The organism is Streptomyces spinosus (genome assembly GCF_020400655.1).
Lineage (GTDB): Bacteria > Actinomycetota > Actinomycetes > Streptomycetales > Streptomycetaceae > Streptomyces > Streptomyces argyrophylli.
Map to the genome: position 1 here is coordinate 1 of NZ_JAINRC010000016.1, position 57,671 is coordinate 57,671.

Annotated in this window: 45 protein-coding genes (1 of these 45 running past the window's edge); 14 read left to right on the plus strand and 31 right to left on the minus strand. The window is 71.2% G+C overall.

Going from position 1 to position 57,671, the window contains the following annotated elements; translation table 11 throughout:
• Positions 1-210: 210 nt before the first annotated feature.
• The 3 genes from LG395_RS28575 to thyX all read right to left on the minus strand — a co-directional run bounded on the left by LG395_RS28575 (position 211) and on the right by thyX (position 3,912).
• A complete protein-coding gene (locus LG395_RS28575) occupies positions 211-1,896 on the minus strand; it encodes a ribonuclease J (RefSeq protein ID WP_171152301.1) in 1,686 nt (561 codons plus the stop codon).
• A gap of 155 nt (positions 1,897-2,051) precedes the next feature.
• Positions 2,052-2,951 carry a 4-hydroxy-tetrahydrodipicolinate synthase gene (dapA, locus tag LG395_RS28580; RefSeq protein ID WP_171152303.1) on the minus strand — a complete coding sequence of 300 codons (900 nt, stop codon included), beginning with the start codon at positions 2,949-2,951 and terminating at the stop codon, positions 2,052-2,054.
• Positions 2,952-3,162: 211 nt separating this feature from the next.
• Positions 3,163-3,912, minus strand: a complete 750-nt coding sequence (gene thyX, locus LG395_RS28585) for an FAD-dependent thymidylate synthase (RefSeq protein ID WP_171152304.1) — start codon at positions 3,910-3,912, stop codon at positions 3,163-3,165.
• A 175-nt stretch (positions 3,913-4,087) separates the two neighbouring features.
• Here thyX and LG395_RS28590 point away from each other — a divergent pair, with 175 nt between their 5' ends.
• Together LG395_RS28590 and LG395_RS28595 are read left to right on the plus strand one after the other, a co-directional pair.
• Positions 4,088-4,348: a hypothetical protein gene (locus LG395_RS28590; protein WP_225811702.1), complete on the plus strand. Its 261-nt coding sequence runs from the start codon at positions 4,088-4,090 to the stop codon at positions 4,346-4,348.
• A 102-nt stretch (positions 4,349-4,450) separates the two neighbouring features.
• The gene (locus tag LG395_RS28595) at positions 4,451-5,005 is read left to right on the plus strand and encodes an SCO5741 family PH domain-containing membrane protein (protein ID WP_171152306.1); all 555 of its coding nucleotides are present in this window, start codon (positions 4,451-4,453) and stop codon (positions 5,003-5,005) included.
• Positions 5,006-5,041: 36 nt separating this feature from the next.
• Here the strand turns inward: LG395_RS28595 and LG395_RS28600 are convergent, their stop codons facing one another.
• The 5 genes from LG395_RS28600 to rpsO all read right to left on the minus strand — a co-directional run bounded on the left by LG395_RS28600 (position 5,042) and on the right by rpsO (position 10,567).
• Entirely contained in the window at positions 5,042-5,497 is a 456-nt protein-coding gene (locus tag LG395_RS28600; protein WP_171152307.1) for a tetratricopeptide repeat protein, read from the minus strand.
• Positions 5,498-5,524: 27 nt separating this feature from the next.
• Complete coding sequence (gene dapB, locus LG395_RS28605; RefSeq protein ID WP_171152308.1) at positions 5,525-6,277, minus strand: 4-hydroxy-tetrahydrodipicolinate reductase; 753 nt, start codon at positions 6,275-6,277, stop codon at positions 5,525-5,527.
• Positions 6,278-6,303: 26 nt separating this feature from the next.
• A complete protein-coding gene (locus tag LG395_RS28610) occupies positions 6,304-7,683 on the minus strand; it encodes a M16 family metallopeptidase (RefSeq protein ID WP_171152310.1) in 1,380 nt (459 codons plus the stop codon).
• Complete coding sequence (locus LG395_RS28615; protein WP_171152311.1) at positions 7,680-9,899, minus strand: polyribonucleotide nucleotidyltransferase; 2,220 nt, start codon at positions 9,897-9,899, stop codon at positions 7,680-7,682. The genes LG395_RS28610 and LG395_RS28615 overlap by 4 nt, the downstream gene beginning before the upstream one ends.
• A gap of 380 nt (positions 9,900-10,279) precedes the next feature.
• A complete protein-coding gene (rpsO, locus tag LG395_RS28620; protein WP_171152312.1) occupies positions 10,280-10,567 on the minus strand; it encodes a 30S ribosomal protein S15 in 288 nt (95 codons plus the stop codon).
• 273 nt (positions 10,568-10,840) lie between these two features.
• Between rpsO and LG395_RS28625 the strand changes: the two genes are divergently transcribed.
• Positions 10,841-11,131, plus strand: a complete 291-nt coding sequence (locus LG395_RS28625; protein WP_171152314.1) for a DUF397 domain-containing protein — start codon at positions 10,841-10,843, stop codon at positions 11,129-11,131.
• A 94-nt stretch (positions 11,132-11,225) separates the two neighbouring features.
• Here LG395_RS28625 and eccD read toward each other — a convergent pair whose 3' ends face one another.
• Positions 11,226-12,734, minus strand: a complete 1,509-nt coding sequence (gene eccD / locus LG395_RS28630) for a type VII secretion integral membrane protein EccD (RefSeq protein ID WP_225811802.1) — start codon at positions 12,732-12,734, stop codon at positions 11,226-11,228.
• A 336-nt stretch (positions 12,735-13,070) separates the two neighbouring features.
• On the opposite strand from eccD, the gene eccCa reads away from it, so the two are divergent.
• The 4 genes from eccCa (at position 13,071) to LG395_RS28650 (ending at position 20,546) form a co-directional block, all read left to right on the plus strand.
• A complete protein-coding gene (gene eccCa / locus LG395_RS28635) occupies positions 13,071-17,042 on the plus strand; it encodes a type VII secretion protein EccCa (protein WP_225811703.1) in 3,972 nt (1,323 codons plus the stop codon).
• Between the two features lie 72 nt (positions 17,043-17,114).
• Positions 17,115-17,564 (plus strand): hypothetical protein, encoded by a 450-nt coding sequence (locus LG395_RS28640; RefSeq protein ID WP_171152316.1) that lies wholly within the window; start codon positions 17,115-17,117, stop codon positions 17,562-17,564.
• Positions 17,565-17,569: 5 nt separating this feature from the next.
• Positions 17,570-19,852, plus strand: coding sequence for a DUF6571 family protein (locus tag LG395_RS28645; RefSeq protein WP_225811704.1), 2,283 nt, complete (start codon positions 17,570-17,572; stop codon positions 19,850-19,852).
• A 67-nt stretch (positions 19,853-19,919) separates the two neighbouring features.
• Positions 19,920-20,546 carry a hypothetical protein gene (locus tag LG395_RS28650; RefSeq protein ID WP_225811705.1) on the plus strand — a complete coding sequence of 209 codons (627 nt, stop codon included), beginning with the start codon at positions 19,920-19,922 and terminating at the stop codon, positions 20,544-20,546.
• A gap of 244 nt (positions 20,547-20,790) precedes the next feature.
• On the opposite strand, the gene LG395_RS28655 is transcribed toward LG395_RS28650, so the two are convergent.
• The 6 genes from LG395_RS28655 to LG395_RS28680 all read right to left on the minus strand — a co-directional run bounded on the left by LG395_RS28655 (position 20,791) and on the right by LG395_RS28680 (position 25,751).
• Entirely contained in the window at positions 20,791-21,090 is a 300-nt protein-coding gene (locus tag LG395_RS28655; protein ID WP_225811706.1) for a WXG100 family type VII secretion target, read from the minus strand.
• 78 nt (positions 21,091-21,168) lie between these two features.
• On the minus strand, positions 21,169-21,513 hold the full coding sequence (locus LG395_RS28660; RefSeq protein ID WP_030657588.1) for a WXG100 family type VII secretion target: 345 nt from the start codon (positions 21,511-21,513) through the stop codon (positions 21,169-21,171).
• 127 nt (positions 21,514-21,640) lie between these two features.
• Positions 21,641-22,891: a S8 family serine peptidase gene (locus tag LG395_RS28665; protein ID WP_372463477.1), complete on the minus strand. Its 1,251-nt coding sequence runs from the start codon at positions 22,889-22,891 to the stop codon at positions 21,641-21,643.
• A gap of 90 nt (positions 22,892-22,981) precedes the next feature.
• Entirely contained in the window at positions 22,982-24,727 is a 1,746-nt protein-coding gene (locus LG395_RS28670) for a hypothetical protein (protein ID WP_225811707.1), read from the minus strand.
• Between the two features lie 2 nt (positions 24,728-24,729).
• Positions 24,730-25,149 carry a DUF2563 family protein gene (locus LG395_RS28675; RefSeq protein WP_308071384.1) on the minus strand — a complete coding sequence of 140 codons (420 nt, stop codon included), beginning with the start codon at positions 25,147-25,149 and terminating at the stop codon, positions 24,730-24,732.
• Positions 25,150-25,625: 476 nt separating this feature from the next.
• Positions 25,626-25,751 (minus strand): hypothetical protein, encoded by a 126-nt coding sequence (locus LG395_RS28680; protein ID WP_308071385.1) that lies wholly within the window; start codon positions 25,749-25,751, stop codon positions 25,626-25,628.
• Positions 25,752-25,993: 242 nt separating this feature from the next.
• Here LG395_RS28680 and LG395_RS28685 point away from each other — a divergent pair, with 242 nt between their 5' ends.
• Complete coding sequence (locus tag LG395_RS28685; RefSeq protein ID WP_225811708.1) at positions 25,994-26,506, plus strand: hypothetical protein; 513 nt, start codon at positions 25,994-25,996, stop codon at positions 26,504-26,506.
• A gap of 263 nt (positions 26,507-26,769) precedes the next feature.
• Here LG395_RS28685 and mycP read toward each other — a convergent pair whose 3' ends face one another.
• Both mycP and eccB read right to left on the minus strand, forming a co-directional pair.
• Positions 26,770-28,029 carry a type VII secretion-associated serine protease mycosin gene (gene mycP / locus LG395_RS28690; protein WP_225811709.1) on the minus strand — a complete coding sequence of 420 codons (1,260 nt, stop codon included), beginning with the start codon at positions 28,027-28,029 and terminating at the stop codon, positions 26,770-26,772.
• 24 nt (positions 28,030-28,053) lie between these two features.
• The gene (gene eccB / locus LG395_RS28695; RefSeq protein WP_225811710.1) at positions 28,054-29,577 is read right to left on the minus strand and encodes a type VII secretion protein EccB; all 1,524 of its coding nucleotides are present in this window, start codon (positions 29,575-29,577) and stop codon (positions 28,054-28,056) included.
• A gap of 207 nt (positions 29,578-29,784) precedes the next feature.
• Here eccB and eccE point away from each other — a divergent pair, with 207 nt between their 5' ends.
• The 3 genes from eccE (at position 29,785) to LG395_RS28710 (ending at position 35,964) form a co-directional block, all read left to right on the plus strand.
• Positions 29,785-31,146: a type VII secretion protein EccE gene (gene eccE / locus LG395_RS28700; protein ID WP_263983163.1), complete on the plus strand. Its 1,362-nt coding sequence runs from the start codon at positions 29,785-29,787 to the stop codon at positions 31,144-31,146.
• Entirely contained in the window at positions 31,146-31,895 is a 750-nt protein-coding gene (locus tag LG395_RS28705; protein ID WP_225811711.1) for a hypothetical protein, read from the plus strand. Before eccE ends, LG395_RS28705 begins: the two co-directional genes overlap by 1 nt.
• Before the next feature lie 322 nt (positions 31,896-32,217).
• Positions 32,218-35,964, plus strand: coding sequence for an SCO5717 family growth-regulating ATPase (locus LG395_RS28710; RefSeq protein ID WP_263983173.1), 3,747 nt, complete (start codon positions 32,218-32,220; stop codon positions 35,962-35,964).
• A 94-nt stretch (positions 35,965-36,058) separates the two neighbouring features.
• Here the strand turns inward: LG395_RS28710 and LG395_RS28715 are convergent, their stop codons facing one another.
• The 9 genes from LG395_RS28715 to rimP all read right to left on the minus strand — a co-directional run bounded on the left by LG395_RS28715 (position 36,059) and on the right by rimP (position 49,257).
• Positions 36,059-37,006 (minus strand): bifunctional riboflavin kinase/FAD synthetase, encoded by a 948-nt coding sequence (locus LG395_RS28715; RefSeq protein WP_225811713.1) that lies wholly within the window; start codon positions 37,004-37,006, stop codon positions 36,059-36,061.
• A 130-nt stretch (positions 37,007-37,136) separates the two neighbouring features.
• Complete coding sequence (locus tag LG395_RS28720; protein WP_225811714.1) at positions 37,137-41,945, minus strand: trypsin-like peptidase domain-containing protein; 4,809 nt, start codon at positions 41,943-41,945, stop codon at positions 37,137-37,139.
• A 273-nt stretch (positions 41,946-42,218) separates the two neighbouring features.
• Positions 42,219-43,124, minus strand: a complete 906-nt coding sequence (gene truB, locus LG395_RS28725) for a tRNA pseudouridine(55) synthase TruB (protein ID WP_225811715.1) — start codon at positions 43,122-43,124, stop codon at positions 42,219-42,221.
• On the minus strand, positions 43,121-43,579 hold the full coding sequence (rbfA, locus tag LG395_RS28730) for a 30S ribosome-binding factor RbfA (protein ID WP_030656068.1): 459 nt from the start codon (positions 43,577-43,579) through the stop codon (positions 43,121-43,123). The genes truB and rbfA overlap by 4 nt, the downstream gene beginning before the upstream one ends.
• A gap of 41 nt (positions 43,580-43,620) precedes the next feature.
• On the minus strand, positions 43,621-43,914 hold the full coding sequence (locus tag LG395_RS28735) for a DUF503 domain-containing protein (protein WP_030656066.1): 294 nt from the start codon (positions 43,912-43,914) through the stop codon (positions 43,621-43,623).
• A 193-nt stretch (positions 43,915-44,107) separates the two neighbouring features.
• Entirely contained in the window at positions 44,108-47,176 is a 3,069-nt protein-coding gene (gene infB / locus LG395_RS28740; protein WP_225811716.1) for a translation initiation factor IF-2, read from the minus strand.
• Positions 47,177-47,321: 145 nt separating this feature from the next.
• A complete protein-coding gene (locus tag LG395_RS28745) occupies positions 47,322-47,618 on the minus strand; it encodes a YlxR family protein (protein ID WP_171152336.1) in 297 nt (98 codons plus the stop codon).
• Positions 47,619-47,740: 122 nt separating this feature from the next.
• Positions 47,741-48,727, minus strand: a complete 987-nt coding sequence (gene nusA / locus LG395_RS28750) for a transcription termination factor NusA (RefSeq protein WP_171152338.1) — start codon at positions 48,725-48,727, stop codon at positions 47,741-47,743.
• Between the two features lie 2 nt (positions 48,728-48,729).
• Positions 48,730-49,257, minus strand: coding sequence for a ribosome maturation factor RimP (rimP, locus tag LG395_RS28755; protein ID WP_171152339.1), 528 nt, complete (start codon positions 49,255-49,257; stop codon positions 48,730-48,732).
• Positions 49,258-49,489: 232 nt separating this feature from the next.
• Between rimP and LG395_RS28760 the strand changes: the two genes are divergently transcribed.
• The 3 genes from LG395_RS28760 to LG395_RS28770 all read left to right on the plus strand — a co-directional run bounded on the left by LG395_RS28760 (position 49,490) and on the right by LG395_RS28770 (position 51,495).
• The gene (locus tag LG395_RS28760) at positions 49,490-49,990 is read left to right on the plus strand and encodes a hypothetical protein (RefSeq protein WP_225811717.1); all 501 of its coding nucleotides are present in this window, start codon (positions 49,490-49,492) and stop codon (positions 49,988-49,990) included.
• Complete coding sequence (locus LG395_RS28765; RefSeq protein WP_225811718.1) at positions 49,987-50,487, plus strand: ferritin-like domain-containing protein; 501 nt, start codon at positions 49,987-49,989, stop codon at positions 50,485-50,487. The genes LG395_RS28760 and LG395_RS28765 overlap by 4 nt, the downstream gene beginning before the upstream one ends.
• A gap of 108 nt (positions 50,488-50,595) precedes the next feature.
• Positions 50,596-51,495, plus strand: a complete 900-nt coding sequence (locus tag LG395_RS28770) for an aminoglycoside phosphotransferase family protein (RefSeq protein ID WP_225811719.1) — start codon at positions 50,596-50,598, stop codon at positions 51,493-51,495.
• Positions 51,496-51,803: 308 nt separating this feature from the next.
• On the opposite strand, the gene LG395_RS28775 is transcribed toward LG395_RS28770, so the two are convergent.
• The 5 genes from LG395_RS28775 to LG395_RS28795 all read right to left on the minus strand — a co-directional run.
• The gene (locus tag LG395_RS28775) at positions 51,804-53,510 is read right to left on the minus strand and encodes a proline--tRNA ligase (protein ID WP_225811720.1); all 1,707 of its coding nucleotides are present in this window, start codon (positions 53,508-53,510) and stop codon (positions 51,804-51,806) included.
• A gap of 73 nt (positions 53,511-53,583) precedes the next feature.
• Positions 53,584-54,114 carry a GNAT family N-acetyltransferase gene (locus tag LG395_RS28780; RefSeq protein ID WP_171152346.1) on the minus strand — a complete coding sequence of 177 codons (531 nt, stop codon included), beginning with the start codon at positions 54,112-54,114 and terminating at the stop codon, positions 53,584-53,586.
• Between the two features lie 20 nt (positions 54,115-54,134).
• Entirely contained in the window at positions 54,135-54,983 is an 849-nt protein-coding gene (locus LG395_RS28785; protein ID WP_225811721.1) for a GNAT family N-acetyltransferase, read from the minus strand.
• A 202-nt stretch (positions 54,984-55,185) separates the two neighbouring features.
• Positions 55,186-56,343 (minus strand): flavodoxin-dependent (E)-4-hydroxy-3-methylbut-2-enyl-diphosphate synthase, encoded by a 1,158-nt coding sequence (gene ispG / locus LG395_RS28790; RefSeq protein WP_171152349.1) that lies wholly within the window; start codon positions 56,341-56,343, stop codon positions 55,186-55,188.
• 170 nt (positions 56,344-56,513) lie between these two features.
• Positions 56,514-57,671 carry the 3' portion of a M50 family metallopeptidase gene (locus tag LG395_RS28795; protein WP_225811722.1) on the minus strand. It continues 144 nt past the right edge of the window, so 1,158 of the gene's 1,302 nt are visible here — the last part of the coding sequence; its start codon lies beyond the right edge, outside the window; its stop codon occupies positions 56,514-56,516.

Sequence of the window (57,671 nt, forward strand, 5' to 3'; positions counted from 1 at the left end):
ATGCTTTCCAGGTTCCCGCTCTCGCGTTTCCCTTTCCGGCGGTTCCGACTTTATCAGAAGTTCTGAGTCGGTTTTCCCACCCGCTCCAGGCATCCGTGTCCAGCGCGTGAAGTGCTGGGGTTCCCGGTTGGGCGGAGCCGTAAACGTACTGGAGCGGGGCGCCTCGATGCAAATCGAGGCGCCCCGCTCCTGGTCCGGGCCGACGAGGCGTCAGACCTCCACGACCACCGGCAGGATCATCGGCCTGCGGCGATAGGTGTCCGAGACCCACTTGCCGAGGGTCCGGCGGACGAGCTGCTGGAGCTGGTGGGGCTCCACGACGCCGTCCTGGGCGGACCGCTCCAGGACTTCGGTGATCTTCGGGAGGACGTCCGCGAACGCCGAGTCCTCGATGCCGGAGCCCCGGGCCTGGACGTGCGGGCCGCCGGTGATCTTGCCGGTCGAGGCGTCCACGACCACGAAGACCGAGATGATGCCCTCGTCGCCGAGGATCTTCCGGTCCTTCAGCGCCGGCTCGCCGACGTCGCCGACCGAGAGGCCGTCGACGTAGACGTAACCCGCCTGGACCTTGCCGGAGATCTTCGCCTTGCCCTCGACCAGGTCGACGGCCACGCCGTCCTCGGCGATGACGATCCGGTCGTGCGGGACGCCGGTCAGGGCACCCAGCTCCGCGTTCGCCCGCAGGTGGCGCCACTCGCCGTGGACGGGCATCAGGTTCTTCGGGCGGCAGATGTTGTAGAAGTACAGCAGCTCGCCCGCGGACGCGTGGCCGGAGACGTGCACCTTCGCGTTGCCCTTGTGGACGACGTTGGCGCCCCAGCGGGTCAGGCCGTTGATCACGCGGTAGACCGCGTTCTCGTTCCCGGGGATCAGCGAGGACGCCAGGATGACCGTGTCGCCCTGGACGATGCGGATCTGGTGGTCGCGGTTGGCCATGCGGGACAGGGCCGCCATCGGTTCGCCCTGGGAGCCCGTGCAGACGAGGACCACCTCGTGGTCGGGCAGGTCGTCCAGCGTCTTGACGTCGACCACCAGGCCCGGCGGCACCTTCAGGTAGCCGAGGTCGCGGGCGATGCCCATGTTGCGGACCATGGAGCGGCCGACGAAGGCGACCCGGCGGCCGTACTCCTGGGCCGCGTCCAGAATCTGCTGGATGCGGTGGACATGGCTGGCGAAGCTCGCCACGATGATCCGCTTGCGGGCTCCGGCGAAGACCTGCCGCAGGACGCTGGAGATGTCCCGCTCGTGCGGGGTGAAGCCCGGGACCTCGGCGTTCGTGGAGTCACTGAGGAGGAGGTCGATGCCCTCCTCGCTCAGGCGCGCGAAGGCGTGCAGGTCCGTGAGGCGGTTGTCCAGCGGGAGCTGGTCCATCTTGAAGTCGCCGGTGTGGACCACCATGCCGGCGGGGGTGCGGATGGCGACGGCCAGGGCGTCCGGGATGGAGTGGTTGACGGCGACGAACTCGCAGTCGAAGGGGCCGATGCGCTCGCGGTTCCCCTCCGCCACCTCCAGGGTGTACGGGCGGATCCGGTGCTCCTGGAGCTTGGCCTCGATCAGCGCGAGGGTGAGCTTGGAGCCGATCAGCGGGATGTCCGGCTTCTCGCGGAGGAGGAAGGGGACGCCGCCGATGTGGTCCTCGTGGCCGTGCGTGAGGACGATGCCCTCGATGTCGTCGAGGCGGTCCCGGATGGACGAGAAGTCCGGCAGGATCAGGTCGATTCCGGGCTGCTCCTCCTCGGGGAAGAGCACTCCGCAGTCGACGATCAGCAGGCGACCGCCGTACTCGAAGACCGTCATGTTTCGGCCGATCTCGCCGAGGCCGCCGAGCGGGGTGACCCGAAGGCCGCCCTGCGGCAGCGGAGGCGGCGCGCCGAGTTCAGGATGCGGATGACTCAAAAGACTCTCCTCACCACGCGCGCCACGTACCGGTACGGCACGTGGCGCGCATGACGTTCGTGCGGAAGCAGTTGTCGTTGTTGATCGCAGGCACCGGTGGCCTGTGTCTTCTGTTGTTCTTCAGTTGTGAAGCCCCTGTGGTGCAAAGTCTGTTGTCAGAGCTGTACCCCGCCGGCGGCAAGATCGATCTTGAGCTGCGCGATCTCCTCGGGGGAACACTCGACCATCGGCGAGCGCAGCGGTCCGGCCGGCAGTCCCTGGAGGGCCAGGGCGGCCTTGGTGGTCATCACGCCCTGGGTGCGGAACATGCCGGTGTAGACCGGGAGCAGCTTCTGGTGGATCTCCGTGGCCTTGACGACGTCACCCGAGGTGTACGCGTCCACCAGGGCGCGCAGGTCGGGGGTGACCAGGTGGCCGACGACGGAGACGAAGCCGACGGCGCCCACGGAGAGCAGCGGCAGGTTGAGCATGTCGTCGCCGGAGTACCAGGCGAGGCCGGACCGGGCGATGGCCCAGCCGGCGCGGCCGAGGTCGCCCTTGGCGTCCTTGTTGGCCACGATCCGGGGGTGCTCGGAGAGCCGGACGAGGGTCTCGGTGCTGATCGGGACGCCGCTGCGGCCGGGGATGTCGTAGAGCATGACCGGCAGGCCGGTGGCGTCGGCGACGGCCGTGAAGTGCCGGTACAGGCCCTCCTGCGGGGGCTTGTTGTAGTACGGCGTGACGACCAGGAGGCCGTGGGCGCCGATCCGCTCGGCTTCGCGGGCCAGCTCGATGCTGTGGCGGGTGTCGTTGGTGCCGACTCCGGCGACGACGTGGGCGCGGTCGCCGACGGCCTCCAGGACGGCTCGTACGAGCTCCGATTTCTCCGCGTCGCTGGTGGTGGGGGACTCGCCGGTGGTGCCGTTGACGATCAGGCCGTCGTTGCCTGCGTCCACCAGGTGGGCGGCGAGCCGCTGCGCGCCGTCGAGGTCGAGTGCGCCGTCCGCCGTGAAGGGCGTGACCATGGCGGTGAGGACCCGCCCGAAGGGGGTCTGCGGAGTCGAGGTCGGAGCCATGGGTAACACGCTACTCGGTGCTCGATGCGGGGTGCGTCCTCGGGGTGTCGGGAAAGTCAGGACAAAGATGGAGCCCGGCACTGCCTGCTCGGGGGTTCAAGCAGTGCCGGGTCCGTTTGATCAGGCTAGATGAACTTCTCTAAATGCCGCAATACGGACACCTCGCCAGGCTGACCCGTACATCCGTTCCCGGCAGGGGAACAAGGCTTCGTTACGGGGCCACACGCCCGTTCGCGTTGAAGGCCGCGTGCGTCAGCGGCATGAGCCCGGCCCACTCCGCCTCCATCTTCTCGCCCACCATCTCGATCTCCCGCTGCGGGAAGGACGGCACCTTGGCCAGCTCGTGCTGGGTGCGCAGGCCGAGGAAGTGCATCAGGGAGCGCGCGTTGCAGGTGGCGTACATCGAGGAGTAGAGGCCGACGGGGAGGGCGGCGCGGGCGACCTCGCGGGCAACGCCGTCGGCGAGCATCTTCTGGTAGGCCGTGTACGCCTGCTCGTACGACTCGCGCAGGGCGCCGCTCACCGCCTCGTGCTGGGCCGGGGTGCCCTCGACGAAGACGTACTTGCCCGGGCGGCCCTCCTGGACCAGCTTGCGGTCGGGGCCGGGGACGTAGAAGACCGGCTGGAGCTCGCGGTAGCGGCCCGACTCCTCGTTGTACGACCAGCCCACCCGGTGCCGCATGAACTCGCGGAAGACGAAGATCGGGGCGCTGATGAAGAAGGTCATCGAGTTGTGCTCGAACGGGCTGCCGTGCCGGTCGCGCATCAGGAAGTTGATCAGCCCCTTGGAGCGCTCGGGATCCTTCTTCAGCTCGTCCAGGGACTGCTCGCCGGCGGTGGAGACGCGGGCGGCGAAGAGCACGTCCGCGTCCGAAGCGCTGGACTTCACCAGCTCGACGGTGACGTCACTGCGGAACGTGAGCGACTCGGGGGTGGTCACGGGGGTTGGGGTCCTTCCCATCACTTCGGTGGTTGCGACCACCTTACGGGGGCACCCGGCGGAGCCTGGCACCACCTCGCCTCAAAAAACGCACCCACCATTTTTTCGGACATGGGCACCTTTTGTGTCACTCGATCGTCTGTACCGGTGAGGTCCGTACATTCGACCACCAACCCTGAAAGGAACGGCATCCACGATGCTCCGCCCCCAGCCACCGTCGGGAGGTACCCCTCGCGAGCCCGTACCCTTCGCCTTCCTGGCCGAGGCGGACAGGTTCCGCAGCAATGTCACTCCCCCGCCCCGGCGGCGGGCATCGTTCGGCGAGATGGCCGGGCGCTGGCTGCTGGGTCTCACCATCGTCGCCGGGCTCATAGGTGCCCTGGTCCTGGGCATGCCGGCGCTCTCCACACCGGCCGACGCGCCGGCTCAGCAGTCCCAGGCGTCCCAGGGGCACTGACCACGGGCACTGCCCCTTCCGGACGCTCAAGGCTGGTGGGCGGGAACGGGGCCGGATAGCCTCACCGGCACAGCCCCCGTGAGGACCGAGTGAGGACCAGCCGTGCCCCTGCCCTTCCTGACGGCCGACCGCACCTTCGAGACGACGGCCGAGAGTGCGCTCCCGTACGACGACCCGGACCGCTGGCGGCGCCCGTACCGGCCCGGTCCCTGGCGAGTGGGCGTGGCCGCGCTGGTGCTGCTGCTCGCCTCGTTCGTCCTGTTCGCCGGGGTGCTCACCGCGGTCACCGGCTCGCTCGCCGACGCCGGGGCAGTCCTCGGCGTGGGTCTGGCGATCGTCGTCGGCTCGCTGCGGCTGCTGCGCATGGGGGTGTGGGTGAGCCGGCGCGGACTGCGGCGCACCGGCTTCCTGCGGACGCGGACGGTGCCGTGGGCGCGGGTGGTCTCGGTGCGAACCGTCCAGCAGCCGGTGCGCTGGCTCGGACTGCCGCGCACGGTACAGGGGCAGGCGCTGGCGTTCGTGCGCAAGGACCGGCGGCCGGACGACACCCCGCCGCTGCTCACCACGCACGGCCTGGACTTCCTCGGCCGGCCGATGGCGTTCGACCGGGCCGCGGACGCGGTGGAGACGTGGGCGGCCGAGTACGGAGGCCGCTGAGCGGGCGCTGCGGGGCCCGCGGGCGAAGGCGCGCGGTCAGGCGGTCTGGACCGGCTTCCCGTCGTGCAGCGCGATGGCCCTCTGCATCGCCTTGCGGGCGCGGGGGGTGTCGCGGGCGTCGTGGTAGGCGACGGCCAGGCGGAACCAGCAGCGCCAGTCGTCCGGTGACACCTCCGTCTCGGCCTTGCGCCTGGCGAACACCTCGTCGGCCGAGTCGCGGTCGATCCGGCCGCTGGGCAGGCGCCTGAGCTCGTCGACCGGCAGGCCGCCCTCGGCGTCGAGTTCGGCGGCGAGCTGGTTGGCCTTGCGGACGAACTGGGTGTTCTTCCACAGGAACCACAGGCCGATCAGCGGCAGGATCAGCACCGCCACGCCGAAGGTGACGGTGACGACCGTGCCGGACTGGATGAGCATCACGCCGCGGCTGCCGACCAGGACGAAATAGAAGACCAGGACGGCGGCCGTGACGAGGTAGGTGATCTTCGCGCGCATCGGAGGGGCTGTCTCGGCTCGGTGGTCTCAGCTCAGGTCCAGGAAGTGCTCCAGGCCGAAGGTGAGGCCCGGAGTGGTCACCACCCGCCGCGCGCCGAGCAGGATGCCCGGCATGAAGCTGCTGTGGTGCAGGGAGTCGTGCCGCACGGTGAGGGTCTCGCCCTCGCCGCCGAGCAGCACCTCCTGGTGGGCCAGCAGGCCGCGCAGGCGGACCGCGTGCACGGGGACGCCGTCGACGCTGGCGCCCCGCGCGCCGTCCAGGGCCGTGACGGTGGCGTCCGGCGCCGGTGCCGTCCCGGCGGCCCGGCGGGCCTCGGCGATGAGCTGGGCCGTGCGGGTGGCCGTACCGCTGGGTGCGTCCACCTTGTTCGGGTGGTGCAGCTCGACCACCTCGACGGACTCGAAGTACGGCGCGGCGATCTGCGCGAACTTCATCGTCAGCACGGCTCCGATGGAGAAGTTCGGCGCGATGAGCACGCCGGTCTCCGGGGACTGGGCCAGCCAGCCCGTCAGCTGCGCGAGGCGGTCCTCGGTCCAGCCCGTCGTCCCGACGACGGCGTGGATGCCGTGGCGCACGCAGAAGTCCAGGTTGCCCATGACCGAGGCGGGAGTGGTCAGCTCGACGGCGACCTGGGCGCCGGCCTCCGCCAGCGTCTCCAGCCTGTCACCACGGCCGAGGGCGGCGACCAGCTCCATGTCCTCGGCGGCCTCGACCGCCTTGACGGCCTCCGACCCGATCCGGCCGTTGGCACCGAGGACCGCCACGCGCAGCTTGCTCATGTTCCTGTTTCCTAACCGGTGGTGTTTCAGGCGACCGCGTCGTGCAGCCGGGAGGCCTGCTTGTCCTTGAGCGGGCCGATGACCGACAGCGACGGGCGCTGTCCCAGGATGTCGCGGGCGACCTCGCGGACCTCGTCCGGGGTGACCGCCGCCATCTTCGCGAGCATGTCGTCCACGGACATCTGCTCGCCCCAGCACAGTTCGCTCTTGCCGATACGGTTCATCAGCGCGCCGGTGTCCTCCAGCCCCAGGACCGTGGAGCCCCGCAGCTGGCCGATGGCACGGGCGATCTCGTCGTCGGTCAGGCCGTTCTGCGCGACGTGGTCGAGTTCGTCGCGGCAGATCCGCAGCACGTCGTGCACCTGGCTGGGCCGGCAGCCGGCGTAGACGCCGAACAGCCCGCAGTCCGCGAAGGCGGAGGTGTACGAGTACACGCTGTAGGCGAGGCCGCGCTTCTCCCGGACCTCCTGGAAGAGGCGGGAGGACATGCCGCCGCCGAGGGCGGTGTTGAGCACGCCCATGGCCCAGCGGCGGTCGTCGGCGCGGGCGATGCCGGGCATGCCGAGGACGACGTGGGCCTGCTCGGTCTTGCGGGCGAGCAGTTCGACCTTGCCGGCGGCGCGGATCGTCCGGCGGCCCTCGCGCGGGGCGATGGGCCGCGCGTCCGGGTCGCGCAGGGCGCCCGCCTTCTCGAAGGCCGCACGGACCTGTCGTACGACCTTGTTGTGGTCGATGTTGCCGGCGCAGGCGACCACGAGGTGGGTCGGGTCGTAGTGCTTCCTGTAGAAGCGGCGGATGCGGTCGGCGGTGAGGGCGTTGACCGTGTCGACCGTGCCGAGGACCGGGCGGCCGAGGGCGTTGTCGCCGAACATGGTGTGCGCGAACAGGTCGTGCACGCAGTCGCCCGGGTCGTCCTCGGTCATGGCGATCTCTTCGAGGATCGCGCCGCGCTCGACGTCGACGTCCTCCTCGCGGATCAGCGAGCCGGTCAGCATGTCGCAGACGACGTCGATGGCGAGGGGCAGGTCGGTGTCGAGCACGCGCGCGTAGTAGCACGTGTACTCCTTGGCCGTGAACGCGTTCATCTCGCCGCCCACCGCGTCGAGCGCGGAGGAGATGTCGAGCGCGCTGCGGCGGTCCGTGCCCTTGAAGAGCAGGTGCTCCAGGTAGTGCGTGGCGCCGTTCAGCGACGGGGTCTCGTCGCGGGAGCCGACGTGCGCCCAGATGCCGAAGGTGGCGGAACGGACCGAGGGCAGGGTCTCGGTGACGATGCGCAGGCCGCCCGGGAGGGTGGTCCTGCGGACCGTGCCGATACCGCCTGTGCCCTTGATGAGGGTTTGGGTACGGGCGACGGCCCGCGCCTCCGAAGAGGGGCGGGCCGTCACCTTGGAGCCACGGGACGTCACTGCTCGGCGTCGTCCTTGTCCTGCTCGTTGCCTTCCTCGCCCTCGATCACCGGAACGAGGGAGAGCTTGCCGCGGGAGTCGATCTCGGCGATCTCGACCTGGACCTTCTGGCCCACGCCGAGCACGTCCTCGACGTTCTCCACACGCTTGCCGCCGGCGAGCTTGCGGATCTGCGAGATGTGCAGCAGACCGTCCTTGCCGGGCAGCAGGGAGACGAACGCACCGAAGGTGGTCGTCTTGACGACCGTACCCAGGTACCGCTCGCCCACCTCGGGCATCGTCGGGTTGGCGATGCCGTTGATCGTGGTGCGCGCGGCCTCGGCGGAGGGGCCGTCGGCGGCGCCGATGTAGATCGTGCCGTCGTCCTCGATGGTGATCTCGGCGCCGGTGTCCTCCTGGATCTGGTTGATCATCTTGCCCTTGGGGCCGATGACCTCACCGATCTTGTCGACCGGGATCTTGACGGTGATGATCCGCGGGGCGTGCGGGCTCATCTCGTCGGGCCGGTCGATGGCCTCCATCATCACGTCGAGGATGTGCAGGCGGGCGTCGCGGGCCTGCTTGAGGGCCGCGGCCAGGACGGAGGCCGGGATGCCGTCCAGCTTGGTGTCGAGCTGGAGGGCGGTCACGAACTCCTTGGTGCCGGCGACCTTGAAGTCCATGTCACCGAAGGCGTCCTCCGCACCGAGGATGTCGGTGAGGGTGACGTAGTGCGTCTCGCCGTCGATCTCCTGGGAGATCAGACCCATGGCGATACCGGCGACCGGGGCCTTCAGCGGCACACCGGCGTTCAGCAGGGACATGGTGGAGGCGCAGACCGAGCCCATGGACGTCGAGCCGTTGGAGCCGAGGGCCTCGGACACCTGGCGGATCGCGTACGGGAACTCCTCGCGCGTCGGCAGCACCGGGACGAGGGCGCGCTCGGCGAGGGCGCCGTGGCCGATCTCGCGGCGCTTCGGGGAGCCGACGCGGCCGGTCTCACCGGTGGAGTACGGCGGGAAGTTGTAGTTGTGCATGTAGCGCTTGCGGGTCACCGGGGAGAGGGTGTCCAGCTGCTGCTCCATGCGGAGCATGTTGAGGGTGGTGACGCCCAGGATCTGGGTCTCGCCACGCTCGAACAGCGCGGAACCGTGCACCCGCGGGATGGCCTCGACCTCGGCGGCCAGGGTGCGGATGTCGGTGACACCGCGGCCGTCGATGCGCTTCTTCTCCTTGATCACGCGCTCGCGGACCAGCTGCTTGGTGAGCGAGCGGTACGCGGCGGAGATCTCCTTCTCGCGGCCCTCGAACTCCGGCAGGAGCTTCTCGGCGGCCAGACCCTTGACGCGGTCCAGTTCGGCCTCGCGCTCCTGCTTGCCGGCGATGGTGAGCGCCTGGGCCAGCTCGGGGCGGACGGCCGCGGTCAGGGCCTCGAACACGTCGTCCTGGTAGTCCAGGAAGATCGGGAACTCGGCGGTCGGCTTGGCGGCCTTGGCGGCGAGGTCGGCCTGCGCGCGGCACAGGACCTTGATGAAGGGCTTGGCGGCCTCCAGACCGGCGGCGACGACCTCCTCGGTCGGCGCCTCGGCGCCACCCTCGACCAGCTTGATGGTCTTCTCGGTGGCCTCGGCCTCGACCATCATGATCGCGACGTCACCGTCCTCCAGGACGCGACCGGCGACGACCATGTCGAAGACGGCGTCCTCGAGCTCGGTGTGCGTCGGGAAGGCGACCCACTGGCCGCGGATCAGCGCGACGCGGACGCCGCCGATCGGGCCGGAGAAGGGCAGACCGGCCAGCTGCGTGGACGCGGACGCGGCGTTGATCGCCACGACGTCGTACAGGTGGTCGGGGTTGAGGGCCATGATCGTGGCGACGACCTGGATCTCGTTGCGCAGGCCCTTCTTGAAGGACGGGCGCAGCGGACGGTCGATGAGGCGGCAGGTGAGGATGGCGTCCTCGGACGGCCGGCCCTCACGGCGGAAGAAGCTGCCGGGGATCTTGCCGGCGGCGTACATCCGCTCCTCGACGTCCACCGTCAGCGGGAAGAAGTCGAGCTGGTCCTTGGGGTTCTTGGAGGCGGTGGTGGCCGACAGCACCATGGTGTCGTCGTCCAGGTACGCCACGGCGGAGCCGGCGGCCTGCTTGGCCAGGCGGCCCGTCTCGAAGCGGATGGTGCGGGTGCCGAAGGGACCGTTGTCGATGACGGCCTCGGCGTAGTGGGTCTCGTTCTCCACTAGCGTTTTCTCCGTTACGTATCGTCTTTCGTCCCTTGGCTGCCCGTGTGGCAGGGGGACGGTGGCGGAGAAGCGCTCCGTGCGGTGCGGGCCGGTCTTCGATCGAAGCACCCGGGGCTCGCTTCCCCCCGGGGGCCACTACCGAGGACCGGCGGCGGCTGGGTGCGCTCCTCCTCGTTCTGTGACGTACCCCGTCATGCCGTGGCGTACGTCGTTGCGTGTCGTGCGTATTGCGTTGTGCTACCACACTACAAAGCGTGAGTGACACTCCGCACGTCTCCGCTCGTACGGCGGAGGGTTCCGTGTGCGCGGCGGGGCCCCGCATACGGCAAAGGGAGCGGCCCCCGAGTACGTTCGGGAACCGCTCCCCTCATGGCGTCTTACCGGGCGCCCGCCGCACCGCGGCGGATGCCGAGGCGGTCGACCAGCGCACGGAAGCGCTGGATGTCCTTCTTCGCCAGGTACTGCAGAAGGCGGCGGCGCTGACCGACGAGGATCAGCAGGCCACGACGGGAGTGGTGGTCGTGCTTGTGGGTCTTGAGGTGCTCCGTCAGGTCGGAGATCCGACGGGAGAGCAGGGCGACCTGGACCTCGGGGGAGCCGGTGTCACCCTCCTTGGTACCGAACTCGCCGATGATCTGCTTCTTCGTGGCGGCGTCGAGCGACACGCGTACTCCTCATAGTCTGTTGAGTGCCACCGAGTGCCCCCGGTCTACGTCTCGGGGAAGCTTCCGTTACTCGGGAGGCGGGGATCCGCTGGGCGCGGCCTCCAGAACGAGCACGGGGCGGTTCCGGGGGTGCGTACACAAACGGCCGTCACTCAGGGTACCAGGCGATGGCGGGCACCTTGCGCCCGGTCGTCGAACCGCCCTGGTGGGGCACCCCCGGCCACTAGGGTGAGCGCCGGGACCGTACCTACCTCGGGAAGGGGTCGCTGCACGATGGCGGAAACGGAAGCGGAGATCAAGGCGCGCAAGGAGCGGGAGCGGGACGAGCTGTACGCCCTCGACATCTCGGGCGTCGAGTGGCACTGCGCGCCGGGCACGGAGGAGCACGAGGAGCGGGTCGAGATCGCGTACCTGCCCGGCGGGGCGGTGGCGATGCGGTCCTCACTCGACCCGGACACGGTGCTGCGCTACACGGAGGCGGAGTGGCGGGCGTTCGTGCTGGGGGCTCGGGACGGGGAGTTCGATCTGACGCCCATGAGTCACAACGGCGGGTTGGACGTGTAGGGGGCCAGGCACGAGAAAGGGCGGCACGCGCGCGTGCCGCCCTTTTTGCCGCGCCGCTCCCCGCCGGTGACGGCCCGCTTCCGTAGCGGGGCCTCTAGCTGGTCATGGCCCGTGCCTGGGCGTACACGTCGAAGACGGCCAGGGTGAGGGGGATCAGCGTGAGGAGGACGAAGCTCTCGGCGATCTCCAGGAAGCGGCCCCAGAAGGGGGTGACGCCGCGCCGCGGGGTGATCAGTGCGATCGCGGTGACCAGTGCGGTGGCCGCGGCGACGGCGGCGGCGAGCCAGACGCTCCGGACGTCCAGGGCCGTGGTGTCGCCCCGGAGTGCGTCGATCAGGTAGCCCCGGGGCGGGTTCAGTGCCAGCCCCAGGCCGAGGAAGACGATGGCGGCGAGGCCCGCGGCCAGGGTGGCGCCTACCTGCGCGGTGTAACGGAACAGGTGCGCCCGCATGAGCATCGCCACGCCTGTCGCGAGGGCCAGCAGCTGCGCCCAGATGTTGCTGGAGAAGCCGAGGACGATGGACGCGCCCACGGCGACGAGGGCGCAGCCGCCGACGAGACCGACGAGGAGTTCGTGGCCGCGCCGGGCCTGGGCGGCCACGCGCTCGGCGTCCACGGGCTCCTGGGGAGCGGGCTCGCCGGTGTCGTAACCGCCGCGCGACGGGTTGGGCGGTTCGAAGCCGATGGGCAGCCGGGCGAATCGCATGGACAGCCCGGGCAGGAAGGCCAGCGCCACGACGGAGAGCGGGGCGCAGACGGCGGCCGTCTCGATGGGCTTCAGCTCGGTGAGGATGGCGATGAACGTCGTGATCAGACCGATGGCGGAGGCGAAGACGAACGCCACGAAGGGTCCGTCGCCGCCCGGCGACACCAGGGTGAGCACCAAGGAGGCGATCAGGACGGTCGTGCAGGCAAGCAGGAACTGCAGTCGCCCGATGCCCTCGCCGGCGGAGAGGGACAGCAGGCCCGAGCCCGCCACGGCCACATTGGGCAGTGCGCCGAGTCCCAGCGCGACGGCGGAGGCTCCGTCGTCGTACACGCGCGCGCGTACGCACGCGATCGTGACGAGCAGGGCGCCGCAGACGCCCGCGATGACGCCCTGCAGACTGTGCATGTCGTGCCGGATCTGCGAGCTCCAGGCCACGAACGCGAGCAGCGCGGGCAGGATGCCGCCCGCGACGAGCCCGGCGGCGCGCGTGAGGTCGCCGCTCCACAGGGTGCGGTCCCGGGTGACGGCGGCGGCCACCGCCTCGGAGACGTCGTCGAGGACGGCCGGGGGCAGCGACTCGGCGAACGGGCGCAGGGTCAGCAGCTCGCCGTCGAGGATGCGCTGGGCCGTGAAGGACCGGGCGCCGTCGAGTACGGTGCCGTCGCGGCGCACGAGGTGGTACCCGACCGGAGCGCCCTCGGCGGGGCTCTGCTGGGACAGGCGCAGGATCTCCGGGTAGAGGTCGGCGACCGGTACGTCGTCGGGCAGCGCGACGTCGATGCGGCTGTCGGGCGCCACGATGGTGACGCGGCAGAAACCGAAGCCCGTACCCGCGCCGGAAGGGGCTCCGGTACCCGGTCCACCGGTCGCGCCGGCCGGCGCGGAGGCCGTCATGCTCACGTGCTGTTCCCCCTCGTCGGTGGTGGGGCGGCCCATGGTGCCACCGCGCACCTTCCGCCCGTAAAGATGCTGTGTAGGTTGTGCGGCGCGTTCCCGCACCGCCGGCCGACCGAGCGGTCCTGGCCGGGATCCGCGGGAGGCGCTTGTTTCGAACAGGTGCGGATTGCCCGGCTTTTCCCGGAACGATTCGCAACTGCTCACGCGCTTCACCGGCACCCTACCGCCCGCCGTCGTCCGTGGTTGTCAGTAGGATCGCGGTTCGCGATCGACGTCCGTCTGACACGGGGCGGCGGATGAAACATCTCGGTCCGGCAAGGGAATTGGTGCGTAGTGAGCCACATCGTCGTCAAGCGCCCACCGCGGGCACTGCCGAAGGAAGTGCCCACGGACGAGGTCGTACTGCAGGCTCCGCCGGAACTGCCGCGCGGTCAGCAGGAAGGCGCACTGATGCAGCTTCTGCCCATGCTGGGCATGGGCGGATCCGTGGTGTTCTTCTTCAACCCGCAGGCCCAGCCCTTCATGAAGATCATGGGCCTGGTGATGGTGGCATCGACGATCGCCATGGGCGTCTCGATGCTCGTCCGCTACCGCCGCGGCAACCAGGGGCAGATGGCCGACCTGCGCCGTGACTACCTCCGTTACCTTTCACAGACCCGACGTGTCGCCGTGGAGACCGCGCTGACGCAGCGTGACACCCAGTACTACCTGCATCCTTCGCCGGAGCAACTGTGGGCCCTGGTCGCCGAGGGCAGCCGGGTGTGGGAACGACGCACCGCGGACGAGGACTTCGGGCAGGTGCGCGTGGGGCTCGGTCCGCAGGCCCTGGCCACGCCCCTCATTCCGCCCCAGACCGCCCCGGTCGACGAGTTGGAGCCGCTGACCGCCGGCGCGATGCAGCGCTTCCTGGCGACGCACAGCACCCTCGACGACCTGCCGATGGCGGTGTCGCTGCGCGCCTTCTACCACGTGACGATCAGCGGCGAGCCGGGCACCGTCCGCGGTACCGCCCGAGCCGTCACCGCCTCCCTCGCCTCACTGCACTCCCCCGAGGATCTGGTCATCGCCGTCGTCACCGCACGTGAGTCGGCGCCCGAATGGGAGTGGGCGAAGTGGCTGCCGCACGTACAGGCCCCGGGCGTCACCGACGGCGCGGGCAGCATGCGCCTGATCAGCGCCGACCCCGTGGAGCTGGAGGACCGGCTCGCCTCCCGCCTCGAGGGCCGTCCGCGATTCCACCCCTCCGGGCCACCCGTTCCGGAACAGCCCCACCTGGTGGTGGTGCTCGACGGCATCTCCCTCCCGCCCACCTCCTTGCTGGCCAGTCCCGAGGGCCTGCAGGGCGTGACGGTCCTGGAGGTCGTACCGGGCGACCTCACCGTCGGGCGGGGCGACCTGTCGGTCGTCGTGCAGCCGAAGGAACTGCGCCTGGAGTCCGCCCACGGCATGGTCTACGAGGGCACCCCTGACGTCCTTTCGTACGAGGCGGCGGAGGCGTTGGCCCGCCAGCTGGCGCCGCTGCGCATGGCATCGGGCGGCGACGACGACGAACCGCTGCTCGCCAACCTGGAGTTCACCGACCTGCTGAACCTGGGCGACGCCGCCTCGGTCGACCCGAAGCGGACCTGGCGGCCCCGGTCGCAGTCGGAGCGGCTGCGCGTGCCGATCGGCGTCGGCGAGGACGGCCGGCCCGTGATGCTCGACCTCAAGGAAGCGGCGCAGGAGGGCATGGGCCCGCACGGCCTGTGCGTCGGCGCGACGGGTTCCGGCAAGTCCGAACTGCTGCGCACCCTCGTCCTGGGTCTCGCCGTGACCCACTCCTCCGAAACGCTGAACTTCGTCCTCGCCGACTTCAAGGGCGGTGCCACGTTCGCGGGCATGGCCCAGCTGCCGCACGTAGCGGCCGTGATCACAAACCTCGCGGACGACCTCACCCTGGTCGACCGGATGGGCGACTCCATCCGCGGTGAACTGAACCGCCGCCAGGAGATGCTCCGCGACGCGGGCAACTACGCCAACATCCACGACTACGAGAAGGCACGCGCGGCGGGTGCCCCGCTGCAGCCGATCCCGTCCCTCGTCCTGGTGATCGACGAGTTCAGCGAGCTGCTGACCGCCAAGCCGGACTTCATCGAGATGTTCGTGCAGATCGGCCGTATCGGCCGTTCGCTGGGCGTGCACCTGCTGCTGGCCTCCCAGCGCCTGGAGGAGGGCCGCCTGAGGGGCCTGGAGACGTACCTCTCCTACCGGATCGGTCTGCGGACGTTCTCGGCGGCCGAATCCCGCGCAGCGCTCGGCGTCCCCGACGCCTACGAGCTGCCGAATGTGCCCGGTTCCGGCTTCCTGAAGTTCGGCACGGACGAGATGGTGCGTTTCAAGGCCGCGTACGTCTCGGGGGTGTACCGCACCAGCTCCCAGCAGGCCGCGGCGCTCGGCGGCCCGCTCCCCGTCGACCGCAGGCCGGTCCTTTTCACGGCGGCCGAGGTACCGGTGCAGTACGCGGCGATCCCGCAGCAGCGGCAGGAGGAGACCGGCAAACGGCAGGACGACGCGCTCGCCGACACCGTACTCGACGTGATCGTGCGGCGCCTGGAGGCACAGGGTCCGGCCGCCCACCAGGTGTGGCTGCCCCCGCTGGACAGCCCGCCGTCACTCGACGCGCTGCTGCCGGGGCTCGCCCCGGTGCCCGGCCGCGGTATGACCCAGCCGGGCTACGAGGGCGCGGGCAGGCTCGTCGTCCCGGTCGGCCTGATCGACAAGCCGTACGAACAGCGGCGCGACCCGCTGTGGCTGGACTTCGGCGGCGCGGCCGGCCACATGCAGATCATCGGCGGCCCGCAGTCCGGCAAGTCGACGCTGCTGCGCTCGATCATCGCGTCGTTCGCACTGACCCACACGCCGTGGGAAGTGCAGTTCTACGGCCTCGACTTCGGTGGCGGCGGTATGGCCTCGGTGGCCGGCCTGCCGCACGTGGGCGGTGTCGCGTCCCGTCTGGACCCGGAGAAGGTCCGGCGCACGGCGGCCGAGGTGTACGGCGTGATGACCCGCCGCGAGGAGTACTTCCGCTCGGCGGGCATCTCCTCCATCGCGGAGTTCCGTACCCGTCGCGCTCGCGGGGACATCTCGGTGACCGACCAGCCCTGGGGCGACGTCTTCCTGGTCATCGACGGCTGGGGCAACTTCCGTACGGATTACGAGGCACTGGAGCCGTTGGTACTGGACATCGCCGCGCGCGGCCTGGGCTACGGCATCCACCTCGTCCTGACCGCCTCGCGCTCGATGGAGGTCCGCGCCAACCTCAAGGACCACCTGATGAACCGCCTCGAGCTGCGGCTGGGCGACCCCATGGACTCCGAGATCGACCGCAAGGTCGCGGCGAACGTCCCCACCGGTGTGCCTGGCCGCGGTCAGACCCCGCAGAAGCAGCACTTCATGGCGGCGGTCCCGCGCATCGACGGCCTCTCGTCCGACACGGACCTCGCGGAGGCGACGACCGCCCTCGCGGCCGAGGTCACCCGCCACTGGCAGGAGCCGGGCGCGCCCGAGGTACGCCTGCTCCCCGGCGAGTTCCCCGCCACGCAGCTTCCGCCGGGCGACCGCTTCCCGAACCGCGGCATCTCCTTCGCCCTCGACGAGGACAACCTGGAGCCCGTGTTCGTGGACTTCGAACAGGACCCGTTCTTCCTTGTGTTCGGGGAGAGCGAGTCCGGCAAGTCGAATCTGCTGAAGCTGCTGATCAGGCGCCTGACAGAGCGGTACGACGGCGACGCCTGCAAGCTCTTCGTCGTCGACAACCGCCGCTCGCTGCTCGGAGTGACCCCGAAGTCGCACCTGGCCGAGTACATCCCCATGTCGAACCAGATGCAGCACCACATGGACGCATTGGCCGACCTGATGCAGCGTCGTACGCCGACCGCCGACGTGACCCCGGAGCAGCTGCGCAACCGCAGCTGGTGGCGGGGCCCCACGGTGTACGTCATCATCGACGACTACGACCTCGTGTCCACGTCGAGCGGCAACCCGCTGGCGGGCCTGACGGAGCTGCTGCCGTTCGCCCGCGACGTCGGCGTCCGCTTCATCATCGCCCGCTCCACGGCGGGCGCCGGCCGCGCCGGCTACGAGTCCTTCATGCAGCGCATCAAGGAGCTCGGCGCCCAGGGCGTGGTCCTCGCGGGCGACCCGGCCGAGGGTGACCTGCTGGGCGGGGTCCGGCCGCGGCCGATGCCGGCGGGGCGCGGGATCTTCGTGTCCCGGAAGCGGGGGAAGCCCATGGTTCAGGTGGGGTTGATGGACACAGAGAACTGAGGCACGTAGGCACTGCTGACCTGACGAGGCTCTCGCTCATTGGCCGGAGCGGAGAGACGGGAGGAACCGCCCATGGCGTGGGACGAGTGGGAAGAGCTGAAAGCAAAGGCAGCGCAGAACCAGTCAGCACACATGCGGCTGAACCATGTGACGCCCGACTATGGAGGCGGCGAAAGCACGCGTGGTGATCTCACCGTGCGCCAGAAGGACCTCGCCGCGATCGGTTCCGCGGCCCACGAACTGTTCCAGGACTTCGGCCGGTTCAGCGACCACGCTCGTATGTCTTCCATCAAGGCGGCCGGAGGGCTCAAGAGTGAGGGCTTCGCCATCGGGGCGGCGCTCGATCACGTAGCCGAGCGCTGGGTGGACCAGGTACAGAGCCTCCTCGATGCCTGCGCCCACATCTCCAACCACCTGCGCTACACCAAGAACCAGCACGCCGCTGACGAGTCCTACATCGCCGGCACTCTCAGCAGCATCGCCCAGCTCGACCAGGGCTTTGACGAGCGGAAGGGCAGCTGACGGGCATGGATCTCGACGCTTTGCGCTACGGCAACTTCTCGCAGCTGGGAGAGGCCATCACCGACTGGGAGGAGATGACCAAGAACCTGGCTACGCTGAAGGGGGATGCCCAGAGCAACCTGAAGAGCCGTGCGGACAAGGCGGACTGGGCCGGTGTCAACGCCCAGGTGAGCCGGGAGTTCATCGACAAGACCGCGCAGGAGTTCGCGGACGCCCACACGCAGGCGGACTCCATTACGAAGATCCTCAAGGACACCCGCGACGAACTCGTCGGCTATCGCGACCAGCTGAACGAGACCCTTGAACGGGTGCCGTACAAGTACTGCACCGTCATCGACACGGGCGGCGGAACCTTCAGCGTCAGCGGCAACCCTCGCCCCGACTGGGCATCCGATCCCAGTGGCAACACAAGCGCGGTCAGCCAGGCAGACGTCGACGCCCTTCGCAACGAGGTTCAGCGCATTCTCGGCAAGGCGACCGAGAGTGACAATACCGCGGCGAAGGCACTCGGTCTCCTCGTCGACCAGGCGAAGTACGGCTTCTCCGGCGCCCACTACGAGAACCGGGACGCGGCCGCCAAGGCCGTCTCGGAGGCAGACCGGATGGCCAAGATCCTCGCGAAGAATCCGCACGACGTGACGAGCACGGAGCTCGCATCACTCAACTCGACCCTGGCCAAGTACAAGAACGACCCCTTGTTCGCGGAGGAGTTCGCCACGCAGGTCGGCCCGAAGAAGGTGCTCACCTTTTGGGCCGGCATCGCCGATCCCTACCAGGGAACTTACGACCCCGACCGCGCCAAGCAAGCGAAACAGTTGCAGAAGAACCTCGGGACCATCATCGGCCAGGCCACTCTCTCGGACAGCGACAAGATGCAGACCTGGGAGCGGCAGATGATCCGGCTGGGGCCCGACCAGCTCGGGATCGACGACGCGAGCAATCCGACGGGTTACGCGGTCATGAGTAACCTCATGCGCTTCGGCGACTACGACGACCAGTTCCTCAACGACTACGGCGACAAGCTCCTCGCATACGACAAGAAGATGAACGGCCAGGGCATCAACGCCTGGGTCAACAACTTCAACGACGGCGACCTCAATTACTGGGGCTACAAGAACGATCGCGGCCGCGACCCCGTGACCGGTTTCCTCGAGGCGCTCGGTCATAATCCGGATGCGTCGGCGCAGTTCTTCGCCCAGCCCGACGGCAGCGGCGACACGGTCAACAAGGACGCCGAGGTCAACGAGCACCTGAAGTACCTGACGAAGGAACGGGTCTGGGTCTCCGACGCCACGATGGAGGGCGACCACGACTACGTCGCAGCACGCAACTCACTGGGCCGGGCGCTGGAGGCGGCCACGACCGGTTATTCCGCGGACGCCTCCCCGAAGGACGTCGCGGCGGGTGACCGACGCACCGCGGCCACGGCCGGCGTCATGGAACAGGTCGCCTACCTCTACGGCGGCGAGGACGGCCCGAAGATGCTGCACGATCAGCCCGAACTCGCCGACAGCCTGGGCAAGATGGCCGGAGCGTACATCGATGACATCGACTACGAACTGTCCGGTATCGGGGACCACGGCAAGGACGCGGGGGACTTCCCTGCTCGCTATGCCGGACGTGCCCACTTCGGCAACCAGGGGGCCATCGATTTCCTGAGCGTCCTCGGGCAGGACGAGCACTCGCACAAGGCCGTAACCGCTGCCCAGCATGTGTACACCTTGAGCATGCTCGACGCCCATCCCCCGACCAGTAATGCCCATATGAACCAGGCACGCGACATCATGTCGGTGGGCGCGGAAGCCCGCGGCATTCTGGACAATTCCCGGGTGGAGCAGGCGGCAACGACGTACGGAGAGAACTCGGACGAAGCCAACAAGGCACTGGGGCGGTCGGGAGACTGGAAGAAACTCCTGGTCGGTGCAGTAGTCGCTGGTGGAGTCGCCTCCATCCCGCTCCCCGGTTCGACGGCTGCCGCAGTCGTCATCGCCCCCGTTGCGGCGGACACGCTCACGAATGCGGCCAACACGCTGCTCGGCCACGAGATCGACAAGGCGACCGACGACGCCGAGTCCGATCCTCTGGTTCCGTCACAGATGACGAGCCGTGAGTTCTACGGCCGAGGGGTCGACGATCTCGGATCGACCTACGATGCGTACTTCAAGGACCATCCAAACGCCAGGACTGTCGCTGACCAGCAGCAATGGGTCGAAGAAACAAAGAGCAGTTACCTGGGCACCGGCTCCCACGAGAACGACTACCGTGGCCGGCCTCCCTACAAGGACTGAGCAGGGGCGTAAAGTGCTGCGAATCGCAAGGAACAGTACATACGGGACGGCTCTCTCTCTTACGGCTGTGGCGCTTCTTGTCGCGAGTTGCAGCAGTGATCCTGAGCATGAGCAGGCGAAGACGTCCGGCACGACAGCGAGCAAGATCTGCGGCGGAGCGCTCGACGCTTCCGCCGGACAATCTCTGCAGAACCTGGCGGGTACGGATCGGTTCGACGAGTCCACGGGCGCCGACGAGACGGGACAGCCTCGTTCGTTTTCCGTACAGGACGCGGTCAGGCACCTGCACGACGAGTATCGTCAGCGCCCAGCGTGCTGGGTGTACAAGGCCGGCGACGAGAGCGGCAAGCCACTTCTTGAAATCCGCTTCTCGGCATCCCAGAGTTACCCCGCACCGTCCGACAAAGAAGTCAACGGCAGCAAGGTCAGATACCCCGTGGGACTGTATGCCCAAGTGGGCCGCGACGGAGCTGACCTGTTTTTCCAGTGTCCCACCAGAGCAGGATCGAAAGACGCGTACATCGGTGACACCAAGTACGTGAAAGCGGAACTCTATTCCACTCGTTCCCAACTGCGCGGGGACAGCATCGACAAAGACCGCATGGTGATCCTCAACTCTCTCTCCCGCGAAGTGGCCCAAGAGGCAGGCTGCGCTTCCGAGGCCGATCTGCCGACTGGGGTTCCCGATGCGTGATCGAGGCCGCGGGTGACGACAGGGACGCCGGTAGAACGCGGCACAGACTGCCGGGCATGTCGTCGATGACGGCTGCGTCGCCACATGCGAGCCGGTGTAACGCTCCAGCCCGGACCATGGCCGGGGGCGGCGCGCACGTCCACCCCTGTCCCCTGAGCGGCTTCCTGCCGGACACAACAACAGGGTGGGCGCCTCCCGTGCGCGCCCACCCTGGAGTTGCTTCGTCGCTTCCGCGACTCTCGGCCTAGCGGAAGTAGCTGGCCGCCTTCTTGTCGCCTTCCATGTACGTACCGCCGGACTGGGCGACGACGTGGCCGATGCCGGCCAGCGCCTGGTGGATGTCGTTCGCTTCCTTGTCCCAGTGGTTCAGCTTCTCGTGGAAGGTGTCCTGGGCCTGCCCCTCCCAGTACTGCAGGCTGCTCACGACCAGCCGGCGCAGCTCCTGCAGGTCCTGCTCGAGCTGGCTCGCCTCGTTGCCGATCTTGGTTGCCGCGACGTCGAGCCCGTCGTAAGTGACTGACAGGCCGTCAGTGTTGTTGGCCATGCGTGTTACCTCGTCTCGCTGGTGTGTATCGGATGGGTGCGCCGGTGTCTGCGGCGGAAGTCCTGGGTGCCCGCTCCGTCAGTATGAGCTGAGAGGGGACACGGTCGGAGCGCCGTCCCGCACGTCGATCTTGTTGACGGCCGCGCGGACCTCGTCTTCCTTGCTGTCCTTGATGTTGCGGGTCGCGGTCATGGCCTCGATGACGTCACCGAGGATGCCGCCGATGGCCTGCAGCGACTGGTTGATCTCGTACTGCTTCGAGTCGAAGGCGGCACGACCGATACCGTGCCACTGTCCCTCCAGGCCGTCGATCACGCCCTGCAGCCCGTGCACCCGCTTCCGGATGCCGTCGTACTTCTCCAGCATCTGCTTCTGCAGGTGGATTACTGCGGCATCTTCGAGCTTCTGCTTGTTCTCGGCCATCTCAGCCCTTTCTCTGTCTGTCTCGTTGGTCCAACTGCTCGGCCCACTACCGCACGGTGCGGCACGGCGGCGGGCGCGTACTGCACGCCCTATCGGAAGAGCACAGGGCTAAAGACGGCTGCCGACGTCACCTGGCACGCCGCGCCCGTGCGACAGCCAGCCCGCCTCCGCCGATCACGACGACGGCGGCTACGGCGCCGAGCACGGTCCAGAGGGTGGTGTTGTCGTTCGACGACTCCGTGCTCGATCCTGCCGCCGAAGTACCGCCGGTAGAACCCTTGTCGGGGGCTTGTGACGGGGTTGATGCGGAGGAGGAAGGGGCGGAGGGGGACGAGGAGGAAGACGTGGAGGACGCGGCGGATCTGGCCAGCAGGTCGCCGCCGTTCTCCGCCGCAAGCGGGTCGACATCGGCCGGGCCGGGGTTGTAGTCGCGGTTCGCCAGAACGAGACGGGGTCGAATGAGCCCGTAGCCGGCGTACTTGCTCGGGTCGTTCTTCGACCAGGTACGGCCTGCCGTGTCGATCAGAGCACGGGCCACCTGGTTCACCGTCCAGTCAGGGTGCGCGGACCAGATCAACGCTGCGGCACCCGAGGCGATCGCGGCTGCCGAACTTGTACCGTTCACGTCGTCGCAGTACGAGCGGAAGTTGGTGTCGCACCATCCCGGAAAGCCTTGGCCTGGAGCCGAGAGGTCCACGTAGTTACCGGACGAGGAGAACTTCGACACCGTGAGGGACTTGTCGACCGACGCGACGCCCACCACGTAGGGGAAAGCGGCTGGGTAGCCGATGTTGTCCCCTGATGTCCGCCCGTCATTGCCAACCGCGGCAATCAGCAACTTGCCCTTCGATGCCGCGTACTTGATGGCCTCTTCCACCTTGGGGATCGGTGCCGCCTCACCGAACGACATGCTGATGATCTTCGCGTCGGTGTCGGCCGCGGCTCTGATCGCGTCTTCGGGCTCGGGAGTCTTCCTCTTCTCTGCGGACCCGCCCTTCAGACCGTCCAGCTCAATCCGGTACGGAACGATCTTTGCACCCGGCGCCAGCCCCTTGAGGCTGCCGCCGGCTCCCGTACCAGCGATCAACTCGGCCATGGTCGTCCCATGACCTTTGTAGTCGGCGGTCGCACGGTACGCCACCGACTTCGGGGTCTCATCCACCAGGACCTGACCCTTGAGTGACGGCGTGTCCGCGTTCACACCGGTGTCTATGAGGGCAACCTTGACGCCCTTGCCGGTGCTGACCTTCCACATCTGTTCGGCCTGCATCGGACCCAGGTACCACTGCTTCGCCTGGACGTCATCCGCTACAGCACTGGGTGCAAACCCCACAGTCGCGGCCACCAGGGTGCCGACGGCCGCGCCCACAGCACGCACTCGTCCACCGCTGCGCGTCCCGTGGAGCGTCGTCCGCTCGGCTCGTCGGCTCATCCCTGACTTCATTGTCTTCCGTGTCCTCGTTAGCGGTCAGTTGGCCACCGGCGGCACATCGCGCCGGGGCTTGTCGGGCAGCTGTGACTCTTCCTCCGTGTCCTCGGGCTTTCCCTTACGGCCGGCGCCGCGTACGAGACCGGCACCGCCCCGCGTCATACCGCTCCGCTCGGCACCCGCAGCGGAGTTCCGCGCAGCCGGTTTGCCCGTCACAGCCTCGGACTCACCCGCTCCCGTGCGAGAACCGCTCGGCTTCGTACCGGGCCGCGCTGCGGACTGGGGCGTTCCGAAGACACCGCGCTGGCCGAGTCGACCAGCCGTGGACTGCGAATTGGCCTGAGCCTCGGCCCCGATGACCGTGCCACGCGGAATCCTCGCCCCACCCTTCGCCGGACTACCGGTGGCCGTGGGGCGCCCCCCGACGACTCCATTGGAACGGCCGGCGCCGGTTGTCGGCGTGGCGTTCGCACGGGGCGTCGTCGTGCCGCCGGGCCGCGGCGAACCACCAGTGACCGCGCGACCCATCGGAGACGCCGTGCTCCTACCGGCGGTCTGTCCCGTCGACGCGGCACTACCCACCTGGTTCATGGGTCCCTGTGCCGCATTGCGTCCGGAGCCTTGGGCATTGGGAAACCCGGCCGTACCCGCACGTCCCTGAGCAAAGGGAGGAGTACGGTACCCGGCCGAACCACTCAGGCTTCGGCCCGTCGTCGGACTGGGCAGCGGAACCCGGTAGCCGGCGCCGCCCAACAGGTCGGGCTGACCGCCTGCCGGAGGCGTGTTGGTGACCGGCGGGGTAGGGCCGGTCGTGTGTGTGGTCGTGGGAGGAGGCAGCGTGCCGGTGCTGTCGATGTTCGTGCCGACGGGCGGCTCCTCAGGGAGCGTGACCGTGTGGTTGTCGTGCGTCGGCAGCACGTGAGGCGGGGCGGTTTCGCGAGGCACGTGGTGGGCTACATTGTCGGGCCCCACTGCAGTTACATGATGACCGATGGCGGGTGCCGAGCCGGTACCCGTATGCGCACCCGTCCCGGACGTCGGACGGTCGGTCCCGAGCGAGTTGACGGGCTGCGGCCGAGGCACGCCCACGTCGGGCATCGACGTAAAGTTCGGCGTCTTGTCCTTGGCGGGCAGGGCTGCCAGGACCTCCTCCGAGACCGCGTAGTACGACGCCAACCGATTCATCTGGTTGATCGCCTCTTGGCGGTGCTTCTCCACCTGAACGGCGTGGTCGTATTCCGCCTTGTTCGCGGCCTTCTCGGCTTCGGTGAACTTCTCGGGTCGCTTCGGGTTCGCCCTGGTGTCACGAGCCGGCATGCCACCACGCACGGCTGCGAGGCCCACGGCGGCGGCGGTGATCTGGTCACCCGCCGCCCCGGCGAACTCACTCAGATGGTGGGTGTTGGTGACGAGATTCTCGCCCCACGTGCGGAATTGATCTCCCGACACTCCCACCCAGGGGACCTTGTCGATGTAGGCCTTGAGATCGTCGGCGGCCTTCTTGATGGCATCGCGCGCGTCCCAGAGCGCCTTGCCGGAGGATTCGAGATCCCCCGGGTCGGTCTTCTCGACCAGATCGATCATCTGGTTCAGGTCAAGATCGCGCTTGTCGAAGTCCGTCCTGGCGGCGACGGCTCGTCCGAAGGGCGTGGTTTCGACCACGGAGCGCACCATGCCGTTGAGGAAGCCGCCGCGCGGTCCGTCCTCGATACCGCGGACGATGTCCGTCACGGAGTTCTGCTGAGAGACGCGATGCAGATCGTCCTTGTGCTGCTTGTCCGTCATCGTCACGCCTTCGTCTTGGTGCCGCTGCTGGCGTGCTGCTTGTCGTCCGTCCTGGGCTCGAGCTTCTTGATCTCCGCCTGGATCGCCCAGAAGCGCTGACGCTGCTCCTCTTCCAGACTGTCGAAGCCGTTGCGCGCACCGGCGACCGCGATGCCGATCGCCTCGATCTGCAGGTGCAAGCTCTTGGACAGGGTCGTGAGTTCGTGATGGACCCTGCTGTACTGCTTGTACAGACCGTGTGCCTCAGGAAACTCGTTCTCCCCGCCCGACGTCAGCGACGTCGCCCTGATCGTCTGAGCACCGACCTTCGCCGGGTTGCCCGCGGACCCTTCGAGGGCGCTCAGCACCTCGTCCACTTGGCCCACGAACTTGCCCAGCGCCTCGCCACTGGCCTCCAGGTTCGCCGCCCTGGTCGCCGACACGCCCCCCACCATGTCTGACGGAAGCACGACGCTCCTCCCCGTTTCCCCGTACGTCCATCGGCTCCTCCGGAGCGAGGGCCGACCAACCGCTCGCCGTACGATCGCAAAGCGAGCCGCGTCTCACAACGCGTTTACCACTCTAGTCAACCCGCCCAACTGGTCCAACCGTTGACTCGTCTTCGCGACCAGCCCAGGTGCCGCTCTTGGCCGGAACCGCCGGTTTTTTGCAAGCGAACGAGCACGGCGACGCGGTCATGCGTCGCACCCCGCCAATCAACGATGAGCACACCTGAATGGGTGAGTGGGCAGCCCTCGTGCGATCTGCATCAAATCTCCACGCCTCATCGAATGTGGCCTCCGACAGGTTCAGCCGGACGACGTCACCTGGCAGTCGCGTCCACCCAACGGCCACGCCCCCACCGCCGAGCGCAACGACGGCGGCTATCGCTCCGAGCACGACCCAGGGGGTGGTGTTGTCATCGTGGAGCGTGCACGAGGCCGGTGCCGGTGAGGCAGCCGTCGAGGACCGGGTCGAGGTCCGGTGCGTGGCGCGGGAGTTGGTAGACAGTGAGCCAGTCCCGTTCGGCGATGTAGCGGCGCATTCCGCCGGCAGGTGGGTGTTCAGGTTGTCCTGGATCAGCACGCCCCGCACACGCACGACGGGCCCGCCCCGGGACCGCGCCTTGCGCCAGCGCTGTACCGGCGGGAGGCTGACCCACGCTGTACTGGATGACTTCATGGACTTGGTGCGCACCGTGCGCCCTGCCGACAGCGCGAGCGCGTAACTCTCGCAATGCGGAATCGGCGAATCTTGTACCCCCTCCGGCCATTCATAGGTTGACTCATGGGACTCTTCGACAAACTGACAGGTACCCGGCGCCCTCCGACCGGAGTCGCGCCAGTCTCACCAGAGGAAGTGCGGACAGCCCTCCTTGGTCTGAATCGGTCCGACGTTCCGTACGTGGTTCGCGACAGCGCTGCCGACAACGCCGACCTTGTAGCGGAGTGGCGCATCGAGGAACCCGCCTGGCGGGCGTTCTTCGTCGAGTCCCAGCTCACTCACGCTGTCCGGGTCCGGATGCGACTGGTCCAGGAGGACCGTGAGGTGCGCGCCCTCGAGGAACAGTGGGAAGCGACCCGGATCGGAAATCCGCCGAGGTTGAAGATCGCGTCAGAGTACTCGCGCGGCCCGAACAGGACCGTGACCCGCCAGTGGACCATCGAAAGGGGGGACAGCGGTCGCCTCGAAGCGACGGAGACTTTCCGGTTCGACGCCGCGGAGCTGCGCAACCCTCTACGCGACGCTGTTCTCAAGTCGGGCTGGACCTGGCGAGGAGTCGTTTTCGGCAAGCTGTGACGGCGACAGGACTCCCTGCCGACTCACCGTTCCAACGAAGTCTCAGAGACTCGAGACCGCCGTGCGCCTCCCACTGACCTCTGTCTCCCAGGGAACTGAGCGGCGGACGCGAGGCTCTCTCCACACGCAACCAGACGTCAACACTCGACACCACAGCACGCCGGCACAGCGGGCAAGTGACCGTCGCAGCCCTCTGCACCGCTCTTTCTGCACTCTGTAGTCCCGAACCTTGCCACCGGAGGCAGCGAACCTTCGGTGGGGTCCTAGCCCAGCCGGCCGCCCCGCCTGCGGCGCGCGTCGCGGACCGCCACCGCCGTACCCGCCATGCCTGCCACCAGCACCAGACCTCCCACGACCGTGTACGTCGCAAGGCGGTTGTCGCGCTCCTGCGCCGTCTCGCCGAAGTGCAGGGGGGTGACCGACGGGGCCTCTCCCCTGGCCATACCGTTCTCGGGTTTCGGGGACTCGACCGGGTGCGCCGGGTCCACCTCCGTGAGTGCCTTCACGGGGTCCACCACGCCCCAGCCCACCAGCCGGTCACGTCCGGGGATCGAGCGTTCCGCGGTCTGTTCGATCTGGGCGACGACCTGCCGGGCGGTCCAGTCGGGGTACTTGGACTTCAGCAGGGCGGCCACACCTGCGACATAGGGCGCCGAGAAGCTCGTACCGTTGTCCGAGCAGTGGCCGTTGCCCGGGACCGTGGAGATCATGTCGACGCCGGGAGCCGCGACGCCCACGAAGTCTCCCGACTGTGAGAAGGCGGCGCGTTCGTTGTTGCGGTCGGAGGCCGCCACCGCCAGGACTCCTTCGTATGACGCCGGGTACGTGACCTTGACGTTGCCACCCAGGCCATCATTGCCGGCGGAGGCCACCAGGACGACCTTCCGGTTCAGGGCGTAGTCGACGGCGTCCTTCAGCTTCGAATTCTTAGGGTCGAGCGCCTCGGCCGTGTCCTGGGAGATGTTGATGACGTCGGCGCCCGCCTGGACCGCGTAGGTGATCGCCCGGGCCAGCGAGTCGGCCGTGCCGTCCCCCTCTGCGTCGTTCTGCTTGATCGGGATGATCGTGGCGTCCGGGGCCAGGCCCACGAACCCTGTGCCCTTCGCCGGGCGGGCCGCGATGATGCCCGCCACGCGCGTGCCGTGGCCGACCGTGTCGGTGGTGCCCGACTTGTTGCCGCGGTCTATCTTCTCGCCCTTGCGGTTCTTGTCCGGCAGCAGGTTCTTGCCCTTGGACGCGTCAACGGCCTTGGTGAGCTGCGGGTTCTTGACGTCGACACCCGTGTCGATCACGGCCACCTGGACGCCCTTGCCCGTGGACCGCGCCCACAGCTCGTCCAGGTTGACGCGTTGCAGCGCCCACGGCCGGCCCGCGTACGGCTTCGACGGGAACGTGCACTGGCCGTCGTCCGCACGGGCCGGGGAAGCGGGCAGGGCGAGCACCGTGGTCGCCGCGGTGAGGGTCACCGTTGCGGCCACGACCACCGCTCGGCTCGCGGCTGCCGAGATCCTTGCCTTCAGCATGAGTCCGTTCTCCTCGGCGCGCCGCTACGAACCCTGCGGCTGACGCGCCGCCGCCTCCGACAGGCGCGGGCCCGTCGGCAGGAACGTCGACCACGTGAGCGGGATGGGCGTGGGCGTCAGCTGCTCGTAACCGAGGCGGGTCTGGGCGATCTTCGCCTCGGCCAGTTCCTCCTTGCGCTTCTTGGCGGAGGTGCCGATGCCCTTGTCGTCGGTGGCGCTGTCGCTGTTGGACTGCAGGGCGTAGCGCAGGCCCGTGTCGGTGACCAGGAAGACGCCGCCGGCCGTGGTCTCCGTGCCTTGGAACTGACGGTAGAGCTGACCGGAACCGGCGGTGACGTAGGCGCTGGAGGAACCGGTGGGCAGTTGCGCCGGGAAGTCCTTGCCGACCCAGGTGGACAGGGTCGTCGCTCCCTTCCCGCCGACCGACCTCAGCACGTTGCAGACCGTGTTGCGGCCGCTGGTGGCGCTGGTGCCGTCGTTCACCGTCCTGGGCTTGTACGTCGGCCAGTTCCTGTCCTCGTCGAAGGCCGTGCTGTCGGCGACCGCGCCGGGGCTGACCTGCTGCGCCTCACCGGCCTGGCCGACGCCGACGAGCTGACCGCTGTTGAGCAGGAGGGTGGCGGTGAACTCGGAGATACGGGCCACCTCGCCCCTCAGGACGACGTAGTACCGCATCACCTGTCCGTCGTAGGCCTTGATGACCTCGCCGACCTTGTCGTACTGCGCGGGCATGATGCCGGCGTCGGCCTTCGCGCCGGGTGTGCCTTTGATCGGCGGAATGGTGATCGGAGTGCCCTTGTGGAGGGTGTCGAGCCACTCCTGGGAGACGCGCTGCGGGGCACGGCCCCGGGTGTCGAGGGCTTTGAGGAGTTCCTTGTCGCCCGGGTTGTCGAGCTTGTACGCCGTGCCCCGCGCGTCGACGACGTACTGGGTCTTGCCGTCCGGACCGACGACGTACATCAGGTCACCGCGGCTGAGCCTGTCGGGCCCCTCCGTCTTGGACCACTCCTTCTGCGCGAGGACGAACGCCGCCTTCTGAATGGCCCTGCCCCCGTCGGCGGGACGCTCGCAGACCGCCCAGCGCTTGGCGGTCCCGGCCTCGTCCGGGGAGGGCAGGCGGTCGGGGGCGTACGGGATGCCGATGGTGGCGCCGTGCGGAGGCTTGCCGCTGTCCAGGATCTTCTCGTCGACGGTGATGACGCTGGCCTTGCCGGGGTCCAGGAGCAACTTGGCCGACGCCATGTTGAGGACGGGGTGGAGCTGCTTCTGCTTGCCCGTCTTCAGGACGACGTACCGGGTGGTCGACTTGCTGGCGACGATGACGTGTTCCTCGGGAGTGTCCCAGCCCTTGGGAGCCGTGGGGCTGAACATGCCGATCGCGCCGAACACCGCGAGGATCACCACACCGACGACGACGCCGGGGACCAGTGCGCCCAGCGGCTTGGGAGCGGCCTCCTCGGAGCCGGAGGGGGAAGGCTGCAGGAAGGACGCGAGCGTGCGGCGCTTCGCGAAGGTGTAGGCGTTGAGTTCGTCCCGCCGTGATGCCATCTGTGTCCGCTCTCTCCCCGTTGCGGAGCCGTGGGGGACCTGTGAAGATCCGTCCCCCGTCCTCGTTTTGCCTCTGGTGACTCGACTGTCAGACCCGGCCCCTACTATGCCTGTTGCGGGGACATGCTGGTGGCACGGGTAGGGTGCTCGGGGCTTGAAGGGACCGGAGCGCAAGGGATTTCGGGAGAGTTCGGGGGTTTTGAAGTGATGGCTTCCGCAACGCGGATCCGGTCGCGATCGCAATCGGGGACACGATCGGGCGGCGCACGCCGGTCGGGTGCCCGTGACTCTTCCTCCGAGCGGGGTGGCGCCTCCCAGGGGCCCACGTCCTACCAGGGCGCCTTTGCGCCTCGTCTGGAGTCCCGCTCGGGCCGTGGCGGTTCGTTCGCGGTGCAGCGGCTGGTGCTGCTGGAGATCACGGGTGCGCTCGCGCTGTGCGGCTGGCTCATCGGCACGGTCGCGCTGATCGCCGTCGCCCCGGTCTGCGTGGTGCTGGTGGTGCTCGCCGTCGTGCGCCGCCGGGGACGCTCCCTGCCCGAATGGCTCGGCACCCTGCTGGCGATGCGGGCCCGCATACGGCGGGCCGCGAGCACTCCGGTGGCGCCCGGGACCGACTCCGGTCTCGCGCCTGCCGTGGAGTGCGACCCGACCCTGCGCACGTACGTCTTCAACCGCGGTGACAAACGGGATCAGCGGCCGATCGGCATGGTGGGCGACGGCGGCTTCCTGACCGCGGTGCTCCAGGTGGAGTCGGACGTCGACGCGCTCCGCGCGGAGCACGGGAGGCGACCGCTGCCGATGGCCCTGGTCCGGGACGTCCTGGAAGTCGACGGCATCCGGTTGGAGTCGGCGCAGATCGTGGTGCACACCCAGCCCGCGCCCGCTCTGCACCTGCCCCAGCAGTCCGTCGTCGTCAGCAACTACGCGCCGTTGCAAGCCCAGACGGGCTCCCCCGCGGTCCGCATCACCTGGATCGCGCTGAAGCTCGACCCCGAGCTCTGCCCGGAAGCGGTGGCCGCGCGCGGCGGCGGGCTGCTGGGAGCGCAGAAGTGCCTGGCACGCTCGGCCGAACACCTGTCGAGTCGGCTGACCGGCGCCGGGTTCCGGGCGAACGTGCTCACCGAGGAGGAGCTGACGGCCGCCATCGCCACGTCCGCGTGTGCCAATCCGATGGTCACCGCTCAGGCCGGGCGGGGCGAGGCGCCACAGCGGCGGACCGAGGAGTCCAGCCGCAGCTGGCGCTGCGACAACCGCCGGCACACCACCTACTGGGTGCGGCGCTGGCCCCAGCTCGGCGGCTCCGGCGGCTCGCTGGCCCAGCTGGTGGCACAGCTGACCGCGGTGCCCGCGCTCGCGACGACCTTCAGTCTGACGCTGTCCAAGGGCGCGCAGCAGGACGTGTCCGTCACCGGCCACGTGCGGATCACCGGCCGCAGCAAGCAGGAACTGACCGACGCACGGCGCGATCTGGAACGTGCGGCGCAGCAGGCACGCACCGGGCTGGCGCGCCTGGACCGCGAACAATTGCCCGGCGTCCTGGCCACGTTGCCGCTCGGAGGTGCCCGCTGATGACCATGACGACCCCATCCACCCCGTCCGGTCCGGGCCTCGGCGAGCGGCTGCGCACCGGCTTCGGTCTGCTCGGTCCCCGTCACCCGCGGCACACTCTGTCCGTGGAACAGGTGGACGCGCTGACGTTGCCCATCGGTGACGACGGTGTGGTGGTCGGCGTCAACAACGAGGGGCAGCCCGCCATCCTTGGGGTGAACCGCCCTACGCCGTACGACATCGTGCTGATCGGCGGCCTGTGGACCGCGCAGGTCATGGCTCTGCGCTCCGCCGCCACCGGTGCGCGGGTCGCGGTGGAGACCGGGCGGCCGCAGGCCTGGATGCAGATGGTGCATGCCATGGGCGGCGGGCAGAACGGGCTGTCCGTGTACGAGGTCGGGCGGGTGCCGCCGCAGGGTGCCTCCGCCGGTACGCCGGTGCTGGTGGTGCGGGACTGCGGTATGCGGCCCCCTCGCGGGCGGGTGGTGTCCGGGCCCTGGCAGTCGGTGCTGACCCTGCTGCCGTATCTCAGTCCCGTCGCGCCCCGGCTGCTGCGGCAGGCGCGGCTCACCGGTATCCAGCGGGTCTCGCCGGACGAGGCGGCCGAACTGGGGCGCACGATGGGGTTGTCGCGGACCGAGGTGGAGTCCCTGCCGGGGCTGCCCGACGGCGTCACCCTGTGGTGTACCGACCGCGACCGGCAGTACGTGCTGACGCAACCCACCGACGCCGAGATCGGATTGTTGGGCACGCCCCGCCGGATGGATTGAACTGCCCTTTTCTCTCCCTTTTGTTCGGGGTGTGGTACGCGGTCGCGCGGGGTGGGCGGTCGTCCGCGCGCGTGCCGTGACCTGGTGCGCGGGCGTGGAGGGGCGGACGGCCCTGCCGAGGGGTGGCTCCTGGTGATTAGGCTGGGAGCGGGCGCGATGGCAGGACCCGTGAACCGGCGTCGGTGTCCCGGGGGGAGAGCCGGTGCATCGGACCGCCCCGAACGACTACGGACGACTCGGTACGACACGACATGGTCGCCCCGGCACGGCATGAGGGTGCTCGACCACACCAGGAGGAACTGTGAGCAGCGATCGGGACGGGATGCGCGGGGGCTGGGACACACCCGGCGATGACCAGCCCGACGCGGAAGCCGTCGAGACCACCGGCGAGTTCACCATCGACTACGCTCCCCCCGCCTGGTACACGCAGAACGCGTCCGGAGCGGGTGGTACGGGTGCCGGTGGTGCGGGGGGTGCGGGCGCTTTCGCCCCGTCCACCGGGTCCGCGGCCTCCGGTGAGCCGGCCACTCCGGCGGCTCCCGGGCTGCCGTTCCCCACGGGCACGCCGGTTCCGGGTCCGACACCGCCTCCGCCGGCCACCCCGCCGGTGGGTACTCCGCCCCAGGGGACCCCGTTCATTCCGGGGCAGGGGGCCTCGTACCGTCCGGCGGAGGGGGCTCCCCACGGTCCGGCGCAGGGCGCCTCGTTCACTCCGCCGCAGGGCGCTGCCTACGCTCACCCGGCCGGGCCCGCGCAGCCCGCGCCGCCGACCGGTGATCCCGTCCCGGTGCCGCGGCTGCCCGAGGGCTTCGAGCCGCAGCAGGCCCAGCCCGCCCAGCCGGAGGCGTCGGCCGCTTCCGGCGTGGCCGAGCCGGAGACCGACAACGGGGATCTGGAGAGCGGGGCGACCATGCGGTTCTCCGCCGTCGCCCTGAAGCGGCAGATGGCGGAGATCGCCGAGCGGGCTGGTGCCGCCGGAGAGCCGGCCGGGGGTGAGGGTTCCTCCGGTGAGGAGGGCGACGCCGGTCCGGAGGCTTCCGGTGGTCCGGAGACTTCCGGTGGTCCGGAGCACACCGCTGGTGTCGGAGGGGCCGGTGGTGCTGAGGGTTCCCGTGGTTCGAAGGGGTCTGCTGGTGACTCCGGGGGCGACAGGGCCGTCGATGGCGACGGCGATGTCGGCCGTGCCGGGCAGTCCGGTGGCCGGGACGGCGCCGAGGAGTCCGGTGGCGAGGTGGCCGTCAGGGACGGTTCGGACCGTTCGGTCGCGGAGGCCGCCGTTTCCGGGGGCTCCGGCCCCGACGGAACCGCCGCCGAGGAGAAGGCCGCGGCGGAAGAGAGCGTTGCCGAGCAGGCCGCCGGTGCAAAGGACGCCGGTGAGAAGGACGGCTCCGGGGAGAGGGGCGCTGAGCAGGGTGGTGCCGACGAGGGCGCGGTCGACGTCGTGCCTCCCGCCCCGTCGGAGGGCTCCGCCGACTCGGCGCAGTCCGGCGTGCCGGAGACCTCGCCCGCCGGGGCAGCGGACGTGACGGCCCCGGGCGGTGCGCCTCACCCGGGTGCGGCGGAAGACGGCGCCCAGCCGGGTGGTGAGGCTGCCGCCGACGGTGCCTCGGACAGCCCGGCCCAGCCCGAGGCCGTCCACGCCGGTACCCCTGGACCCGGTGCTCCGCCGGTCAACGCTCCCCAGCCTGCCCCTGGCCGGCCGGGCGGATACGGCTTCCCCCAGCCGGACGCCGCCCTTCCCGGCGCCCAGCCCGCCCCCGCCGCCCAGCCTCACGGGGCTCCACCCGCCCCCGGCGTGCCGTACGCCGCCGTACCGCCCGCTCCCCCGGCCCCGCAGGGCGCCCAGCCCGGCTGGACGCCGCCCGCGTCGCAGGGCGGGCTGCCCCCGCTGCCGCCGTCGTACCAGCCCGCCGCGCCTGCCAACGCCGCCCAGTGGCCCGCGCAGCCCGGGCAGCAGCCGGGCGCCGTCCCGCAGCAGCCCGGTCCGATGCCCGGTCAGCAGCCGCAGCCGACCGGACAGCAGGGCCCCGCCGGCGCGCCCGGTCAGCAGCCGCCGTTCCACCCGCAGGCCCCGCAGCCCGCGCCCGCCGCGTGGAACCAGCCGGACCACACCGCTGACCAGGCCGGCCCCGCCCAGCGACCGGGCCAGCCGGGCGCGGCCGGCGCGCCGGTGCCCAACGGCCCGGCCTCCGGCCCCACGCCTTCGAGCGGCTACGGCTTCCCGCAGCCCGGCGCCCCGGCGCCCGGTGTTCCCCACCCGCCGGCCCAGCCCGGCGTCGCCAGTCCGCCCGCCCAGCCCGGCGGTTACGGGTTCCCGCAGCCTCCCGCCGCACAGCCGCACCCCCACGGCCCCACCCCGCCGAGCGGTTACGGATTCCCGCAGCCGGGCGCGCCCAACGCCCCGGCGCAGTCCGGCGGCTACGGTTTCCCGCAGCCGGGGAATCCCGACCCCCATGCTCAGTCGGGTGGTTACGGCTTCCCGCAGCCGCCCCGGAACCCGGACGGCACGCCCGGCGCTCCGCAGGCCCCGCACGCCCCCGTCGACCCCCGCTCCGGTGCCTCGTGGCCGCAGCCCGTTCAGCATGACCAGCGGCAGCCGACCAACCCCGGTGCCGCGCCGCTGGGTTACACGGCCGCCGTGGAGTTGTCCTCGGACCGGCTGCTCAACAACAAGCGGCAGAAGGCGAAGAGCGGGCGGCCCGCGGCGGCGGGCGGCCGGTTCAAGCTCGGGGGCAAGAAGGAGGAGGCGGAGCGGCAGCGCAAGCTGGAGCTGATCCGTACGCCGGTGCTGTCCTGCTACCGGATCGCGGTCATCAGCCTCAAGGGCGGCGTCGGGAAGACCACGACCACCACCGCGCTCGGCTCCACCCTCGCCACCGAGCGGCAGGACAAGATCCTCGCCATCGACGCCAACCCGGACGCCGGTACGCTCGGGCGGCGGGTGCGCCGGGAGACCGGGGCCACCATCCGTGACCTCGTCCAGGCCATCCCGTACCTGAACTCGTACATGGACATCCGGCGGTTCACCTCCCAGGCGCCCTCCGGCCTGGAGATCATCGCCAACGACGTGGACCCGGCCGTTTCCACGACGTTCAACGACGAGGACTACCGGCGCGCCATAGACGTGCTCGGCCGGCAGTACCCGGTCATCCTGACCGACTCGGGCACCGGGCTGCTGTACAGCGCCATGCGCGGGGTGCTCGACCTCGCCGACCAGCTCATCATCATCTCCACGCCGTCCGTGGACGGCGCGAGCAGTGCCAGTACGACGCTGGACTGGCTGTCCGCGCACGGCTACGCCGACCTGGTCTCCCGGTCCCTCACCGTGATCTCCGGGGTGCGCGAGACCGGCAAGATGATCAAGGTCGAGGACATCGTGGCGCACTTCGAGACCCGCACCCGCGGGGTCGTCGTCGTGCCGTTCGACGAGCACCTGGCGGCCGGCGCCGAGGTAGACCTCGACATGATGCGGCCGAAGACGCGTGAGGCGTACTTCAACCTCGCCGCGATGGTCGCCGAGGACTTCACCCGCCACCAGCAGGCCCACGGCCTGTGGACGAGCGACGGCAACCCGCCCCCGGTGGCCGCCCCGCCCATGCCGGGAGCGCCCATGCCCGGCGCGCCCATGCCCGGCGCGTCCATGCCGGGAGCGCCGATGCCCGGACAGCCCATGCCTGGCCAGCCCCTGCCCGGACAGCCGATGCCGGGCCAGCCCGTGCCGGAACAGCTGTACGGCGCCGGGCAGCCGTACCCCCAGCCCCCCGGCCAGCCGTATCCCGCGGCCGCGAACCCGCCGTATCCCCCGGCCCCCGGCCAGCCGTACGCCCCGGCCCCCGGCCAGCCGTACGCCCCGGCCCCCGGTCAGCCGTACGCCCCGGCGCAGCAGCCCTACCCGCCTCAGCCGGGCCAGCCGCAGCCCTATCCGGGGGCGCCGCAGCAGCCGGGCTACCCGCACGCCGGACAGCCGCAGCCCCAGCCCCCGTCACAGCCGCAACCGCAGCCGGAACCGCAGCCGGGGCAGCAGGCGCAGCAGCCTCCGCAGGCGCCCCCGGCCCCGCCCCAGCAGTAAGGGACATGGAAAAAGGGCGGCCGGTGCTCACCGCACCGGCCGCCCTTCTCGTCGTGACGGGGGCCGCCGAACGACTCCCGCCGGAAACGAGCGGCTACTCCTGAGCCGCCACGATCTCCCGGCACCGCTTCACATCCGCGGCCATCTGCTCCAGCAGGGCCTCCAGCGAGTCGAACTTCGCCTGCCCGCGCACGTAGGCGAGGAAGTCGACCGCGACGTGGAGGCCGTACAGATCGAGGCCGACGCGGTCGATCGCGTACGCCTCCACGGTGCGCTCGGTGCCGTCGAACTGCGGATTCGTGCCGACGGAGATCGCGGCCGGCATGGCCTCGCCCTGGGCGTGCAGGTACCCGGCGTACACGCCGTCGGCGGGGATGGCGGTGTGCGGGAGCGTCTCGACGTTGGCCGTCGGGAAGCCCAGTTCCCGGCCGCGCTGGGCGCCGCGGACGACGACGCCCTCCACGCGGTGCGGGCGGCCGAGGATCTCGCGGGCGCCCGCGACGTCGCCCTCGGCGACCAGGCGGCGGGTCAGTGTGGAGGAGAACGGTTCGCCGCCGCCCGCCTCACCGGTGACGTACAGGTCGACGACCTCGACGTCGAAGTCGTAGATCTTGCCCTGTCCGACGAGGAACTCGACGTTGCCGGCCGCCTTGTGGCCGAAGCGGAAGTTCGGACCCTCCACGACCGCCTTGGCGTGCAGCTTGTCCACCAGGACCTTCACCACGAAGTCGGCGGGCGAGAGCTTGGAGAACTCGGTGGTGAAGGGGAGGATGAGGCACGCGTCGACGCCCAGCTCGGCCATCAGTTCCGCGCGGCGGTGGTGCGGGGCGAGCAGCGGCGGGTGACTGCCCGGGCGGACGACCTCGCTGGGGTGCGGGTCGAAGGTGACCACGACGGCCGGGACGCCGAGCTCGCGGGCCCGGTCGACGGCGTGCTTGATGATCAGCTGGTGGCCGCGGTGGACGCCGTCGTAGGAACCGATGGTGACGACGCTGCGCCCCCAGTCCTGGGGGATGTCCTCCAAGCCACGCCAGCGCTGCACTGTGACCGCTCCTCGAACCCTTGTCCGTGTCTACCTTGACCTCGTCGTGCAGGTCTAAGGGTGCCATGCCGGGTGCTCCGCGCCAGCATCGGCATGGGGGCTGTGACGGGGCGCACGCTCCCGCCGCCGCTCAGGCCGGTACGCGCACGCCCGACAGGTTCTCGATCGTGCGGCGGGCGCTGGGCCCGACCACGGCCGCCCAGTCGTCCGGGGCCTCCGTCAGCCAGCGTGCCATGCGGGCGGCGAAGCCGGGCACGTGCCGGCCGATGTCGACCAGGGCGCGGTCGAAACGGGTGGCTCCCTCGGGCGTGCGGACGAGGAGCAGGCCGGTGCGGTGGACCAGGCCGCGGGCCTCCTCCGCCCGGCCGCCGTGTTCCGTGGCCCCGTGCAGGACGGCGAGCAGGACGGACGGGTCCTCCTCCCGGGCGAGCAGGAACTCCAGCAGCTCGCGGCGGAGCGGGTGGGAGGCGGGGGTGCCGGGGACGGCGAGGACGGTGGCGAGGGCCGCCCGGAGCGGTTCGGGGCCGCCGTCGAGCAGGCCGGTGACGAGGGGCAGCAGGACCGGGCGGGCGGTGGGGCCCTGTTCGAGGCGGCGCTCGACCTGGGCGGCGACCTGTCCGGCGACGGGTCCGGCGGTCTCCGGGCACTGCAACAGCGCCTCCCGGACGAGGACGGCGGCCCGGTGGGCCAGGGCCGCGGTGGGGACCTGGGTGAGACCGCGCAGGACCGCTCCGGTGTCCGGACCACCGGCGCCCGGAGCGCACAGGCGGGCGTGGAAGGCCTCCAGGACCGGTTCCGGGTGCGTGGTGAGGGCCGGGACGAGGGCGCTGGGCGGGAACTGCGGGTCGCCGTCGGTGAAGTGGCGCAGCGCCGCGGGCAGGTGGCGGTCCCGGGTGCGGGGATCGCGGACCAGCAGGGCCAGCGCGGCGCCGTGCAGGCTGCGGTCGGCGGGGCGGGCGAGCAGGGTGAGGGCGGCGTAGCGCAGCAGCTCGCGGTCGGCGTCCGAGCGGGCGTGGGGGGCGGCTCGCAGGGCGAAGGCCACGGCCGCGACCCGGCGGGCGGGGCGCTCGTCGTGCGCCCAGCGGTCCACCGCCCGGCACAGGGCCGACGGCTCCTCCTCGGCGAGGACGGCGAGCAGTTCGTCGGCACGCCGGTGCGCGCAGGCCACCAGCACCTCGGTGAGATCGTCCAGGGCACCGTGCCGGTGGGTGTGCAGCAGCGCCTGCGCGGCGGTGGCCACGGTGGCGTGCGGGGTCGCGGGCAGCGGCCGTTCGTCCGTGAACCACTGGGTGAGCAAGGGCTGTACGACGGCCGGTGCGGCGGCGAGCAGTCCGGCGACGGCGTCCAGGTACCGGTCGCCCGCCGCGGGCGGCGCCGGGTCCGCCAGGACGAGGCGGCGCAGCACGTCCACGCGCTCGGCGTCGGGGAGGGGCAGGCCGGTCCAGAAGGCGGGGCGGAAGTCGGCCGGTACGGGCCGCCCGGCGCCGTGCCAGGCGACGACACGGTCCGCGAGCAGGCGCAGCACCTCGGTGTACGGCGTCGCGTCCGGGACCTGGAGCAGGGTTCGGGCGAGCAGCCGCGCGGCCCACCAGGAGCCGGTGTCACGGTCCAGCGCGTCCACCAGCTCCCGCAGCCGGAAGGCGAGGTGCCGGGGGCCCTGCTGGCGGACGAGGAGCAGCAGCGCCTGCACAACGGGGCCGACGCGGTGGTGCGGGACAGCGACCGGGCGGGCCGCGCTCGGCTCGCCGGCGCGGTGCACCAGGGCTGCCAGCGCCGCGTCCAGGTCCAGGTGCGTGCCCTGGATCCAGTCGGCCAGCTCCTCGTGGGCGAAGCGGTAGCCGGTACCGGCCGGCACGAGGAGGCCCTCGGCCAGCACGGCGGACGCCCAGCCGGTACCGCCGCCGAGCCGGGCCGGGGCGGGGCCCCGGGGGAACAGCGCCTCGAACGACTCCCGGTCCAGCTCCCCCTGCCCCGGTCCGAGGCTGCGCCGGGCGGCCTCGTGCACCTGCCCGGCCACCCGCGCCGCGAGCCGCCGGACGGCCGTCGCGCGCGGACCGCCGGCGGCGGCGAGGCGGTCCGCGATGCGCAGGCACATCAGGTCGAGGTAGGCGGCGAACACGTCGTGCCGGTCGACGGGCCCGGCGACCGGTGCGTCGGGTACGGCGGCCCGCACCTCGGACAACAGCCGCAGCACGAGCGGATGCCGCGCGTCCCGCTCATCGAGCACGCCCTCCGGAATCCCGTACCGCGCCCGTGCCCACCGCGCCTCCTCGAACGAGAAGTCCCCGATCCGCAGACAGGGCGGAAGGGGGTCGGTGGCCGGGGTGCGGGGGGCTTCGCCGGTAGCCGGTTCTGTGGGTGCGGTGCGGGTCCGGGGCGGGGTCTCGCGGGTGTGGGCGGTGCGGCCCGGTGCGGTGCTGTCGGACGGGCAGGCGAGACGGCCCGGGAGGAGATCCGCCTCGGGGCCGCCCGACTGGGAGGTGAGGCCCGCCGGGGACGTGAGACCTGCCGGGAGGAGGCCCGGCTCGGGGCTGCCCGCCCGGGAGGCGAGACCTGCCGGAGAGGTGAGGCCCGCCGGGGAGGTGAGGCGGACCGGGGTGCCGTGCGGCTCGGGGCTGTCCTCCGGGGAAGCGAGACCCGCCGGGAGGGGATCCGGCTCGGGGCCACCCGCCCGGGGGGCGAGACCCGCCGGGAGGAAGTCCGACTCGGGGCCGCCCGCCGGGGACGTGAGGCCCGCCGGGGACGTGAGGCGGACCGGGGTGCCGTGCGGCTCGGGGCTGTCCTCCGGGGAAGCGAGACCCGCCGGGAGGTGATGCGGCTCGGGGCCACCCGCCCGGGGGGCGAGACCCGCCGGGAGGAAGTCCGACTCGGGGGCGCCTGCCGGGGACGTGAGACCCGCCGGGGACGTCAGACCCGCCGGGGAGGTGAGGGCCGCCGGGGACATCAGACCCGCCGGGGAGGTGAGGGCCGCCGGGGACATCAGACCCGCCGGGGACGTGAGGCCCGCCGGGGACGTGAGGCGGACCGGGGTGCCGTGCGGCTCGGGGCTGTCCTCCGGGGAAGCGAGACCCGCCGGGAGGTGATGCGGCTCGGGACTGCCCGCCGAGAGGGCGAACCGGGGCAGGGGAACCCGCGGTTCGGCGCCGCCGGCCGAGGCGCCGCCGGCCGAGGGCGGGCGACCGGCGAGACCGTGCGGCGGCTCGCCCAGTCCGGCTGGACCCGGGGGCGCAGCCGGAGGACCGGCCGGTGCGCTGCGCAGCGACTCCCCGCCACACTCCGGGACGCCGGGCTCAGCCGACCCGCGCCCCACACCAACACCGTCCGCCTCGACCGCAGGCCCGGCCCAGCCACACCCGCCACCAGCGCCGTCAGCCTCACCCACAGAGTCAGCCGACGCACACCCCGCACCAGCACTGTCCGCCTGAGCCACGGAGTCGGCCGGTCTCGGCCTGCCGCTCCCGGGGCGCGCAGGGCCGGCCGGCGCACGGTCCGGCCCGGTTCCGGGCAGCGTGCCCTGCGGCTCTCCGTTCTCCGCCGGAACCCCGTGGTCCGGCTCCCGCGGGTCGCCCGGCACGTGGAGGACGTCCGGTGGGAAGGCCCGGCCGGTGCGTTCCCAGTGTTCCTCCCGGCAGGCCACGACCAGGCGGGTTCCCGTTCCGGCCAGCCAGGTGGCCGTGCTCCCGGCCCAGGCGGACAGGCGGTCGGCGAGGGCGGGCGGCATCTCCTCGGGGCAGTCCAGGAGGATCAGCAGCGGGCGGCCGGCCCGGGCGGCGAGGCGGGCCACGCGTTCGGGCGTGACGTCGCCCAGGTCGTCGGGCCGGCCGGAGCGGGACGCGGCGATGGCCCGGGCGGCACGCGCCAAGCTGCGGCGGGCCGCGTCGGCCACCGAGTCGTCCGTGTCCCTCAGATCGGCACCGCGCAGCCGGAGCGTGGGGGCCGGCCGCTCCCCCCGGGCACGGCGGGCGGTGAGCGCCGCGAGTTCCGTCGTACGCCCGCAGCCCGGTGCGCCGACGAGGCCGAGCACGGGCCGGTCGCCGGCGGCGAAGGCGGCCAACCCACGCGCGACGCCGGGACGTTCGACCGGCTCGACGGCGCCCGCGAGGCCGTCGTGCCCGGCCGGGGTCGTGGTCAGCTGGAGGACGCCGGCGAGGTTGAGGTCGGCGCCGAACGCGGGCACGGTGGCCGCGTTGCGGGCGAGCAGGTCGGCGAGGGCGCCGTCGAGTGGCCGCAGCGGCACCGCGAAGCCGGCGTCGCGCTGGGCGCTGTGCAGGGCGGTGCCGAGGACGCCGACGACCGCGCCGGTGTGTGCGTCGAGCACCGGTCCGCCGGCCGCGCCGCCGCCCAGCCGCAGCGCGTCCCGGCCTGCCGTGCCGATCGCGAGCTCCAGTGCGTCGTCCAGGAGGTGGAAGCGGTCCGTGGCGGTGTACGTCACCTGCGTGGCGGCCAGCACCCGCGCTTCGCGCCAGCAGCCGGCGGCGACCCGTACGTAGGTGCCGGCGTCGATGCGCTCCCGCACGGTCAGCGGCAGCGGCTCGACACCGAGGCCCTCGGTGCGCACCAGGGCGAGGCCGAGACCGGGCAGTGCGGTGACCGCGTCGGGGCCGACCACGCAGGTACGGTCCTCTCCGGCGTGCAGCACCAGCCGGGGCAGCCCGTCGACGGCCTCGTGGCTGGTGAGGAGGGTGCCCTCGTGATCGGCGAGGAAGCCGAGTCCGCGCGGGCGCCCTGCCAGGTCCCGGATGCGTACGAGGGCGGCGGCCCGGGCATCCGGACCCGCGGCCGGCGCGCCGCCCGCGCGGTGCTCGTCCCCGCGCGCTCCCGACGGCCGTTCCCCCTGCGCGCCGCCCCTGTCCGCGCGCTCCCCCTTCGCGCGCCGCTCGGACGGTCGCCCCTCGCCCCCGAGCCCCCGGCGCCCGCTCCGCGGGCCCCGTTCCGTCATGCTCGTACCTCCCCGCCCGTCCCCGTGACCTGGTTCCGACGGTAGGCGCGGGATGATCGGCCGGAAAGATCGCGCGAGGAACGCGCCCCCTTCCGCTCCCCCGGTTCACTCCGAGCGCCTGCCCGGACGGGTGAATAGGCGGATGTCGCTGGATAACCCTAGGGGTGGGGGAACCGAGGGGGGACCGTGGAGCGGCGGCAGGACCGACCCCGTGTGGCCGGCCGCCGCTCCACGGCAGACCACCCGGGATTCCGGGGTTCGGGCCCCGGCGCCTCAGCCGAACACGGCCAGGCTCTTCGCCTTCCCCCGGTGCTCCTCGACCAGCGCGAGGAAACGGCCCTCGGGGTCGAACACGGCGACGGGACCCGCTCCCGCGTACTCCTCGGGGATCTCCAGCCGGACGCCGTTCAGCAGCAGCCGGGACCGCTTGGCGTCGACCTCCCAGCGCGGGAACGCGGCGGTGGCGGCCTCGGCGATCGGCATCACGGTCAGCTCCTGCTGGAGCTGGTCCAGCGTCTTCGCCGCGTCCAGCCGGTAGGGGCCGACACGGGTGCGGCGCAGCGCGGTGAGGTGGCCGCCGACGCCGAGGTCGGCGCCCAGGTCACGGGCGAGGGCGCGGATGTAGGTGCCGGAGGAGCAGACCACCGACACGACCAGGTCGAGCACGGGTGTGCCGTCCTCGGCGACCGCGTCCCGGACGTCGTACACCGCGAAGGAGGAGATGGTCACCGGCCGGGCGGGGATCTCGAAGTCCTCGCCCTCACGGGCCCGCTTGTACGACCGTACGCCGTCGATCTTGATGGCGCTGACCTTGGACGGGACCTGCATGATGTCGCCGGTCAGCTTGGCGATGCCCGCGTCGATGGCGTCCCGGGTCACCTTGGAGGCGTCGGTGGACGAGGTGATCTCGCCCTCGGCGTCGTCGGTGAGGGTGTTCTGGCCCAGGCGGACCGTGCCCAGGTACTCCTTCTCCGTGAGCGCGAGGTGCCCGAGGAGCTTGGTGGCGCGCTCGACTCCGAGGACCAGGACGCCGGTCGCCATCGGGTCGAGGGTGCCGGCGTGGCCGACGCGGCGGGTCCTGGCGATCCCGCGCATCTTGGCGACCACGTCGTGCGAAGTGAAGCCCGACGGCTTGTCGACGATGACGAGGCCGTCGGGCGTGGTGTGCTTCGGGGTCATTCGGTGGCGTCGCCGTCCGTGTCGGTGTCGTCGTCCGCCGGCTTGCGGTACGGGTCGGCGCCGCCGGCGTACGTGGCGCCCGTGGCCGCCTCGCGCACCTTCTCGTCGGACTGCCGGGCCTTGTCGAGGAGGTCCTCTATGGTCCGGGCGGTGTCCGGCAGGGCGTCCGCGACGAAGGTCAGGGTGGGCGTGAACTTCACCCCGGCCGCGCGGCCCACCTCGGAGCGCAGGATGCCCTTGGCGCTCTCCAGGCCGGCGGCCGCCGCCGTCCGCTCCTCCTCGTCGCCGTAGACCGTGTAGAAGACGGTCGCCTCCCGGAGGTCACCCGTGACCCGGGTGTCCGTGATGGTGACGTGTGAGCCGAGCCGCGGGTCCTTGATCCCGCGCTGCAGCTTCTGGGCCACCACCTCCCGGATGAGGTCCGCCAGCCTTTTAGCCCGCGCGTTGTCGGCCACTGGTCCGTCTCCCGTTCTTTCTTCTTGCTTGCGTTTCGTGGTCAGTCGTCGTCGCCGTGGAAGCGCCGTCGTACGGACAGCAGCTCCACCTCGGGGCGGCCGGCGACCAGCCGCTCGCACCGGTCCAGGACGTCGGTGAGGTGCGCCGCGTCGCCGGAGACCGCGGCGAGGCCGATGATCGCCCGCCGGTGGAGGTTCATGTGGTCCACCTCGGCCGCGCTCACGGCGTACTTCCGCTGGAGTTCGGCGACGATCGGGCGGACGACGGAGCGCTTCTCCTTCAGCGAGTGGACGTCGCCGAGGAGGAGGTCGAAGGACAGAGTCCCCACGTACATGTGCAACCGGTTCACCCGCCGGTACGGGATCGATGGCCCCGGGTCCGTGTGGCCGGGGACATCAAGAACCGTACCGCGTACCCGCCGGTGGCTCGACAGGGTTTCGGTGCGGCCGGCCGGACGGGCGCCCGGCGGAAAACGGCGCGCTGGCCGACGGGACCGCAGTCCCGCCGGCCAGCGCGCACCACAGGCGTTACGCCCGCGGCTTCTCCCGCATCTCGTACGTCGCGATGACGTCGTCGACCTTGATGTCGTTGAAGTTTCCGAGGTTGATACCACCCTCGTAGCCTTCGCGGATCTCGGTGACGTCGTCCTTGAAGCGACGCAGTCCCTCGATGTTGAGGTTCTCCGCGATGACCTTGCCGTCGCGGATGAGGCGCGCCTTGGTGTTGCGGCGGACCTCGCCGGAGCGGATGAGGACACCCGCGATGTTGCCCAGCTTGGACGAGCGGAAGACCTCGCGGATCTCCGCCGTACCCAGCTCGACCTCTTCGTACTCCGGCTTGAGCATGCCCTTGAGGGCCGCCTCGATCTCCTCGATCGCCTGGTAGATGACCGAGTAGTACCGGACGTCCACGCCCTCGCGCTCGGCCATCTGCGCCGCGCGGCCGGCCGCGCGGACGTTGAAGCCGATCACGATGGCGTCCGAGCCCATCGCCAGGTCGATGTCGGACTCCGTGACCGCACCGACGCCGCGGTGCAGGACGCGGATGTCGACCTCTTCGCCGACGTCCAGCTGGAGCAGGGAGGACTCCAGGGCCTCGACCGAACCGGAAGCGTCACCCTTGATGATCAGGTTCAGCTGCTGGACCTCGCCGGCCTTGAGCACCTTGTCCAGGTCCTCCAGCGAGACACGGCGCGTGCGCTTGGCGAAGGCCGCGTTGCGCTCGCGGGCGGCGCGCTTCTCGGCGATCTGACGGGCCGTACGGTCCTCGTCGACCACCAGGAAGTTGTCGCCCGCACCCGGGACGTTGGTCAGGCCCAGGACCTGGACCGGCGTCGACGGGCCGGCCTCGGCCACGTTGTTGCCGTTGTCGTCGAGCATGGCGCGCACGCGACCGTAGGCGTCGCCCACGACCATCGTGTCGCCGACCCGCAGGGTGCCTCGCTGCACGAGGACCGTCGCCACGGCACCGCGGCCGCGGTCGAGACGGGACTCGATCGAGATGCCCTGCGCGTCCTGGTTCGGGTTGGCCCGCAGGTCGAGCGAGGCGTCGGCCGTGAGGATCACGGCCTCCAGCAGCGAGTCGATGTGCAGACCCTGCTTGGCGGAGATGTCGACGAACATGGTGTCGCCGCCGTACTCCTCGGCCACCAGGCCGTACTCGGTCAGCTGACCGCGCACCTTGGTCGGGTCCGCGCCCTCGACGTCGATCTTGTTGACCGCGACGACGATCGGCACGTCGGCCGCCTTGGCGTGGTTGAGCGCCTCGACCGTCTGCGGCATGACGCCGTCGTTGGCCGCGACGACCAGGATCGCGATGTCGGTCGACTTCGCACCACGGGCACGCATGGCGGTGAACGCCTCGTGACCCGGGGTGTCGATGAAGGTGATCTTGCGCTCTTCGTCGTTGACCTCGGTCGCGACCTGGTAGGCACCGATGTGCTGGGTGATGCCGCCGGCCTCGCCCGCGATGACGTTCGTCTTGCGGATGGCGTCGAGCAGTCGGGTCTTACCGTGGTCGACGTGACCCATGACGGTCACGACCGGCGGACGGACCACCAGGTCCTCGTCGGAGCCCTCGTCCTCGCCGAACTCGATGTCGAAGGACTCGAGCAGCTCGCGGTCCTCCTCCTCCGGGCTGACGATCTGAACCGTGTAGTTCATCTCGTCGGCGAGGAGCTGGAGGGTCTCGTCGGAGACGGACTGGGTCGCGGTGACCATCTCGCCGAGGTTCATCATGACCGCGACGAGGGACGCCGGGTTGGCGTTGATCTTCTCCGCGAAGTCGGTGAGCGACGCGCCGCGGGAGAGACGGATGGTCTCGCCGTTGCCGCGCGGCAGCATCACGCCGCCGACGCTCGGGGCCTGCATGGCCTCGTACTCCTGGCGACGCTGCCGCTTCGACTTGCGGCCACGACGCGCCGGACCGCCGGGACGGCCGAAGGCGCCCTGCGTGCCACCACGGCCACCGGGACCGCCGGGACGGCCGCCGAAGCCGGGACGGCCACCGCCGCCACCGCCGGGACCGCCGCCGAAGCCGCCGCCACCGCCGGGACGGCCGGCGAAGCCGCCGCCACCGCCCGGACGGGCACCGCCGCCGCCACCGGGACGGCCGGCGAAGCCGCCGCCGCCGGGACGACCGCCGCCGCCGGGACGACCGGCACCGGCCGGGCCGCGACCGCCGCCGGGGCCGGGACGCGGGCCGGCAGCGGGACGCTGCGGCATCATGCCGGGGTTCGGACGCGGACCGGCCGGGCCGGGACGCGGACCGCCCTGCGGCCGGGGCATGCCGGCCGGCGACGGCCGGGGACCGCCCGGAGCCTGCGGACGCGGACCGCCGCCCTGGGCGCCGGGCGCCTGCGGACGGGGGCCGGCGCCGGCAGCGCCGCCGGGGCCGGGACGCGGGCCGCCCTGCGGGCGCGGGGCCTGCGGACGGGCCATGCCGGCGTTGCCGCCGGAGGTGAAGGGGTTGTTGCCCGGGCGCGGACCGGCCGGACGGGCACCGGGACGCGCGGCCTGGCCACCGGGGCGGCCACCGCCCTGACCCGGACGGGCACCCTGGCCCTGGCCGGGGGCCGGACGGGCGCCACCGGGCTTCGGGGCACCGGGACGGGCGCCGGGACGCGGACCCTGGGCGGCCGGAGCCTGCGGGGTCTGCGCGGCCGGGGCCGGCGGAGCGGTGAACTCCGGGGCGGCCGGGGCCGGACGCGGCGCGGGCTTGGGACCCGGCACCGGGCGCGGGCCCGGGGTCGGGGCCTGGGCGGGCGCCGAGGGGGCCGACGGGGCGGCCGGCTGCTGGGCAGCGGGCGCCGTCGGAGGCTTGGGGGCTGCCGGCCTCGGGGCCGGGGCAGCCGGACGTGCCGCCTGCGCCGGAGAGGGCGCGGCGGGCCTGGGGGCGGCCTTGCGCGGGGCGGGCTTGCCGGCGGACTTGCCGTTGCCACCGCCCTGGAAGGCGTCGGTCAGCTTGCGTACAACCGGCGCTTCGATGGTCGAAGACGCCGAACGGACGAATTCACCGAGTTCCTGGAGCTTGGCCATGACGACCTTGCTCTCGACACCGAACTCCTTGGCGAGTTCGTAGACCCGGACCTTAGCCACTTCGCTCCTTTGAGGTCCGGGTTGAAGCCGGACCGTCGCTAGTTCATGGGCGTACTCATCGCGTACTCATCGAGTGCTCATCGCAATCTCGACCTGCTTTCGACTCGCGAGGTACCAGACCGCACGGGGTTCCGTGCGGCTTGTCTTACGGCGTTGCCTGCTCGGCAACTGTTGTCTGCTCGACGTATCGACGCAACGCCTTTGTGTCGAGCGGTCCCGGGACGCGCAGTGCCCGCGGGAACGCCCGGCGGCGTACCGCCTGGTCGAGACAGACCAGGGCGGGGTGTACGTACGCACCCCGGCCGGGCAGCGTACCGCGAGGATCGGGGACGCACGTGTCCCCGGTCTTCACGATCCGCAGGAGATCGTTCTTGGCCGCCCGCTTCCGGCACCCCACACAGGTGCGTTCAGGGCATGCTCCGGCGTGCGTCCGGCCAGACACCGTTAAGTCTACCTCCCCGTACCGACCTCACCCCTTCGGGGCAAAAATCGAACGGCTGTTGTCGTGATCTCAGCGCCGGGCGGCTTGGATCTATTCCCCCCGGCGCCCCGGGTGCTCCCGGTCTACTCCCCGGCCTGCTCGGTGTCGGGCCGGATGTCGATCCGCCAGCCGGTCAGCCGGGCGGCCAGGCGGGCGTTCTGGCCCTCCTTGCCGATCGCCAGCGACAGCTGGTAGTCCGGCACGGTCACCCGCGCGGACCGGGAGGCCATGTCCACGACCTCCACCTTGCTCACCCGAGCGGGTGACAGGGCGTTCGCGACCATCTCCGCCGGGTCGTCCGACCAGTCGACGATGTCGATCTTCTCGCCGTTCAGCTCGCCCATCACGTTGCGCACCCGGCCGCCCATGGGGCCGATGCAGGCGCCCTTGGCGTTCAGGCCCGAACGGGTGGACCGTACGGCGATCTTGGTGCGGTGACCGGCCTCACGGGCGATGGCGGCGATCTCCACGGACCCGTCGGCGATCTCCGGCACCTCCAGGGCAAAGAGCTTCTTCACCAGGTTCGGGTGCGTACGGGAGAGGGTGACGGACGGCCCTCGCACGCCCTTGGCCACCCGGACGACGTACGACCGCAGGCGCAGGCCGTGCGGGTAGGTCTCGCCGGGCACCTGCTCCTGCACCGGCAGGATGGCCTCCAGCTTGCCGATGTCCACCAGCACGTTCTTCGGGTCGCGGCCCTGCTGGACCACTCCGGTGACGATGTCGCCCTCGCGGCCGGCGTACTCGCCGAGCGTCGCGTCGTCCTCCGCGTCGCGCAGCCGCTGGAGGATGACCTGCTTGGCGGTGGTGGCGGCGATGCGGCCGAAGCCGGACGGGGTGTCGTCGAACTCCCGGGGCTCCTGCCCCTCGGCGAGGTCGTCGGGGTCCTCCTTCGCCCACACGGTCACATGCCCGGTCTCCCGGTTGAGCTCCACGCGCGCGTGCCGGCGGCTTCCCTCGGTGCGGTGGTAGGCGATGAGGAGGGCCGACTCGATCGCCTCGACCAGCAGGTCGAAGGAGATCTCCTTCTCCCGAACCAAGCCCCGCAGGGCGCTCATGTCGATGTCCACGGCTACGCCTCCTCCTCTTCCTTCATGTTCTTCTCGCCGGCCGTGCCGGCGCTGTCCTTGCGGTTGAACTCGACCTGCACGCGCGCCCTGGCGATCTCCGGGAAGCCGAGTCTGCGGGCGGTGGCCTTGCGGCCCTTCACGCCGGGCACCTCGACGTCGACGCCCTCGTCGTCGACCTTCACGATCCGCGCGACCAGTTCGCCGCCCTCCGTGAGCTGGAACCTCACGAGCCGGTCGGTGGCGCGCACGAAGTGCCGGTGCTCGGTGAGCAGGCGCTCCGCGCCGGGGGTTCCGACCTCCAGGTCGTACGCCGCGTCACCCATCGCGTTGGTCTCGTCCAGCTTCGCCGAGAGCGCGCGGCTCACATCGGCGATGGCGTCCAGATCCGCCCCGGTGTCGGAGTCGACGACCACGCGCAGCACCCGCTTGCGTCCGACGGAGTCCACGGCGATCTCTTCGAGATCCAGCCCCTGGGAGGTGACGAGCGGTTCCAGCAGCTCTCGCAGCCTCTCGCTCTGGGTGGTGCTCATCCGGGTGACTCCTCGGCCGCGTGTGCTGTTGTGGGATGGGTCGCGTGTCTGATCAAAGGGTACTGCCTCCGGCGGGGGCCGTTTCGCAGGAGCGGTCCGGGGCGGTTCGCGGGCGGGTGCGGTCGGCCGTCGAGCCGGTGACGCGAGGCGGAGGGACTCGCGGGTACCGTGATCAACGGCGGGCCGGCCGTTCCCGCCCGTGTGTTCGTACGAGCCCCCGAGGACGTCAGCCGTGCCGTACCCCCCGCCTCCGCGCGTGCCCCCCGGGCCGCGCAGAAGAACCCTGCTCGCCTCGGCCGCCGGCGGCGCCCTGCTGGCGGGCTGCTCGTCCGCCCCCGGCTCCGGCGACGACGGTCCGTCGGCCACGCAGCGGGCACGCGCGCGTGCGGCACGGGACAGCCGGGTGCTGCTGGCGCGGTACGACGCCGTGCTCGCCGCGCATCCCGGGCTGGCGGAGCGGCTGCGCCCGCTGCGGGCCCAGGTCGCGGAGCACGCGGTGGCCTTCACGGACGGTACGGCGCCGACGGCCTCCGCCACGGCCGGCGCCTCGCCCGATCCCGTCCCGGCCGGCGAGAAGGACGCCGTGGCCGGGCTTGCCGCCGCCGAGCGCGCCCTCGCCGACCAGCGTGCCAAGGACCTGCTGGAGGTGCCGGGCGAGCTGGCGCGGCTGCTGGCGTCGGTCGCGGCGGCCGGGGCCGCGCACGCGTACCTGCTGACGGAGGGGGCCAGGTGAGCGACGGGACCGGGCAGAGCGGGAATGCCGAGCTGACCGCGTTGCAGGCCGCGCTGGCGGCCGAGCACGCGGCGGTGTACGGGTACGGCGTCGTGGGCGGACGGGTCGGCGCGCCGCGCCGGGCGGAGGCGCGGTCGGCGTACGACGCCCACCGCGCGCGCCGGGACGCGCTGGTGCGCGCCGTGCGCGACCTGGGCGGCGCACCGGTCGCCGCGAGCGCCGCGTACGCGCTGCCGTTCCCGGTCGAGGACGGGACGGCCGCGCTGCGGCTGGCCGCGCGGCTGGAGGAGCGGGTGGCCGGCGTGTACTCGGACCTGGTGCGGGCCACGAGCGGTGCGCGGCGGGCCGACGCGGCCGGGGCGCTGCGGGAGGCCGCGGTGCGGGCGGTGCGCTGGGGCGGGGGGAGCGTAGCCTTCCCTGGTCTGGCCGAGCGGTCCGGCGAGCGTACGGGCGCGGCCGGCACGGCTCCGTCGCCGTCCGGGTCGCCGACGCGCTGACCGCCGGCAGGACGGCAGGACGGCACCGGCACGATCGGGGAACGGGATCAGGACGGGAGACTCGGGCGGGGTCCCGGCAGCACAGGAGACGAAGGGAACGACTCGCGCATGGCTTTCGAACCGCCGCAGCGCCTGGTGCGGGCGCTCGGTGAGACGGCACCGGCCGGGGACGACTGGCTGGCGCAGCTGCCTACGGCGGCCGAGCGGGCCGTCGCCCGGCGCGAGTTGACCGTCGAGCGGGTGCAGGTGCCGGGCGGCCGCAGCAGCCTGGTGGTGCTGGTGCGGCGGGCCGACGGTACCCCGGCCGTGCTGAAGCTGGCACCGCCCCGGGCCCGCCCGGAGAGCGAGCGCGCGGCGCTGGCGCACTGGGGCGGGCTGGGCGCCGTACAGCTGCTGGAAGCCGAGGCGGAGGACGGGGCGCTGCTGCTGGAGCGGCTGCACCCGGACGTGTCGGTGCGGTCGTTGCCGGAGGCCAGGGCGCTGCTGGAGGCGGCGGGGACGCTGCGCAGGCTGTGGGTCGCGCCGCCGGCCGGGCACGTCTTCGAGACCGTCGCCGAGCGGACCGGGCGCCAGGCGGTGGCGATGCGGGCCGGGGCCGGGACCGACCCGGAGACGGCCCCGCTGGTGGAGGCGGCCCTCGCCGCCCGTACCGAGCTGCTGGCCGCGCCGCCCGAGGAACTGCTGCTGCACGGCACGTTCCGGCAGAGCAAGGTGCTCTCCGGGGACCGGATGCCCTGGCTGGCGGTGGGCCCGGACCCGGTGGTCGGCGAGAGCGCCTTCGATCTGGCGCGGCTGGTGCGGGACCGGGTGGAGGACCTGATCGCCGCGTCGTCCGGGCCGTCCACCACCCGGCGCCGCATCAAGCGGCTCGCCGAGTCGCTGGAGGTCGACCAGGAACGGCTGCGGGGCTGGACGCTGTTCCGGGCGGTGGAGTCCGGGGTACGGGCCCGCCGGGTCGGCCGCGAGAAGGACGCGGAACTCCTGCTGGAGTTCGCGAGCTGGCTCTAGCCGGGCCGCGCCGCCGGGATCGGTCCGGCTGTGAGGGGCGGCGCCACCGAGCCGGGCGCGGCGGGGCCTGGTGCCCGCGGGCGGCGCCGGCGGCGCGGGGCGTCGACGCGAGGAGCCCCGCGCGAGCGCGGCCGAACGACAGGGCCCGAGCGGGGGCGGGCCGCAGGGCCCCTGCGCTGTGAAGGGCAGCCAGGTCGCGGACCTGGATTCCCGAGGCGCACGGAAGCTTTGGGCACGGGCGACCGCGCCCGGACGCACCGGACACCCCGGGCGGAACCCGGGGTGTCCGTCACCGCTGCCGCTGCCGCTTACCGTGCGGTCAGGCGGGCGATCGCGTCCTCGACCGTCAGTTCCTCGCGCTCGCCGGTCCTGCGGTCCTTCAGCTCCAGGACGCCCTCGCCGGAGCGGCGGCCGGCGACCAGGATCTGCGGGACGCCGATCAGCTCCGCGTCGGTGAACTTCACGCCCGGGGAGACCCCGGCGCGGTCGTCCACTAGGACGCGGACGCCCGCGGCGGCGAGCTTGTCGGAGACCTCGAGGGCCAGCTCGGTCTGGAGCGCCTTGCCGGCGGCGACGACGTGCACGTCGGCCGGGGCGATCTCCTTGGGCCAGACCAGGCCGTGCTCGTCGGCGGTCTGCTCGGCGAGCGCGGCGACGGCACGGGAGACGCCGATGCCGTAGGAGCCCATGGTGACGCGGACCGGCTTGCCGTTCTGGCCGAGGACGTCCAGCTTGAGGGCGTCGGTGTACTTGCGGCCCAGCTGGAAGATGTGGCCGATCTCGATGGCGCGGTCCAGCTTCAGGCCGGTGCCGCACCTGGGGCAGGGGTCGCCCTCCTGGACGACCACGACGTCCACGTACTCGTCGACCTCGAAGTCCCGGCCGGCGACGACGTTCCTGGCGTGCGTGTGCTCCTTGTTGGCGCCGGTGATCCAGGCGGTGCCGGGGGCCACGCGCGGGTCGGCGATGTACTTCACCTTCTCGCCCAGGCCCTGCGGGCCCACGTAGCCGCGGACCAGGTCGGCGCGCTCGGCGAAGTCCGCCTCGGTGACCATCTCGACGGTGGCCGGGGCGAAGTGCGCCTCGACCTTGCCCAGGTCCACCTCGCGGTCCCCGGGCACGCCGACGGCGATGATCTCGCCGTCCACCTTCACCAGGAGGTTCTTCAGCGTGGCGGAGGCCGGGACGCCGAGCGAGGCGGCCAGCGTCTCGATGGTCGGGGTGTCGGGGGTCGGGATGTCCTCGGCGGCGGGCACGCCGGAGGCGTCCACCGGCTTCAGCTCGTACGTGATCGCCTCGGTGTTGGCGGCGAAGTCGCAGTTCGGGCAGTCGGCGAAGGTGTCCTCGCCGGCCTCGGCCGGGGCGAGGAACTCCTCGGACTTGGAGCCGCCCATGGCGCCGGCGGTGGCCGCGACGATGCGGTAGTCGAGGCCGAGGCGCGCGAAGACGCGCCGGTAGGCCTCGCGGTGCAGGGCGTAGGACCGGGCGAGGCCCTCGTCGTCCAGGTCGAAGGAGTACGAGTCCTTCATCAGGAACTCGCGGCCGCGCAGGATGCCGGCGCGGGGCCTGGCCTCGTCACGGAACTTGGTCTGGATCTGGTACAGGATCACCGGCAGGTCCTTGTAGGACGTGCACTGGTCCTTGACCAGGAGGGTGAAGATCTCCTCGTGGGTGGGGCCGAGGAGGTAGTCGCCGCCCTTGCGGTCCTTGAGCCGGAACAGCTCCTGGCCGTACTCGTCCCAGCGGCCGGTGGCCTCGTAGGGCTCACGCGGCAGCAGGGCGGGCAGCGTGACCTCCTGGGCGCCGATGGCGTCCATCTCCTCGCGGACGACGCGCTCGACGTTGGCGAGGACCTTCTTGCCGAGGGGCAGCCAGCTCCAGATGCCGGCGGCCGTGCGGCGGACGTAGCCGGCGCGGACGAGGAGCTTGTGGCTGAGGACCTCGGCGTCCGCCGGGTCGTCGCGCAGCGTCTTCGCCATCAACTGGGACATGCGCTGGACCGGTGCGTTGGCCATGGTTCTCGTACTCCTGCCGGGTAAAGGTGATGGCATGGAGGTTAGCCGGGCCGCCCGTGCCGGTGGAAATCGGTTAACGCCTGCGCAGCGGCAGCGGGGCGCCCATCACGGCGTACGGCCTCGGCGCGCTCGGGAAGTGGACCCGGCGGGCGAGGTCGACGTAGCCGAGGGAGTGGTAGAGGCCGCGGGCCGGGCTGTCGGTGTCGATCGCGGAGAGGATCGAGCGGGGTTCGTCTGCGGTGTCGGTGATGGTGGTGATCAGACGCCGGCCGATGCCGCGGTTCTGGTGGTCGGGGTGGACGTGCAGTTCGGTGATGACGAAGGAGTCGTCCAGCCAGAAGTCGTTGCCGCCCGCGCGCAGGTAGGGCTCGACGACGGTGGACCACCAGTGGGTACGGCTGTTGGGCATGCCGTACACGAACCCGACGAGCCGCCCGCGGACGGTGGCCCCGTAGGCGCGCGCGCCGCGGTACTGCATGTGCCGCTGCACGATCTGCCGGCGCACGGCGACCTCGTCCGGGCCGAGCCCGAAGGCGAGGGCTTGGACGGCGAGGGCCTCGTCCACGTGGGCGGTGAGGTCCAGGGGGCCGATCACGAGGTCCATGCGGGGAGCGTACAGGGCGGTCAGAAGAGCACGCTCATGAAGGCTCCCACCTCACGGAAGCCCACCCTGCGGTACGCCCTGCGCGCCGCGGTGTTGAAGTCGTTCACGTACAGGCTGGCCACGGGGGCAACGTCGGCCAGGGCGTAGCGCAGTACGGCCGCCATGCCGGGGGCCGCCAGGCCCCTGCCCCGGTACTCGGGGGCCACCCACACGCCCTGGATCTGGCAGGCCCGGGGAGTCGCCGCGCCGATCTCCGCCTTGAACACGACCCGGCCCCGGTCGTCGACGCGGGCGAAGGAGCGGCCGGAGCCGACGAGTTCGGCGACCCGGGCCTGGTAGAGCAGGCCGCCGTCGCCGGCGAGGGGTGAGACGCCGACCTCCTCGGTGAACATCGCCACGCACGCCGGCATGATCGTCTCCATCTCGTCCTTGCGGACGCGGCGGACGTACGGGTCCGGGGTGATGTCGGCCGGCATGCGGTCGGTGACCATCAGCGGCTGGTGGGCGCGGACCTCGCGGGCCGGGCCCCAGTGCGGCTCCAGCAGCCGCCACAGTTCGGCGGTGGGTTCGGCGGGGCCGACGATGGAGGAGCAGCGCCGGCCGGCCCGGCGGGCGCGGTCGGCGAAGGCGCGGACGGCGCGGGGGGTGGCGCAGACCGGCACGAGGTTGGCGCCCGCGTAGCACAGGGACGTGAGCATGCCGTCCTCGTACCAGCCCCACATCTCGCCGCCGAGCCGCCAGGGGTCGAGGCCCGCGACCTGGACCCGCGAGGTCACGAAGGCGTTCGCGACCGGTTCGCGGTCGAGGACGGCGAGCGCGGCGTCCAGGTCGCCGGGTTCGAGCACTCGTGAGGTGGTCTGGGTCAACACGTGCGGGGCCTCACGCTGGGGGTCTGCTGATCTCCGCACTATAGCTGCGCCCGCTGCGCGGTGCGCCTTCGAGGCCGGAGGGCCGGGAGGCGCCCGCGACCTCGGGCCGGCCGGGGTCGCGCGCGCCCACGCTGCGGAGCCGCACACCGGGCACAGCCCGGCGCCCCTGGCGGGGCGCTGCCGCCGGCCGGCGCCGGAGGAATCAGCCCGCCACCGACACCGACGGTTCGCCGGAGGCGACGCCCTCGGCCTCCATCTGCTCCGCCAGCTTCATGGCCTCCTCGATGAGGGTCTCCACGATCTTGGACTCGGGGACGGTCTTGATGACCTCGCCCTTGACGAAGATCTGGCCCTTGCCGTTGCCGGAGGCGACGCCGAGGTCGGCCTCGCGGGCCTCGCCGGGGCCGTTGACGACGCAGCCCATGACGGCGACGCGGAGCGGGACCTCCATCCCGGTCAGGCCGGCGGTGACCTCTTCGGCGAGCTTGTAGACGTCGACCTGGGCGCGACCGCAGGACGGGCAGGAGACGATCTCCAGGCCGCGCTGGCGCAGGCCGAGCGACTGGAGGATCTGCAGGCCGACCTTGACCTCCTCGACCGGCGGGGCCGAGAGGGAGACCCGGATCGTGTCGCCGATGCCCTGGGAGAGCAGGGCGCCGAAGGCGACCGCCGACTTGATGGTGCCCTGGAAGGCGGGGCCGGCCTCGGTGACGCCGAGGTGGAGGGGGTAGTCGCACTGTTCGGCGAGCTGCCGGTAGGCCTCGATCATCACGACCGGGTCGTTGTGCTTGACGGAGATCTTGATGTCGCGGAAGTCGTGCTCCTCGAAGAGGGACGCCTCCCACAGCGCCGACTCGACCAGGGCCTCGGGGGTGGCCTTGCCGTACTTCTGGAGCAGGCGCCTGTCCAGGGAACCGGCGTTGACGCCGATGCGGATCGGGGTGCCGTGGTCCTTGGCGGCCTTGGCGATCTCCTTGACCTTGTCGTCGAACTGCTTGATGTTGCCGGGGTTGACGCGGACGGCGGCGCAGCCGGCCTCGATCGCGGCGAAGACGTACTTGGGCTGGAAGTGGATGTCCGCGATCACCGGGATCTGGGACTTCTTCGCGATGGTGGCGAGGGCGTCGGCGTCGTCCTGGGTAGGGCAGGCCACCCGGACGATCTGGCAGCCGGAGGCGGTCAGCTCGGCGATCTGCTGGAGGGTGGCGCCGATGTCGGACGTGCGGGTCGTGGTCATCGACTGGACCGAGACGGGAGCGTCTCCGCCGACCGCCACGCTTCCGACCTGGATCTGCCGGCTCTTCCGGCGCTCGGCGAGCTTGGTCGGAACGGACGGCATGCCGAGAGAAATCGCAGTCATCTGCTGTGCAACCCCAAGTCGTGGATCAAGGTCCGGTCCCGTGCAACGGCGGGCTCCAGGCTTTGAGATTACGGCACCGACTCCCGCGTCAGCACATCCCACCCGTAAACCCACCCGATGGAATGCGGCCCGGAACCCGAGGGCTCCGGGCCGCGGTGGACGACGGGTGGCTAGGAGATCTTCACCGGGTTGACGACGTCGGCGATCAGCACCAGGACGGTGAAGCAGACGAAGATCCCGGCGACCACGTACGCCACCGGCATCAGCTTGGCGACGTCGAACGGTCCGGGGTCCGGGCGGCGCAGCACCCGGGCCAGGTTGCGGCGCAGCGACTCCCACAGGGCGCCCGCGATGTGCCCGCCGTCGAGCGGGAGCAGCGGGAGCATGTTGAACAGGAACAGGGAGAGGTTGAAGCCGGCCAGCACGAAGACGAACATGGCCAGCTGCTGCGAGGCGGGGATGTCCAGGGTGGCGATCTCACCGGTGACCCGGGCCGCGCCGACGATGCCCATCGGGGAGTCCGGCTCGCGCGGGCCGTCGCCGAAGGCCGCGTCCCACAGGGCCGGGATCTTGCCGGGCAGGGCGACGAGGGAGTCGACGGCGTCGCCCACCCGGTCGGTCATCCAGGTCACGGACTCGCCGAAGTCCTGTTTGACGACGCCGGTGGCGGGGCTGAAGCCGAGGAAGCCGGCCTTGACGTAGCCGTCGACGTAGTTGCCGCCGGCGTCCTTCTTGGCGACCTGGTTCGTGGCGATCTTCGCGTGCAGGGTCACGTCCCGGCCGTCGCGGTCGACGACGAAGGAGACGTCCTTGCCGGCGCTGTCCCGGATGAGGTCCGAGAGCGTGTTCCAGTCCTCGGTCGGCTTGCCGTCGAAGGAGACGATCCTGTCGCCCGCCTTCATGCCGGCCTGCGCCGCCGGGGACGCCGGGTCGGAGTTCTTGCAGCTGTCGCGGTGCTGGCTCTGCGCGATGACGCAGGGCGAGACGGATTCCACGACGGTGGTCTCCTTCTGGATGCCGAAGCCCATCAGCACGGTGAGGAAGAGGGCGACCGCGAGCACCAGGTTCATGAAGGGGCCCGCGAACATGACGATGACCCGCTTCCACGGCTTGCGCGTGTAGAACATGCGGGTCTCGTCGCCGGGGCGGAGCTCCTCGAAGGCCGCCGAGCGGGCGTCCTCGATCATGCCGCGCCACGGGGAGGTGGAGCGGGCGGAGACCCGGCCCTGGTCGTCCGGCGGGAACATGCCGATCATGCGGATGTAGCCGCCGAGCGGGACCGCCTTTATGCCGTACTCGGTCTCGCCCTTCCTGCGTGACCAGATGGT

Coding starts and splice junctions, on each gene's coding strand:
- LG395_RS28600 (WP_171152307.1), bottom strand. CDS start 5,497: ATGCGCGCGAAGATCACCTACCTCGTCACGGCCGCCGTCCTGGTCTTC.
- dapA (WP_171152303.1), bottom strand. CDS start 2,951: ATGGCTCCGACCTCGACTCCGCAGACCCCCTTCGGGCGGGTCCTCACC.
- LG395_RS28680 (WP_308071385.1), bottom strand. CDS start 25,751: ATGCGCCGCTACATCGCCGAACGGGACTGGCTCACTGTCTACCAACTC.
- dapB (WP_171152308.1), bottom strand. CDS start 6,277: ATGAGCAAGCTGCGCGTGGCGGTCCTCGGTGCCAACGGCCGGATCGGG.
- LG395_RS28780 (WP_171152346.1), bottom strand. CDS start 54,114: ATGGACCTCGTGATCGGCCCCCTGGACCTCACCGCCCACGTGGACGAG.
- LG395_RS28660 (WP_030657588.1), bottom strand. CDS start 21,513: ATGGCCGAGAACAAGCAGAAGCTCGAAGATGCCGCAGTAATCCACCTG.
- LG395_RS28720 (WP_225811714.1), bottom strand. CDS start 41,945: ATGACGGAACGGGGCCCGCGGAGCGGGCGCCGGGGGCTCGGGGGCGAG.
- eccD (WP_225811802.1), bottom strand. CDS start 12,734: ATGACGGCCTCCGCGCCGGCCGGCGCGACCGGTGGACCGGGTACCGGA.
- LG395_RS28625 (WP_171152314.1), top strand. CDS start 10,841: ATGGCGGAAACGGAAGCGGAGATCAAGGCGCGCAAGGAGCGGGAGCGG.
- LG395_RS28685 (WP_225811708.1), top strand. CDS start 25,994: ATGGGACTCTTCGACAAACTGACAGGTACCCGGCGCCCTCCGACCGGA.
- LG395_RS28710 (WP_263983173.1), top strand. CDS start 32,218: ATGCGCGGGGGCTGGGACACACCCGGCGATGACCAGCCCGACGCGGAA.
- truB (WP_225811715.1), bottom strand. CDS start 43,124: ATGACCCCGAAGCACACCACGCCCGACGGCCTCGTCATCGTCGACAAG.
- ispG (WP_171152349.1), bottom strand. CDS start 56,343: ATGACTGCGATTTCTCTCGGCATGCCGTCCGTTCCGACCAAGCTCGCC.
- LG395_RS28670 (WP_225811707.1), bottom strand. CDS start 24,727: ATGACGGACAAGCAGCACAAGGACGATCTGCATCGCGTCTCTCAGCAG.
- LG395_RS28645 (WP_225811704.1), top strand. CDS start 17,570: ATGGATCTCGACGCTTTGCGCTACGGCAACTTCTCGCAGCTGGGAGAG.
- mycP (WP_225811709.1), bottom strand. CDS start 28,029: ATGCTGAAGGCAAGGATCTCGGCAGCCGCGAGCCGAGCGGTGGTCGTG.
- LG395_RS28735 (WP_030656066.1), bottom strand. CDS start 43,914: ATGTACGTGGGGACTCTGTCCTTCGACCTCCTCCTCGGCGACGTCCAC.
- LG395_RS28770 (WP_225811719.1), top strand. CDS start 50,596: ATGGCTTTCGAACCGCCGCAGCGCCTGGTGCGGGCGCTCGGTGAGACG.
- eccB (WP_225811710.1), bottom strand. CDS start 29,577: ATGGCATCACGGCGGGACGAACTCAACGCCTACACCTTCGCGAAGCGC.
- rimP (WP_171152339.1), bottom strand. CDS start 49,257: ATGAGCACCACCCAGAGCGAGAGGCTGCGAGAGCTGCTGGAACCGCTC.
- LG395_RS28590 (WP_225811702.1), top strand. CDS start 4,088: ATGCTCCGCCCCCAGCCACCGTCGGGAGGTACCCCTCGCGAGCCCGTA.
- LG395_RS28705 (WP_225811711.1), top strand. CDS start 31,146: ATGACCATGACGACCCCATCCACCCCGTCCGGTCCGGGCCTCGGCGAG.
- LG395_RS28640 (WP_171152316.1), top strand. CDS start 17,115: ATGGCGTGGGACGAGTGGGAAGAGCTGAAAGCAAAGGCAGCGCAGAAC.
- eccE (WP_263983163.1), top strand. CDS start 29,785: ATGGCTTCCGCAACGCGGATCCGGTCGCGATCGCAATCGGGGACACGA.
- LG395_RS28775 (WP_225811720.1), bottom strand. CDS start 53,510: ATGGCCAACGCACCGGTCCAGCGCATGTCCCAGTTGATGGCGAAGACG.
- thyX (WP_171152304.1), bottom strand. CDS start 3,912: ATGGGAAGGACCCCAACCCCCGTGACCACCCCCGAGTCGCTCACGTTC.
- LG395_RS28655 (WP_225811706.1), bottom strand. CDS start 21,090: ATGGCCAACAACACTGACGGCCTGTCAGTCACTTACGACGGGCTCGAC.